This window comes from Salipiger sp. PrR007 (assembly GCF_010499845.1).
Taxonomy (GTDB): domain Bacteria; phylum Pseudomonadota; class Alphaproteobacteria; order Rhodobacterales; family Rhodobacteraceae; genus Salipiger; species Salipiger pacificus_A.
Genome location: NZ_JAAGOZ010000018.1, coordinates 1 through 56,824, shown reverse-complemented (window position 1 = coordinate 56,824; position 56,824 = coordinate 1). Strand labels below are relative to the sequence as shown.

The 56,824-nt window shown below is 62.1% G+C and carries 53 protein-coding genes and 2 pseudogenes (1 of these 55 cut by a window edge); 19 read left to right on the top strand and 36 right to left on the bottom strand.

What is annotated here, in order from left to right:
* The 9 genes from G0Q01_RS08760 to G0Q01_RS08720 all read right to left on the bottom strand — a co-directional run.
* Positions 1–2,181 carry the 5' portion of a type III restriction-modification system endonuclease gene (locus G0Q01_RS08760; RefSeq protein ID WP_089849760.1) on the bottom strand. Its footprint begins 954 nt before the window's first position, so the window shows 2,181 of its 3,135 coding nt (coding positions 1–2,181); it begins with the start codon at positions 2,179–2,181; its stop codon lies off the left edge, out of view.
* An 8-nt stretch (positions 2,182–2,189) separates the two neighbouring features.
* Positions 2,190–4,163: a site-specific DNA-methyltransferase gene (locus G0Q01_RS08755; RefSeq protein ID WP_089849762.1), complete on the bottom strand. Its 1,974-nt coding sequence runs from the start codon at positions 4,161–4,163 to the stop codon at positions 2,190–2,192.
* Positions 4,164–4,173: 10 nt separating this feature from the next.
* On the bottom strand, positions 4,174–4,935 hold the full coding sequence (locus G0Q01_RS08750; RefSeq protein WP_089849764.1) for a DUF4391 domain-containing protein: 762 nt from the start codon (positions 4,933–4,935) through the stop codon (positions 4,174–4,176).
* A complete protein-coding gene (locus G0Q01_RS08745) occupies positions 4,932–8,204 on the bottom strand; it encodes a helicase-related protein (protein ID WP_089849768.1) in 3,273 nt (1,090 codons plus the stop codon). Before G0Q01_RS08745 ends, G0Q01_RS08750 begins: the two co-directional genes overlap by 4 nt.
* Complete coding sequence (locus G0Q01_RS08740; protein WP_089849828.1) at positions 8,191–9,048, bottom strand: WYL domain-containing protein; 858 nt, start codon at positions 9,046–9,048, stop codon at positions 8,191–8,193. Before G0Q01_RS08740 ends, G0Q01_RS08745 begins: the two co-directional genes overlap by 14 nt.
* A gap of 183 nt (positions 9,049–9,231) precedes the next feature.
* A complete protein-coding gene (locus G0Q01_RS08735; RefSeq protein WP_074855038.1) occupies positions 9,232–9,498 on the bottom strand; it encodes a WGR domain-containing protein in 267 nt (88 codons plus the stop codon).
* An 84-nt stretch (positions 9,499–9,582) separates the two neighbouring features.
* Positions 9,583–10,515, bottom strand: a complete 933-nt coding sequence (locus G0Q01_RS08730; RefSeq protein ID WP_089849772.1) for a DUF2493 domain-containing protein — start codon at positions 10,513–10,515, stop codon at positions 9,583–9,585.
* Positions 10,516–10,878: 363 nt separating this feature from the next.
* Positions 10,879–11,910, bottom strand: coding sequence for a toprim domain-containing protein (locus G0Q01_RS08725; RefSeq protein ID WP_089849774.1), 1,032 nt, complete (start codon positions 11,908–11,910; stop codon positions 10,879–10,881).
* 3 nt (positions 11,911–11,913) lie between these two features.
* Entirely contained in the window at positions 11,914–16,302 is a 4,389-nt protein-coding gene (locus G0Q01_RS08720) for a strawberry notch family protein (RefSeq protein ID WP_089849776.1), read from the bottom strand.
* 177 nt (positions 16,303–16,479) lie between these two features.
* Here G0Q01_RS08720 and G0Q01_RS08715 point away from each other — a divergent pair, with 177 nt between their 5' ends.
* From G0Q01_RS08715 to G0Q01_RS08705, 3 genes are all read left to right on the top strand, one after another.
* The gene (locus G0Q01_RS08715) at positions 16,480–16,776 is read left to right on the top strand and encodes a hypothetical protein (protein ID WP_038070220.1); all 297 of its coding nucleotides are present in this window, start codon (positions 16,480–16,482) and stop codon (positions 16,774–16,776) included.
* Positions 16,777–17,141: 365 nt separating this feature from the next.
* Positions 17,142–17,954, top strand: coding sequence for a type IV toxin-antitoxin system AbiEi family antitoxin domain-containing protein (locus G0Q01_RS08710; protein WP_089849778.1), 813 nt, complete (start codon positions 17,142–17,144; stop codon positions 17,952–17,954).
* Positions 17,944–18,861, top strand: a complete 918-nt coding sequence (locus G0Q01_RS08705) for a nucleotidyl transferase AbiEii/AbiGii toxin family protein (protein ID WP_089849781.1) — start codon at positions 17,944–17,946, stop codon at positions 18,859–18,861. The genes G0Q01_RS08710 and G0Q01_RS08705 overlap by 11 nt, the downstream gene beginning before the upstream one ends.
* A gap of 82 nt (positions 18,862–18,943) precedes the next feature.
* Here the strand turns inward: G0Q01_RS08705 and G0Q01_RS08700 are convergent, their stop codons facing one another.
* The 10 genes from G0Q01_RS08700 to G0Q01_RS08655 form a co-directional block, all read right to left on the bottom strand.
* The gene (locus G0Q01_RS08700) at positions 18,944–19,120 is read right to left on the bottom strand and encodes a DUF1778 domain-containing protein (protein WP_110506215.1); all 177 of its coding nucleotides are present in this window, start codon (positions 19,118–19,120) and stop codon (positions 18,944–18,946) included.
* Between the two features lie 36 nt (positions 19,121–19,156).
* Complete coding sequence (locus tag G0Q01_RS08695) at positions 19,157–19,858, bottom strand: RES family NAD+ phosphorylase (RefSeq protein WP_089849784.1); 702 nt, start codon at positions 19,856–19,858, stop codon at positions 19,157–19,159.
* Complete coding sequence (locus G0Q01_RS08690) at positions 19,855–20,256, bottom strand: MbcA/ParS/Xre antitoxin family protein (protein ID WP_028095451.1); 402 nt, start codon at positions 20,254–20,256, stop codon at positions 19,855–19,857. The genes G0Q01_RS08695 and G0Q01_RS08690 overlap by 4 nt, the downstream gene beginning before the upstream one ends.
* Before the next feature lie 65 nt (positions 20,257–20,321).
* Positions 20,322–20,966 (bottom strand): antitoxin of toxin-antitoxin stability system, encoded by a 645-nt coding sequence (locus G0Q01_RS08685; RefSeq protein WP_089849787.1) that lies wholly within the window; start codon positions 20,964–20,966, stop codon positions 20,322–20,324.
* Entirely contained in the window at positions 20,959–21,378 is a 420-nt protein-coding gene (locus G0Q01_RS08680) for a hypothetical protein (protein ID WP_089849789.1), read from the bottom strand. Before G0Q01_RS08680 ends, G0Q01_RS08685 begins: the two co-directional genes overlap by 8 nt.
* A gap of 274 nt (positions 21,379–21,652) precedes the next feature.
* A complete protein-coding gene (locus G0Q01_RS08675) occupies positions 21,653–22,030 on the bottom strand; it encodes a hypothetical protein (protein ID WP_066707390.1) in 378 nt (125 codons plus the stop codon).
* Between the two features lie 10 nt (positions 22,031–22,040).
* On the bottom strand, positions 22,041–22,532 hold the full coding sequence (locus G0Q01_RS08670; protein WP_089849792.1) for a DUF6878 family protein: 492 nt from the start codon (positions 22,530–22,532) through the stop codon (positions 22,041–22,043).
* A gap of 97 nt (positions 22,533–22,629) precedes the next feature.
* A complete protein-coding gene (locus tag G0Q01_RS08665; protein ID WP_038147455.1) occupies positions 22,630–23,148 on the bottom strand; it encodes a hypothetical protein in 519 nt (172 codons plus the stop codon).
* Positions 23,149–23,244: 96 nt separating this feature from the next.
* Positions 23,245–23,745 (bottom strand): hypothetical protein, encoded by a 501-nt coding sequence (locus G0Q01_RS08660; RefSeq protein ID WP_038147453.1) that lies wholly within the window; start codon positions 23,743–23,745, stop codon positions 23,245–23,247.
* 93 nt (positions 23,746–23,838) lie between these two features.
* Complete coding sequence (locus G0Q01_RS08655; RefSeq protein ID WP_089849796.1) at positions 23,839–25,038, bottom strand: DUF932 domain-containing protein; 1,200 nt, start codon at positions 25,036–25,038, stop codon at positions 23,839–23,841.
* A 303-nt stretch (positions 25,039–25,341) separates the two neighbouring features.
* On the opposite strand from G0Q01_RS08655, the gene G0Q01_RS08650 reads away from it, so the two are divergent.
* On the top strand, positions 25,342–26,481 hold the full coding sequence (locus tag G0Q01_RS08650; protein ID WP_235939876.1) for a hypothetical protein: 1,140 nt from the start codon (positions 25,342–25,344) through the stop codon (positions 26,479–26,481).
* Positions 26,482–26,619: 138 nt separating this feature from the next.
* Here G0Q01_RS08650 and G0Q01_RS08645 read toward each other — a convergent pair whose 3' ends face one another.
* The 9 genes from G0Q01_RS08645 to G0Q01_RS08605 all read right to left on the bottom strand — a co-directional run bounded on the left by G0Q01_RS08645 (position 26,620) and on the right by G0Q01_RS08605 (position 36,124).
* Positions 26,620–27,024 (bottom strand): single-stranded DNA-binding protein, encoded by a 405-nt coding sequence (locus tag G0Q01_RS08645; protein WP_089849802.1) that lies wholly within the window; start codon positions 27,022–27,024, stop codon positions 26,620–26,622.
* 578 nt (positions 27,025–27,602) lie between these two features.
* Positions 27,603–28,304 carry a VIT family protein gene (locus G0Q01_RS08640; RefSeq protein WP_038070015.1) on the bottom strand — a complete coding sequence of 234 codons (702 nt, stop codon included), beginning with the start codon at positions 28,302–28,304 and terminating at the stop codon, positions 27,603–27,605.
* A complete protein-coding gene (locus G0Q01_RS08635) occupies positions 28,301–30,208 on the bottom strand; it encodes a heavy metal translocating P-type ATPase (RefSeq protein WP_089849805.1) in 1,908 nt (635 codons plus the stop codon). The genes G0Q01_RS08640 and G0Q01_RS08635 overlap by 4 nt, the downstream gene beginning before the upstream one ends.
* 5 nt (positions 30,209–30,213) lie before the next feature.
* Positions 30,214–31,194: an FAD:protein FMN transferase gene (locus G0Q01_RS08630; protein ID WP_089849808.1), complete on the bottom strand. Its 981-nt coding sequence runs from the start codon at positions 31,192–31,194 to the stop codon at positions 30,214–30,216.
* Positions 31,175–33,382 (bottom strand): PepSY domain-containing protein, encoded by a 2,208-nt coding sequence (locus tag G0Q01_RS08625; RefSeq protein ID WP_089849811.1) that lies wholly within the window; start codon positions 33,380–33,382, stop codon positions 31,175–31,177. The genes G0Q01_RS08630 and G0Q01_RS08625 overlap by 20 nt, the downstream gene beginning before the upstream one ends.
* Positions 33,383–33,393: 11 nt before the next feature.
* Positions 33,394–33,864 (bottom strand): DUF2271 domain-containing protein, encoded by a 471-nt coding sequence (locus G0Q01_RS08620; RefSeq protein WP_054540790.1) that lies wholly within the window; start codon positions 33,862–33,864, stop codon positions 33,394–33,396.
* Between the two features lie 38 nt (positions 33,865–33,902).
* Positions 33,903–34,283: a PepSY domain-containing protein gene (locus G0Q01_RS08615; protein ID WP_038070264.1), complete on the bottom strand. Its 381-nt coding sequence runs from the start codon at positions 34,281–34,283 to the stop codon at positions 33,903–33,905.
* Positions 34,284–34,464: 181 nt separating this feature from the next.
* Positions 34,465–35,850, bottom strand: coding sequence for a ferric reductase-like transmembrane domain-containing protein (locus G0Q01_RS08610; RefSeq protein ID WP_089849814.1), 1,386 nt, complete (start codon positions 35,848–35,850; stop codon positions 34,465–34,467).
* Complete coding sequence (locus tag G0Q01_RS08605) at positions 35,807–36,124, bottom strand: PepSY domain-containing protein (RefSeq protein ID WP_054540793.1); 318 nt, start codon at positions 36,122–36,124, stop codon at positions 35,807–35,809. The genes G0Q01_RS08610 and G0Q01_RS08605 overlap by 44 nt, the downstream gene beginning before the upstream one ends.
* Positions 36,125–36,269: 145 nt before the next feature.
* Between G0Q01_RS08605 and G0Q01_RS08600 the strand changes: the two genes are divergently transcribed.
* Both G0Q01_RS08600 and G0Q01_RS08595 read left to right on the top strand, forming a co-directional pair.
* A complete protein-coding gene (locus G0Q01_RS08600; RefSeq protein ID WP_089849816.1) occupies positions 36,270–36,929 on the top strand; it encodes a response regulator transcription factor in 660 nt (219 codons plus the stop codon).
* Entirely contained in the window at positions 36,926–38,263 is a 1,338-nt protein-coding gene (locus tag G0Q01_RS08595; protein ID WP_038147426.1) for an ATP-binding protein, read from the top strand. The genes G0Q01_RS08600 and G0Q01_RS08595 overlap by 4 nt, the downstream gene beginning before the upstream one ends.
* Positions 38,264–38,629: 366 nt before the next feature.
* Here G0Q01_RS08595 and G0Q01_RS26565 read toward each other — a convergent pair whose 3' ends face one another.
* From G0Q01_RS26565 to G0Q01_RS08565, 7 genes are all read right to left on the bottom strand, one after another.
* Complete coding sequence (locus G0Q01_RS26565) at positions 38,630–38,794, bottom strand: hypothetical protein (protein WP_009574204.1); 165 nt, start codon at positions 38,792–38,794, stop codon at positions 38,630–38,632.
* Between the two features lie 388 nt (positions 38,795–39,182).
* A complete protein-coding gene (locus G0Q01_RS08590) occupies positions 39,183–39,656 on the bottom strand; it encodes a hypothetical protein (RefSeq protein WP_038068687.1) in 474 nt (157 codons plus the stop codon).
* A gap of 99 nt (positions 39,657–39,755) precedes the next feature.
* Positions 39,756–41,924, bottom strand: a complete 2,169-nt coding sequence (locus G0Q01_RS08585; RefSeq protein WP_089849819.1) for a ParB/RepB/Spo0J family partition protein — start codon at positions 41,922–41,924, stop codon at positions 39,756–39,758.
* Between the two features lie 106 nt (positions 41,925–42,030).
* Complete coding sequence (gene repC, locus G0Q01_RS08580) at positions 42,031–43,116, bottom strand: plasmid replication protein RepC (RefSeq protein WP_370526697.1); 1,086 nt, start codon at positions 43,114–43,116, stop codon at positions 42,031–42,033.
* A 210-nt stretch (positions 43,117–43,326) separates the two neighbouring features.
* Positions 43,327–44,295 (bottom strand): plasmid partitioning protein RepB, encoded by a 969-nt coding sequence (repB, locus tag G0Q01_RS08575; RefSeq protein WP_233678008.1) that lies wholly within the window; start codon positions 44,293–44,295, stop codon positions 43,327–43,329.
* The gene (gene repA / locus G0Q01_RS08570; protein ID WP_028288490.1) at positions 44,295–45,494 is read right to left on the bottom strand and encodes a plasmid partitioning protein RepA; all 1,200 of its coding nucleotides are present in this window, start codon (positions 45,492–45,494) and stop codon (positions 44,295–44,297) included. Before repA ends, repB begins: the two co-directional genes overlap by 1 nt.
* Positions 45,495–45,860: 366 nt before the next feature.
* On the bottom strand, positions 45,861–46,742 hold the full coding sequence (locus G0Q01_RS08565; protein ID WP_164213298.1) for a recombinase family protein: 882 nt from the start codon (positions 46,740–46,742) through the stop codon (positions 45,861–45,863).
* A 226-nt stretch (positions 46,743–46,968) separates the two neighbouring features.
* Between G0Q01_RS08565 and G0Q01_RS08560 the strand changes: the two genes are divergently transcribed.
* Positions 46,969–48,039, top strand: coding sequence for a hypothetical protein (locus G0Q01_RS08560; protein WP_043872360.1), 1,071 nt, complete (start codon positions 46,969–46,971; stop codon positions 48,037–48,039).
* A 57-nt stretch (positions 48,040–48,096) separates the two neighbouring features.
* Here G0Q01_RS08560 and G0Q01_RS08555 read toward each other — a convergent pair whose 3' ends face one another.
* Complete coding sequence (locus tag G0Q01_RS08555) at positions 48,097–48,513, bottom strand: helix-turn-helix domain-containing protein (protein ID WP_043772414.1); 417 nt, start codon at positions 48,511–48,513, stop codon at positions 48,097–48,099.
* Between the two features lie 75 nt (positions 48,514–48,588).
* Between G0Q01_RS08555 and G0Q01_RS08550 the strand changes: the two genes are divergently transcribed.
* The 12 genes and pseudogenes from G0Q01_RS08550 to G0Q01_RS08495 form a co-directional block, all read left to right on the top strand.
* Entirely contained in the window at positions 48,589–48,978 is a 390-nt protein-coding gene (locus tag G0Q01_RS08550; RefSeq protein WP_043772411.1) for a mercuric transporter MerT family protein, read from the top strand.
* An 18-nt stretch (positions 48,979–48,996) separates the two neighbouring features.
* Positions 48,997–49,302: a heavy-metal-associated domain-containing protein gene (locus G0Q01_RS08545; protein WP_038068071.1), complete on the top strand. Its 306-nt coding sequence runs from the start codon at positions 48,997–48,999 to the stop codon at positions 49,300–49,302.
* A 4-nt stretch (positions 49,303–49,306) separates the two neighbouring features.
* Positions 49,307–49,540, top strand: a complete 234-nt coding sequence (gene merF / locus G0Q01_RS08540) for a mercury resistance system transport protein MerF (RefSeq protein ID WP_082033411.1) — start codon at positions 49,307–49,309, stop codon at positions 49,538–49,540.
* A gap of 4 nt (positions 49,541–49,544) precedes the next feature.
* On the top strand, positions 49,545–50,969 hold the full coding sequence (gene merA, locus G0Q01_RS08535; RefSeq protein ID WP_043772569.1) for a mercury(II) reductase: 1,425 nt from the start codon (positions 49,545–49,547) through the stop codon (positions 50,967–50,969).
* Between the two features lie 58 nt (positions 50,970–51,027).
* Positions 51,028–51,228 (top strand): annotated as a pseudogene (locus G0Q01_RS26775) (hypothetical protein); the annotation flags it as partial.
* A 528-nt stretch (positions 51,229–51,756) separates the two neighbouring features.
* The gene (locus G0Q01_RS08525) at positions 51,757–52,422 is read left to right on the top strand and encodes a multicopper oxidase domain-containing protein (RefSeq protein WP_235939874.1); all 666 of its coding nucleotides are present in this window, start codon (positions 51,757–51,759) and stop codon (positions 52,420–52,422) included.
* A gap of 17 nt (positions 52,423–52,439) precedes the next feature.
* Positions 52,440–53,369: an exo-alpha-sialidase gene (locus G0Q01_RS08520; protein WP_235939872.1), complete on the top strand. Its 930-nt coding sequence runs from the start codon at positions 52,440–52,442 to the stop codon at positions 53,367–53,369.
* Positions 53,369–53,863, top strand: a complete 495-nt coding sequence (locus G0Q01_RS08515; protein ID WP_043772565.1) for a DUF411 domain-containing protein — start codon at positions 53,369–53,371, stop codon at positions 53,861–53,863. Before G0Q01_RS08520 ends, G0Q01_RS08515 begins: the two co-directional genes overlap by 1 nt.
* A complete protein-coding gene (locus G0Q01_RS08510; protein WP_370526696.1) occupies positions 53,850–54,224 on the top strand; it encodes a c-type cytochrome in 375 nt (124 codons plus the stop codon). Before G0Q01_RS08515 ends, G0Q01_RS08510 begins: the two co-directional genes overlap by 14 nt.
* Before the next feature lie 45 nt (positions 54,225–54,269).
* Positions 54,270–55,039, top strand: a protein-coding gene (locus G0Q01_RS08505; RefSeq protein ID WP_240504185.1) for an IS5 family transposase whose coding sequence is annotated in 2 segments (ribosomal slippage) — positions 54,270–54,606 and positions 54,606–55,039 — 771 coding nt in all. Because the reading frame shifts where the segments join, the coding sequence is not laid out codon by codon here.
* Positions 55,040–55,152: 113 nt separating this feature from the next.
* On the top strand, positions 55,153–56,184 hold the full coding sequence (locus G0Q01_RS08500; RefSeq protein WP_043775737.1) for an IS110 family transposase: 1,032 nt from the start codon (positions 55,153–55,155) through the stop codon (positions 56,182–56,184).
* Positions 56,185–56,515: 331 nt separating this feature from the next.
* Positions 56,516–56,686: pseudogene (locus tag G0Q01_RS08495) on the top strand (cytochrome c); the annotation flags it as partial.
* Positions 56,687–56,824: the final 138 nt, after the last annotated feature.

Genomic DNA, 56,824 nt, shown 5'->3' with positions numbered 1-56,824 from the left:
GGGCAATTGCGCATCGCTGAAGACGCTCTCGATGAGCTGGAAGACCTGCGCCGCGCACGGCTTTAAGTCGTCGGGTAGGTCGGCCAGTTTTCCCTCGGCCTTGGCCTCGTGATAGGCGTCCGCGATCTGGTCCGCATCATCCGTGTAGTCATTCTTCACCAGATAGCGGTAGATCTGCTTTGCCATGGCGGCAGTCACCTCAACCGTGCCCTCCTCGGTCGTGAGTGTCTTGCCCGTGAAGTACTCCTCGGTTGCCTGCCGCGGACGCGACGATAGGGTATCCGCGATCTCCTTCTGGAGCCCGGCCACGAAGTCCTTGTAGCTCTCGCTCGCGACGACGTTCAGCACGTTGATGTCATGCACCACTGCCGGGTGGTCCATCCTGTCCCCATGCTGGTCGACGCATAGCCGCAGGCCACGCCCCACTTCCTGGCGCCGGGAGATGGTGTTGTCGCTGTGCTTCAACATGCACATGACGAAAACATTCGGGTTGTCCCAGCCTTCGCGCAGCGCAGAGTGCGAGAAGATGAACCGTGTAGGTTCTTCGAAAGAGAGCAGACGCTCCTTCTTCTTCAAGATAAGATCATAGGCGTCCACATCCTGAGAAACGGCGACTTTTCGACCAGTTTCAGCGTCTTTCTCCTGCTTGATCGACCCATCGATGTCGCGGCCGGTCTTCTTGTCGATAGAGAAGTAGCCATTGTGGGTCTTGGCAGAGTCGATGCCGGCGAGATATTTCCGGTAAGCTTCATTGTCGATTGCGAGTTCGGACAGATACTCGGCCTTCAGCAATTCGTACTCTTCCTCAAAAACCCGGGCATATTCGCCTTTCTCATCGGCCTGACCGTAGTCCCGGTACTTAACCACCTCGTCGATGAAGAATAGCGACAGGACCTTGATGCCCTGCGCGAAAAGCTGCTTTTCCTTGTCCAGATGCGCTTTAATCGTCTCACGGATCTGGATGCGGCGGATGTCGCGCTCTGAGACGTCACCGTTCGCCTCGCCAGCCCTCAGCACTTCCCCGTTAGTGAATTCTACCGTGTCGTTCACAGCATCGATCTGGCTGATCGTGAAGCCGCGGTACTGATCCAACTCGCCAGACTCCACGAACAGGTCATCGCGGAACGAGAGTCGCCGCAGCTGGCGCTTGATCTCGCCCGACTTCAGCTTCACCTCCAGCTCGATCCGCGCCACGGGGGCTTTTTTCGAGATGTCGATGCCTTCGAGGTATAGGTACGCATTGGTGCCGGCGAGACCACGGGTCTGGATACCACGCACCGCGATCTTCTTCACCAGTTTCTGGTTGTAGGCGTCCAGCGCATCCAGCCGGTGAACGCGATTGTGCTGCGTGCGGTGGGTGGCCGAATAGCGCATGATGAACAGCGGCTTGAACTTCGGCAACGCCTCCATGGTCGCTGCGCCTTCCATCTTCTGCGGCTCGTCCAGGATCAGGATTGGCCGGTTCGAGGCGATCACATCGATGGGCTTGCGCGACTGGAAGTCGTCCAGCTCGTCGTAAATCCGCCGATTGTCAGCTCCGCGCGACGCAAACGCCTGGATGTTGATCACCATCACGTTGATCCCAGCGTCGGACGAAAAGCTCTCCAACTCGTGCAGGCGTTTGGAGTTGTAGATGAAGAACCGCGCCTTCTTGCCGTAGCTTTCGGTGAAGTGGTCCGCCGTGATCTGCAGCGACTTGTAGACCCCTTCGCGAATGGCGATCGAGGGCACCATGATGATGAACTTCGACCAGCCGTAGCGCTTGTTCATCTCGAAGATGGTCTTGATGTAGCAGTAGGTCTTGCCCGTGCCGGTTTCCATCTCGACATCGAGGTGAACACGTGTCGCGGCCAAGGCATCGCGCTTGTAGGTCGCGGCCACGGGGCCACGCTCGCCCCGCGCATTCTGGGTCGTGAATTCCGTCAGTGATTGCGAGACGGGCAGGTTCTGGCGTTGTTGGACCTTCTGGATATTTTCCAGGATCTGCGCGTCGGTCAGCGCAAAGTCGGCGTTCTTGAAGCCTTCGTATTCGGCTTCGGGCCTTATTTGCTGGCCCTTTTTTACCACACCTGGGTCGATGCGGAAAGTCAGGCCAGCGGTTATAGGCTGCCCGGCGAAGCAGTCGACCACGTCGTTGACGGCATTGGTCTGATAGGGCTGGACCTTGAACTTGAGTTTCATGGTCGGCCTCAGATCGCTTTGACTTCGGTGCTGGGCGAAAGCTGACGGAAGATCTGGGTCACGTTGATCTTCACCGCGTCCGAGACGAAGCCGTTGTCCCGGAAGACGACGCGCAGGGGCTCGTGGCCCGCCAGTTCCTTCACCAGATCCTCGGTGATGCCGCGGTCGAAGCAGGCGACAAGGGCGTTGTCGTCGACGAAGAATACGGACTTGCCCTGCACCGTCTCGCGGCGGATGGGCAGCGTCAGGTCCACGCCCCAATCGACCAGCACCTGGAACAGCAGGTCCTCGGCTGTGCGGCCGTCCTTCACGTTGTCTACCATGTCGAGCAGGTCGGACTGCTTCAGCTCGTCCGGGCGGTAATAGACGTCCTTCATGTTCGAACTGTCCACCTTGAGCACTCGGAAACCGACATCGCGGTTCCAGTTTGCATGGCAGTCGCCGTTAAGAACCTGCGCGCCAGCACGTCGGATACGCTCCCGACTGACTCCTGGGATCGTCTTGAACCCGGCCTTGAAGGCTTCTGACTTTTCGTCCGCCGCTTCATCAAGCTGGACCATGATGAATTTCCGGTTGCCGCCGTCTTTCGCGTTCTGAAGCATGACTGAATGCGCGGTGGTCGACGACCCTGCAAAGAAGTCGAGTATGATGTCTTCACCCTCGGTCATCATCTCGATGACCTCCTGCAGAACCAACTCATCCTTGGGGAAGTCAAAAAGGTCGCCTCCCATCAGAGCCCGCAAACGCTTCGATGCGGCGCGGCCGTCCTGATAGAAAACGCTATATGGCGTCTGAAATTCGCTGTCCTTAAGATACTTTTTCATGCAAGGGACCGAGTTCTCGTCATCCCCAAAGTGGACGCGTTCGTCCTTGATCCAATCGGCCATCTTTTTCGGGTCCGGCGTCATCCATCCCCGTGCAGGAACCTTCACGGGATTGCCGGTGGTAGGATGAAGAACCTCATATTTGGGCCCCCCGCCACCGGGCCACGAAATATCCGCAGCGAAGTACACTCCTCTGCGATCAACGTTACTGTAATGCTTGTGAGCCTTCGAAGGATTTCCGTCCGCGAGGTCGCGATACCATTCCTTTAGGCCGACGGTCATCGCCTTGTGGTCTCCGCCGTGCTGGCGTTTCAGCCGCTCATACTGCGCATAGATTTCGTCCAGACCCTTTTTGCGCTGCCGCCAAGTCACTCCGTTCTCGCGCAAGTATTCAGAATCGCGCGCATAGCAGACGATGTATTCGTGCGAGACCGACACCAGCCGCGAGTCGTTCTTGCGCCCAGCCGCCCAAACCATGTCGGCGACGAAATTCGACTGACCGAAAATCTCGTCCATGATCAGGCGCAACCGTGGCTGCTCGCCCTCATCGCATGACACGAAGATGGCCCCATCTCGCGTCAGCAGGTTTTTCGCCAACCGGAGGCGCGGGGCGATCATCGTCAGCCAGTTAGAGTGGAATCGGCCATTGCCTTCCGGGTTCGCGACAAGGCGCGCGCCTTCCTCGCTTCGTTCTCCCGAAGCAATTTCCTGTGTCACCTGATCCGAGGCAAAGCTGTCTCGATAGATGAAATCCTTGCCCGTGTTGTAGGGCGGGTCGACGTAGATCAGCTTGATCTGTCCGAGGTAAGTGTCCTGGATCAGCTTGAGAGCTTCGAGGTTGTCGCCCTCGATGAACAGGTTTTTCGTCGCATCGAATTGAAGGCTTTCACCTTGGACCGGCCGTACCGCCTTGTTGATCGGCGCGTTCGCAAGCGCCAAGGCGTCGCGCTTCCCCGGCCAGTCCAGCCGGTACCGCTCCTGCGGCCCTTCCACGATGTGGTCGCTCAACTCCTGACGCAGCTGATCGAAGTCCACCGCCAGACGCACCGCCCCCGTCGTCTCGTCCTGCGCCTCGGTTACGCAGCCGGGGAACAGGTCGCGGATCTTCGCGATATTGTCCTGGCTCAGGTCGGGGCTGTGCATCTTCAGCTTGTCCATGCTCTTCCTCTCAATCATTCGTCACGGCGGTTCCGGGGTGTGCCGCTGCCAGCCGCTCAAGTTGTTGTTTCGCCGCGCGCAGCTCGGCATTGATCGCCACGCGCTTGTTGAATTGCTTTTCGCGTCCCAGCCGCGCCGTAATCCGCTCGACCTCCCGCGTCTGCGCCTTGATCGCCTCTGCTTGTGCAATGCGCTCTTCCAGAGACAGGGGGCGCTCCGCCTCAGAAGGGGAAAGGGATGCCTGCGGCACCTCGCCAAACCCTGATGCGGCCCCGGGGATTAACCGAGCCGTCTGCCCTGCCACCAGCGGCTCCAGCAGCCGCTCGTACAGCGCTCCCATGTTCAGCGCCACAGGCAGCGGAGCGCGTGGCGCATCCTCGGGCAACCAGCCCCCTTGGAAATAGTCACCCAGCACCCAACGGGCACCGTCGGCCTCACTCGGCCGCTTGTAGGCCGCGGCCAGTTTGACGCGGCCGCCATGGGCCACCTCGAAGATCAGCGGAAAGGGGATGGCCTTGTCGATGGCGCGCAGCACGCTCGTTTCCAGCGTCGCGGTGCGCGCGGTGATGCGGAAGACCTGTATCTCGGCCACCTGCTTCGTCGCCGCCAGATTGACCGTTTCGGGCGCCAGCTTGTGCGACCAGGTGATCTGATCCACCTCGCGCACGAAGAGGTCCTTGAGGCCCGAATTCGCCCCGGCGTGCTCGTAGATCTTGTTCTTGGGGATCACGCGCCCGAAGGCGCTCGCGCGAGGCCAGTCGTAGAGGGTCATGAGCCGCCCCCTTCGATGACCAGGAAGGCGATCAGCTCGAAGTCGTCCAGCCCCTTGATGGTGTGGGTCAGCGCCGTGGTTCGCCCGCCGCTGAACAGGCTGTCGATATCCTTCTCTTCCTTCACCTCGATCATCGATCGGATCGCGCTGGAGAGCAGGTCGGAATAGCGGCCCATCTTGCGCCCGTCGTCGGTGCGTTCGTTGAAGATGCGACAGACATCGCGCATGGGCTCGATCCGCCCCTTGCAGCTGGATCGGATCAGGTCGAGCAGGCGCTTGACCTCGGTGTGGTCGGCGACGATCTGCCCGTCGTCGTCGATGTAGACCAGGTAGAAGGGGTGTAGCCGGTTCTGCTGGTTGACGTTCACACTGTCGTGGATGTTCTTCAGGGCGAAGATGACTCCGGGATGCAACCCCAACTCCGGTTGCGCCGGGACGACGGCGTGCATACCGAAGGGCACGTTGTCGAGCTCGCCATGCGCCTTGACGTAGTTGAGCAGGTCCATCCGAAAGTCGTTCAGCCCGAGATCGGTGATCGATATGCCGGCCTTCACGTCCTCGAGCTCGATGACCTCGTCCTGAAGCCGCTTGAGCTGTTCCTTGCGGTAGGCGATGTCACTCGACTTGGCCGTGAGCACGTTATCGTCGCCGGTAGCGGTGATGTCGGTGATCACCATCCGGTTTTCGACGCGCTCCTTGAGGTTGATGTATTCGTCGAGCGTGATGTCGGGCCAGTAGTTGACCAGCTGGATCTGGCTGTTGGGCGAGCCAATCCGGTCGATCCGACCAAAGCGCTGGATGATACGCACCGGATTCCAATGGATGTCGTAGTTAATCAGGAAGTCGCAGTCTTGCAGGTTCTGACCTTCGGAGATGCAGTCGGTGCCGATGAGAATGTCCAGCTCAGCCGGATCGTTTGGCATGACGATAGCTTTCTCTTTCGAGCGCGGAGAAAACAAGGTCAGGACGCTTTGGAAGTCGTATGACTTCTTGAGCGTGGTCTTGGGGGAGTCCGACCCGGTGACCTTACCGACATGCAGTTCGAGCTGGTGTGCGAAAGGCGCTAGGTTGTCGTAAAGGTAATTTGCGGTGTCAGCGAAAGCGGTGAAGATCAGCACTTTCCTGTTTCCAGGATTCAGAGGCTCATCAACCTTCTTTCTGATAAGGGCAAGCAGATGCTGGAGCTTGGCGTCGTCCGCCGGTTTGACCTTTTCCATTGATGCGATCAAGTCTTCGATCAGGACAAGGTCGGCAGCCAGATCGTGCTTCCAGGAGGGCAGGTCCATGTCTGCGAGACTTATCTGCACCTTCTTGCCGACAGTGAACTCATCGAGCCCCGAAAGATCATCGTCTTCCGGGTCGAAGTCACTCATCTCAGCAAGGTGGTCGCTTACACTCCCGCTGCGTCCCGTCTTTTCGAATTCTTCGATGGCATCGAGCGTGCGCGAAACATTCGCACCTAGAGACCGAAGCGTGAGACGAAACGCTGCAACCGAGCTCTCCAAGCGTTTCAGCAGGTTGGTCGTCATGAGGGCCTGAAGGCTGCGCTCGCGATCGGCCTGCCTCAGTTTGCCCCTACCGCCCTCGGTCTGTGTGTCATAGATTTCCTCATACTTCCGCAGTCGGCTCGGCAGTATGTAGCTGATAGGCGCATAGACTGCCAGCTTGAGTACCGAAAGCTGCGAGAAGATATCGTTGAAACCCATCACGTCGGTTCGTTCGGTGATTGGCCGATGATGTGAAAGAGGTTTGCGTCTCTGGGGAAACTTTCCGATGTCTTTTGTGTCGTAGAAAGTTTCGATGTGCTTCCGCGAACGGGCAATCGTGACGGCATCGAGAAGCTCGAAAAAGTCAAAGTCCAGCGACTTCAATATCGATGCGGCGGTCCTTTCCTCCGAAGGCAGAGCGGACCATTCGTTGAATGCGGTTTGGGCCCGTCGGAAAATCTCCTCAATGGTGGCCTGACTCTTTAGGCTTTTGCTGAGCGCCTCCGACTGCCCCTCGTATGCCAGTGCCAACTGGTTGCGGAGATCGGTGAACTTGTTATTCACCGGCGTCGCGGAAAGCATCAGGACCTTGGTCTTAACGCCCGCGCGGATGACCTTGTTCATGAGCTTTTGATACCGCGTCTCCCGGTCTTTGTAGACATCGTTGTTCCGGAAATTATGGGACTCGTCGATCACGACGAGATCGTAATTTCCCCAGTTCACGCGATTGAGGGGGATGCCAAAGGATTCCCCAGACGTCCGTGAGAGATCGGTATGGCACAGCACATCGTAATTGAACCTGTCCTTGGCAAAAATGTTTGTTGTCAGATTCGAATTATAGTTGCGCCAGTTATCTGCAAGCTTTTTGGGGCAAAGGACCAAGACTGAGCGATTCCGCAACTCATAGTATTTGACCACCGCCAAGGCAGTGAACGTCTTACCAAGGCCGACCGAGTCAGCGAGGATACAGCCGTTGTATGTCTCGAGCTTGTTGATGATGCCGGTCGCTGCATCTTTCTGATAGTTGAACAGCTTGTTCCAAACGAGGCTGTCCTGATAACCCGTAAGATCGTTCGGCAGAACATCTTCGTCGACTTCATCAAGGAAGTCTTGGAAAATGCTATATAGCATCGCGAAATAGACGCGCTCAGGAGAGTTCTCTTGATAGACGGACTCAATATGCTCGCAAATGGCAGAGGTTACGTCCTTCACCTTGTCCGGATCCGACCAGATCTGGTCGAAAAGTTGAAGGTACATCTTCGCATGCGCAGGGTCTTCAAAACGTGTGACGAAGTTTGAGACCGCATCGCCCTTTTGGTAACCCAAATCCACAGCGGTAAAGCCGCTGATGGGCATATATCCCACCTCTCCGTCAGAGCCTGCAACGTGCATGAACTGCTGCATCGGCGCCTTGCTCGTATTTGAGCGGAACCTTGCCTTCTTGCGGATCCAATCTGCACATTCGCGGGCTACAGCTCGCTGCGTTAGCTTGTTGCGAAGCTGGATCTCGAATTCTGTACCATAAAGGCCGCTTTCGCGCCGAGCCTTGGGGATGAAGAATTCCCGGCGCTCTTTCCGAAGGCGATCCGTAACCTCCGTCGGAACGAAAGTCGGAGCCGTAAAAATGAACTGCAGACTATCGATTTTCGATAGCTCAGATTTCAGCTCCTCGAATGCATAGATCGAAAAACACGATGCCGCGATCCGCAAGCGTGACCCGCGTTCGATGGAATCCTTCAGGTCATCCCCTAGCAGGCGCGATGTGTTATCAATAATTTGCATCGACAACCTCCCGGTTCAGAAGAACAATCTGCTGATCTTCGGGCTCCCTGGCGGATGGAGCAGTGTCGAGCCCAAGACGCTTGAGCGTGTAATAGAGCAGCGCGCGGCGCACCTTTATCTTCGCGCTGCCGCCACGCATCCCGTAGTCGAGGGCAATGACCTTAGCCTGCGTTTCTGACAGTTCGGGATGAGGAGCCACTTCAAGGACGACTTCTGAATTCCAGTCGAGATCATCATCGGCCGATGTCCCGCTTTCGCGTGAGCCACGAATCTCAATCATCCGGGAGAGAAGGAAATCCTTGAAACACTCGTCGGTTAGACAAAACGCGCGGGCGTGCCAGCGAAATCCATCGAAGGCAATCGCGTGAGGCGCAATCCAACGCCACCGCGGATCTGGGCTGGAAAGGGACTGGTATCGTATCTCTATCTCTTCGGATCGCCTGATCGCTCCCACAACGGACCGAAGCGTCACGGGGTCAACACCACGGACCGGCGTCGGCGCAGAGGCAAAGGACGGAAGATTAGCGATCCAGGAGTCTTCACGGTCAAGAATGTTTTCGGCCACGGACCGTAGCTGAGCTAAATAGCGACTGGCATCAGGTTCCAGAAATTGTGGTTGGAATGCACTGCCTCGCACATAAGTCCGCGCACTCTTGTCGTAGACCATGTTCGCCGGAGCAAAGCCGATGTAGCGATTCAGGTCAGTGGACGCTTGGTTGACCGAGACACCGAACTGATCCATGAGGTCACTCCGGTTTACATGCCCCTCCCAGAACAAGCGGAACTCTATGAACTCGAGACGTTGCTCGACTCCCCATCGAAGTTCTGACCTGTCGTTATCCACCCTGGCCTCCCGGTATCCCAATGCGCATTGTAACTATGCGCGCCCATTTTCTGGGCCTGCGACAACTTTAGGGAGTGACACCGAGATTATCAATCGAATTTCAAGACGTTGCCTTGGAAGTCGACCATTCAGGCGTAGATACCCCAGGGACTGGTCTTGGACTATCAAAGCCCAAAGGATCAGCTAGCTCGAACGCAAGTATCCTCGGCGATGCTTCGTCGCTGCGAGCTTCAGTAGGGCGGTCACAGCATGCCCCTCGTCCGGGTGCTGTTCGATTAGCATCTGCCCTCGAAACCCGATACGGCCCCATTCCCGCACAAGGCATGCGCCGCCAAACAGGTCCGGCTGAACGCTCATTCGATAGAAGCGGCGCATGTTGAGAGACGGGTCGATCCGCTTGAGATCGACCGTTGTCGGGAACACTTCCATTTGCTGCGATATGTCGAACATGTTGTTGGCGCCTCTCTCCAGACCACAATATCAAGCGCTCTTCGACGTTTCCACAATGTTCTGTCCCGGATTGAAGTCGGGGGCTCACGCCCCCTTCTCGAACTTCATGACCGGGATGCCAAGCTTCTTGGCCTTGTCGGCGAGGTTTTCCTGGATACCGGTTCCGGGGAAGACAAGGACCCCGACCGGGAGCACATCCAGCATCGCGTCGTTGCGCTTGAAGGGCGCGGCCTTGGCGTGCTTGGTCCAGTCGGGCTTGAAGGCCACCTGCGTCACGCCCCGGGCTTCGGCCCATTTGGCGGCGATGAGCTCTGCGCCCTTCGGGCTGCCGCCGTGCAGGAGGACCATGTCGGGATACTTGGTCCGGACCTGGTCGAGCTTGCCCCAGATCAGGCGGTGATCGTTGAAATCGGTCCCGCCGGTGAGGGCGACCTTGGGGCCTGCGGGAAGCATTACCTCGGTCTCGGCGCGGCGCTTGGCGACCAGGAAGTCGCGGCTGTCGATCAGGGCGGCGGTCATGTGCTGGCGGTTCACGATTGATCCGGTGCGGGGGCGCCAGGTCGATCCCGTATGATGGACGAACTCGGTGGCGGCGTGATCGCGCATCATGTCCATGCAGTTGCGCCGTTCGACGAGGGTCAGGCCTTCAGCCGTCAGGCGCTCGAGTTCGACGGATTTCACCTCGGAGCCGTCCTGCTCGCGCTGGAGGCGGCGCTGCGCCTGCTCGTTCTCATCGAGTGACCGCTCGATCCGTGCCGTGGCGCGGTGGAAGAGGTTGACCTGGCCCCAGAGCACTTCTTCGAGATCGGGTTCCATGCGGGTGTCTTCCAGGGTCGCGACGAGGGCGTCGAAGATGTCGGCGACGGCGACGGCGAGGCGCTGTCCATCGGGCATCGGGCGCGGATCGGGCTCGTCAAAGGGGCGATAGCCGTAGAGCTGGAGCTCGTCGAGCGCATGGGCGGTCTGGGATGCGCTATGGGCGGGTTCATACGCGTCGTCGTGGGTGTGGATCGTCATCGGTTTCTTGCCTCCGGGCCTGTCTCGTCCGCGCGTCATCCCGCGCGGCCTTCATGGGCAGACCCGAGCCGTCGGGGCGGTTGCCCCTTCACCCCGGCTTCACCGGGGCCGGAACAGCGTGGAGGAGGTCGGCAGGGATGCTATTTGTCTCGCGATGCAAAGGCGGCTTTGCCGCCGGCGGAAATAGGTTCCCTGCCGACCTTGCAGGGGCAACCGCATTGACGGCCTGCCCATCTCTTGAAGGCCGCGCAGGGCTGACGGGTGGATGCGCAAGGCCCGGGATGGGGTGAGAACGACGATCCAGAGCCACGACTGGGATGCCGCCCCCTGCCCCGCACTTCCAGACCCCCTGCGCGATGCAGCTCAGCCCAATAGGCGATGCCGATCCTCTGGCCCGATCTGACCTGCCAGATGCTGGCGCAGCGCGTCCTTGCCGTTCGCCCGAAGATCATCGTTGAAATCCCCGAGCCGCGGTTCCAGCACCCGCACGCGCACCCCGACCTCGGAGGCTCTGGCGCTCAACTTCTCTGCCGCGCGCTGCCCGGCCGGATCGCGATCGATCGCGATGTAGAGGCGCTTCAGCCCCTCTGGCAGCAGGACCGCCCCGAGGTGACCCGAAGAGAGCGCCGCCCAGACGGGCAGACCTGGGATTGCCTCGGACAGGGACAGCATGGTCTCGATGCCTTCGCCGATGACGAGGATGTCATCCTGCGGGGTCAGCCTGACAGCATTGCCGAGGAGGTGACCCATAGCCCGACGCTCTGGATTCACTGCCGCCTTCCCCTGCCCGTCAGCTGCCAACCAGGTGCGATGCACGCCCTGCACGGCCCCTGCCCCATCGGTAACCGCCGCGATCATCGCCGGTCTGGGGATGCTCCGGGTCTGCCCCTCTTCCCGATGCCAGCACTTCGGGTGGAAGCGTAAGGCGCCGTTCGCCCCGAATTGGGTGATGCCTCGGGAACGGAGGTAGGTCTCCGCAAGCGTGCCTGTGATCGGGTTCGAGGCAGCAAACAAGCGCGCCGCCGCCGCAGGAGTGCCACCGGGCGCCTTGGCCTTCCTAGGCTCTTGCCTATCCGGGACGACCGGCTGCGGACGGCCAAGATGCGCTCGGGCCTCGGCGAGAAGGTCGGGGAAGCGCGTGATCCCCGTCCGGGAGCGGATGATGTCCAGGAGATCGCCATGCTCGCCTGTGGCCCCATCCGTAAACTTGCCCGCTGCCCCTGGTCCCGACGCAGGGCCCGTCAAACGCACGAAGAGCGAGCGGCCGGGGTTGTTCTGCAGATCGCCGACGATCCAGTAGGATCCTTCCCGCCGTCCGGCGGGAAGGTAGGCACGACAGACGCCTTCGGCATTTTCTGCCAGATCGCGCACGAGGTCTTCGGTCTCGGAATACATGGGTTAACAACCTCCGCGATCATGTAGCCTTGCGACAGGACAACGTGCAAGCAAACGATCCAGTATCGCGACACCATCGGCGTCGGTCGGGCAGAACAGCCGAAGCTTCCAACTGATGATCTCCGAGAAGAAGCCATCGGCCTTGAGCCGATCCTTGGCTGCCTCCGAGAAGCCCGACAGTTCGATCCGGTTCGCGCCCATGACGCGCGAGCGGTGCAATTCCATCCCTTCGGACAGGCACACCACGGTCTTGCCCTCCAGAACGAGGGCATGGACCTGCGCGGCCGAGAGCTTGGGCGCATCGGCGGCCAGCGTGGTCGCGACCCAGGCAGGCGAGACGCGGCGGCCGATGATGCGCTGCCCGTCATCGGTCTGCAGGCGGTAGACGCGGGTTTCATCCTGGGGAAGCTGCTTCCAGATCGGCAGCAGCAGACCTGCCACGATGTGCAGCGTGGCTTCGGAGAACTCCGGCACCTCGGCCAGTTCCGCAGTCCACGCCGCAGTGAAGGCCGCGCGGTCGGCCTCGAGCCAGTGGGTGTCCTCCATGACCTTGGCCGGGACCGTGCTGGCATCAAGCGGGCGGATCAGGCGCAGGCGCGGCTCGATGGTGCCATCGTCCAGCATCAGGCTGGTGGCGGGCACCTGCACCGCCGCCCGGCCTGAGCGGCTGTTGACCAAGAGCCGCGCCTTTGGATCATCGAGCCAGTCGAGCGCATCCACGAGCGCTGTCGGCGTGTTGCGGCGCTTTTCCGCGATGGTCAGAAGCTGGGTTTCCGCACCCGAGCCTGGATGGGTGTAGATCACCCGCGCGTCCGTGACGCGGAAGCTCTCGGCGCGCAGCGTCTCGAGCCCAAGGTCATAGACCCCGGCGGCGATGGCGCCCTCGATCCGCTGGTCGAGCAATTCCTCGAAGACCGAGAATAGCACGGCTTGCATGTCGATCGTCAGCGCCAGCAGGCGATTGAGGAAGGTCGTGATCGGCGGCAGGTCGTCCTTCAGACCGTTGTCATCGGTCAGGCTCAGGCCGGTGGCATCCTCGAAGGCCCCGAGGGAACAGCCCACGACATCGCCGCGATAGATGCGGCGGTAAAGCTGGCGCAGCGCATCGCGGGCGTAAGGTGACTCGAGATTGTCCTCGGGGCGAAACAGTCCCTGCCCGCCCGTCTGGCGCTGACCCCGCGTGATGGCTCCGAGCGTATCGAGGCGGCGCGCGATGGTCGACAGGAACCGCTTCTCCGCTTTGACATCGGTGGCCACCGGCCGGAACAGCGGCGGCTGCGCCTGGTTGGTGCGGTTGGTGCGGCCCAAACCTTGAATCGCCGCGTCTGCCTTCCAGCCGGGTTCCAAGAGGTAGTGGACCCGCAGGCGCTGGTTCTTGGCCCCGAGATCGGCGTGATAGCTGCGCCCGGTGCCGCCGGCATCCGAGAAGATCAGGATACGCTTTTCGTCATCCATGAAGGCTTGGGTTTCCACGAGGTTCGCGGCTCCAGCCCGGTTCTCCACCACGAGCCGTGCCGAATGCCCTTCGCCCTTCCGCACGATGCGCCGCGAGCGCCCTGTGACTTCGGCCACAAGTTCGGTGCCGAAGCGCTGGACGATCTGGTCGAGTGCACCCGGCACCGGCGGAAGCGAAGCCAGTTTCTCGATCAGCGCGTCACGACGCCGGACGGCTTCGCGGCACTCCACCGGTTGGCCGTCGCGCGTGACGGGGCGCGACGAGAGGTTGCCCTCGCTGTCGGTGAAAGGCTCGTAGAGCTGCACCGGGAAGGAATGGGCGAGGTAGTCCAGAACGTATTCCCTGGGTGTGATATCACAACGGATATCATTCCATTCGTCGGTTGGGATGTCCGACAGGCGGCGTTCCATCAGCGCCTCACCCGTCGAGACGATCTGGATGACCGCCGCGTGACCCGCAGCCAGATCTGCATCGATGGATGCGATAAGCGTGGGGGTTTTCATCGAGGTGAGCAAATGGCCGAAGAATCGCTGCTTGGCGGACTCGAAGGCGGACCGCGCGGCGGATTTCGCCTGACGGTTCAGTGTGCCCGACCCGCTCGGCCCGTCGGCCGCGCCGGAAATGTTCGCCGCCTCCAGCGCCGCGGTCAGGTTGTTGTGGATGATGGCGAAGGCCCCGGCATAGGCATCATAAATGCCGCGCTGCTCGGGGCTGAGCGCATGCTCCAGCATCTCGTATTCGACACCGTCATAGGACAGCGAGCGCGCCGTGTAGAGGCCGAGGGACCGCAGGTCGCGGGCGAGGACCTCCATCGCGGCGACGCCGCCAGCTTCGATGGCTTGCACGAATTCCGCCCGCGTCGCGAAGGGGAAGTCTTCACCACCCCAGAGCCCGAGCCGCTGAGCATAGGCGAGGTTGTGGACCGTCGTTGCGCCCGTGGCCGAGACATAGACCACGCGGGCATTGGGCAGTTTGTGCTGCAGGCGCAGGCCCGCCCTGCCCTGCTGCGAGGCCATGGTATCGCCCCGCTCGCCTTTGCCGCCGGCAGCATTCGCCATGGCATGGCTTTCGTCGAAGAGGATCACCCCGTCGAAATCCGCCCCGAGCCAGTCGACGATCTGGTCGACGCGGGATTTCTTGGCACCCCGTTCTTCCGAGCGCAGCGTCGCATAGGTGGTGAAGAGGATGCCCTCGGTCAGAGGGATGTCGTGCCCTTGTGCGAAACGCGACAGCGGCGTCACCAGAAGCCGCTCCTGGCCAAGCGCCGACCAGTCGCGCTGCGCATCTTCCAGCAGCTTGTCGCTCTTTGAGATCCACAGCGCCTTGCGTCTTCCTCGGGCCCAGTTGTCGAGCAGGATCCCGGCCGACTGACGGCCCTTGCCCGCCCCGGTGCCATCGCCGAGGAAGAAACCCCGGCGGAAGCCGATAGCGTCAGCGGCGTCCTCCGGTGCTGCGGATACCACGTCTCCGGTCTCATCGACGGTCCAAGACCCCGCGAGACGCGCGCCATGCGCCTCCCCCGCGTAGATGACGGTCTCGAGCTGCGCGTCGGACAGCAGGCCGTCGCGTAGGATGGTCGCCGGAAGCTTGGGGCGGTACGTGGGTTTCGGCGGCGCGACCGAGGCCATGGCCGCCGATTGCACAAGCTTGGTCGGGTGTGGGGCTGCGCCGGGGATGTCGATCGCCTGCAAACGGAAGGTCTCGTAGATCGCATCGGACAGACGTGTCGCGTCCTCGGCGTTGTCGCGGAGTTCGTAGCTTAGGTCCTCGACCTCGATCTGCGCTCCATGTTTCTCCGGTTGAGCCGCAGAGGTCGCGCGCGATCGGTTGACGGGCTTGCATGTTGTGGGGGCAGGATTTCCCGGGAAGATGGGAGAGTGGCCCAGACCCGCATTTGCGGCCCGTTCCATCTCGAGGCGCGGCGGAACCTCTGCAGTGACCCTGGACATTAGATGCGCCACGTCCGGGGACGTGGGCTGGTGCAGGTCAGCGGTGATGCCGCCCGGCTCACCGCCGCGGCATTTATCAAAGACAGAAATCCGCGTCTCAAAGCTGGTGCCGTGCTTGGCGAAAGCTGCGCCCGACACCGCGCCGGTGAAAATGAGATGGGCCGTCTCGGTCAGACGGCCGAAGGTCTCGGCCCAGGCCGGCGCATCCGGAGCGAAACCGGCTCCGGTGATGGCGACGAGCCGTCCGCCGGGGGCCAGACGCGCGAGGGCCGAGCGCAGATGCCGGGCCGTCGCCTCGGTCGACCGACAATCGACATTGGCTTGGGCCGAGAAGGGCGGGTTCATCAGGATGACGCTCGGGCTTGAGGAGACATCGAGATGATCATCGATCTGCGCGGCATCAAACCCCGTGACCGGTCGGCCCGGGAACAGCAAGCGAAGAAGGTCGACGCGGGTGTCCGCCAACTCGTTCAGAGCCAGAGTGCCGCCGGCGATCTCGGCGAGGATCGCCAGAAGCCCGGTCCCGGCAGACGGCTCTAGGACAAGATCACGGGGCGTGATCTGTGCTGCCGCCACAGCCGCGAGCCCCATGGGCAGCGGCGTCGAGAATTGCTGAAAGCGCTCCATCTCTTCCGACCGCCGGGTGTGCGTGGGCAAGAGGCCTGCCACCTTGGCGAGGATCGGCGAGAGCGCCGCAGGCGTGCCGGCACGCGCAAGCAGCGCCCGACCGAATTTCCGCAGGAAGAGGACCAGCGCCACCTCGCCCGCCTCATAGGCCAGCTTCCAGTCCCAAGCACCGGTCGCATCGGAACCGCCAAAAGCATGTTCCATCTCGCGGCGTAGGCGCAGCGCGTCGATCTGAAGCCCTTGCGCCAGATCGGGCTGCAGCGCTTCAGCAACAGCAACGATCGCAGGGGCGGGATTTGCTGCCAACGGAACAACGGGCGCAGGCAAGGACGCCTGCGCAACAGGGGCAAGATGGGTCATCGGGAAACTCCGGAATGAAGGACAGGATCAGGCCCGGACACCCTCTCTCGGACAGCCTCGGACCTGATCTTTCCCGGCCCCTCTCTCCCTTTCGCACCAAGGTGTTCCCGACGCTTGGCTTGATTTTGTTCTTGTTATGTTCTATATTCAGAGCCAAGTCAGAAAGGGGGTTCCACCATGGAAAGCACCAAGCACGCCCTGCCCGCAACGCCCAAGCAGATTGCCTATGCGCGGTCGCTCGCCCTGCGCAACCGGACGCTCCTGCCCTGGGAGGTTCAGCAAGACCGGCGATCTTTGAGCGCCTGGATCGAGGCTCAGGCCCAGCTGAAACCGGTATCGGACATGGACCGGCTGCCCACGTCCAAGCAGGTGGCCTTCGCTGAGAAACTCGCCCGGATCAAAAGGCGCGCCGTTCCGGACGAATGCTTTCGCGACAGGGGGCTCATGTCGAAGTGGATCGACGGGAACAGGTGAGAACGGCACCGGCTGGCTCCGACCTGCCGGAGATTCTGCCATACCGCGGTTTGGCAAACCGAGCGCAGCTGCCAAGCTGTAGGTTGGCAGACTGGACCTTCGGGACATCAGCCTCGGTCAAGCTCCTGTCCGAAGGACCAAGGTCTGGTTCCGGCGGCACGCCGGGAGGTGCACCGCTGCGACCTTCGGTAACCACCGCAAGTCGTAGCCGTCTCTCAACCCAGCGTCTTCAGATCTCACACCCCTTGGGGCTAGTCCCTCAGTTCTTTGGAAATGGTGAGATAGAAGCGTCCATAACGCTGGAAAAGCATTCTCATCAAAGAAACCTGTAGATGTCTCTTTGAAAATCTGTCACTTTAGGCATCATGGACACCGCAAGGTCACAGAATCTGAAGAAAGTGCTCGATGCCGTACCCGCCGGGTATCTGGTCGATGCGGCATGGCTCGTCTCGCAAGGCATCGCCTATGAGAGCTTCCGTGACTATGTGAAACGCGGCTGGCTGGAGCGCATCGCACGCGGTGTCTTCCGCCGGCCAGTCCCGAATATGCAGGCGTCCAACAGCATCGACTGGAAGACCTGCATCCTTTCGATGCAACATATCATGGGTCATGATTTGCATGTCGGGAGCACGACGGCACTCGGTGAACAAGGACATGCCCATTACCTCCGCCTGGGGGAAAGCGCTCCAGTCTGGGTCTACGGGGACAAGGTCCCGAACTGGCTGATCAAACTGCCGACGGATGCCCCGATCAATATCCGCCCCCGTTCCTTGTTCACCAATCAGAAGCTGGGTGTGATCGAGGGCAAAACGACAGGCCAGCCATGGGACTGGGGTCTGACAATGTCGACGCCGGAGCGCGCAATCCTGGAAGCCATGGACGAGTTGCCCCACCATGAGAGTTTCCACACGCTCGACATGGTCTTCGAGAGCCTGACAACCCTGCGCCCAAGGCTGATTTCCGACCTCCTACAAGCGTGCCAGAAGATCAAGGTAAAGCGTCTGTTCTTCGTCTTCGCCGACCGCCACGATCATCCCTGGCGCAAACGGATCGACCCGCAGGCCTTCGATCTCGGAAGCGGTGACCGAGCCCTAGTCCGAGGTGGCAAAATCCACCCGCGCTATCGGATCATGGTGCCGGAAGATTTCGTGAAACCGGAGGCCGACAGTGGCGCGTGAGACCTATGAAGCCCAGGTTGCACTGCTGGTGCGCGTTCTGCCACATGTCGCGGACGAGAACGTCTTCGCGCTCAAGGGCGGGACGGCCATTAACCTATTTTACCGAGATCTGCCACGGTTGTCGGTCGACATCGACCTGACCTATCTTCCGATCAAGGACCGCGCCGAGAGCCTGGACGAGATCAATGCCGCGATGGATCGCATCGCGGCCGCCATCGAGACCGGCATTCGCGGCGCGAAATCTCAGCGCATCCAAGGGGGCGGCGGCGGGGCCACGCGGCTGCTGGCACGCTTTGGGAATGCCGAGATCAAGATCGAAACCTCGCCTGTGACCCGTGGCGTCGTCCACGACCCGGAGATCCGGACCGTCTCTGCAGCCGTGGAAGATGCCTATGGCTATGCCGAAATGCAGATCGTCTCGTTCGAGGACCTGTTCGCTGGCAAACTGCACGCTGCCCTCGACAGGCAGCATCCACGGGATCTCTACGACGTCACGCTCCTCTACGAAAACGAAGGCCTGACGCAGGACCTCTTCCAGACCTTCCTGATCTATGTCGCCAGTTCGCCGCGCCCGGCGCATGAGCTGCTCGATCCGAACCTGATCGATCTCGAGCAACCCTACGCGCGGGAATTCGAGGGCATGACCAGAGCACCCGTCCCTCTCGATACGCTTCTGGCGACGCGCCTGAAGTTGGTCGCCGATCTGCAATCGAGGCTCGATGACAAGGCGAGGCAGTTCCTCCTGACGCTTCAGGACGGCGAGCCTGACTTTGCGGCGATCGACCGCTCGCAAGCCGCTGACCTACCGGCCGTGAAGTGGAAACTCCTCAACCTGAACAAACTGAAGCGCGACAACCCCGAAAAACATGCCGCGCATCGCGACGCCTTGTTGAAGCTCTTGGGCTGAGCCACGCCCAGCACCGTCGTGAGGGGAGCTTTGCGTTGGCCGTCCTCATCGCGCCGATGGGAGGCGCCGAAGGCGGGTGAACTCAGTCGGCGCTTCCAAGCTCTGTGTTTCGCTGAAATGACCGCGTTTTCGCCCGATGAAAGGCAGAGCGCAGGGCTTCGGTCGGCAAAGGCGGCGAGTCTATCGCTTCAAAGAAGTGCTCATGGTCGATCTGCTTGAGATCGGTGCGGTCTGGGCTTTCGATATCAGGCGTTGCCATCTTTGTAGGCCTCCAGGCCAAGTACGGTTTTTTGGATCAGCCGACGGCCGCAATCGAGTAGTGCGGAGTCCCATCCCACACAAGATCCCAAGACGCGCCTGGACGAACGTTCTGAATTGCGTGGGGCTCGAAGCAGACCAAGCAATTCCCGCCCGGTGCAGGAGCCCGGACCGAAGGGTAAATCAGGCCCTTGGATCCGCCCCGACGCAGATGCTGTGCCAGGCTTTGGCCCTCGGGATACCCGACAGCCGGATCCGGATGCAGCGCCGGATGACCTGCCTCATCGGTCATGTCGTCGAAGACGCCGATGAAGTCGGCCAGCAATTCCACATAGCGGGTGCTATCGTGGAAGCTGCCGGTAAAGCCGAGTTCGCGTGTACGGTGCCAAGCCACTTCGCTGACAGAAACCATCACATCCCATGCGCAGTACCACGCGCCGCGCTCCTCGACGTTGAAGCGGTTTCCGCCGACGCGGGTGTAAGTGAAGGCTGCGTTGACGTGACTGTCCCCATAGATGCGCAGATCGCGGCTGCGGCGTTGCCAAGCGAGTTCGCGCGGGTCCAGGTGCGGGTTGCGCCCACGTTCGGCCTGTAGACGTCCACTGGTCATGCCCTCGATCTCTGCCAAGATCTCCATCTCGTCATCGGTATCGACGAGACCGCGCAGCGATGGCGGCTTGTGGTAGGTGGCAGGCAGGAGACGAACGAGACCACGATCGGAAATCTCGGTCTGCTTCATGCCCCACCACGCAACGCATCAAGATAGGTCCGCACCGCGAGGATCTGCGGCAAACCCCCGTCGATGGCGGTGTCGACTGGTCTGCTTCCACCAAAGAGCGGCCCCTTGTTCGGTCGGGTGAACCAGCTTTTTGCCAGAGGCTCCGAGAAGTAGAGTTCGAGCGACTTGAAGATGCCAATTACAGCGCTGAGCCGCAGCAGTTGGTCCTTGGTGAGCTCCCCGGCGAAATCCGGCTTCTTGGCGCGCTTCCACGTGCTCTCTGACATGTCGGCAAGGCCAGCCGCTTCCTTGAGACTGAGACCCCAAGCATCGGCCACGCGTGCATAAGCTTTCAACGCGACGGCGTTGATCTGTGCGGGCTCCCGGATTTTCTCTGCAACGTACATGGCGTCCTCCATTGGCTTCAATATAGTCCATATGGACTTACGGTAAAGATCAAATGAACCTTGCGCTTTGATCACTGTTACCCGAACCGCCGCCCTCCTTCCGTGAACGTATACTCGTTGACGATGATCCCCTCCTCGATGGCCTCGTCCGAGGTGAGGTGGTCGTATTCGGCTTCAAGCTGGCGGTAGAGCCAGCGGGCCAGATCGCGCAGCGCCTCGGTCACGAGCTCCTCGGCGTCCTCGGTCGGCGGCTGCCACCTCGGGCTGTCCCGCGTGACGTCGATCGACATGGTGTATTCATGGTAGTAGCGGCCACGGTGGCTGGCCTCGGCGGCGAGTTGGTAGAAGTTTCGCCGCTGGATGGCCTGCAGACGGTCGGCGATGCCATGCAGCGTCGCGTCGGTCGGGGCGTAGTCCCGGATGCGCGTGGCCGCGCCCTTGGCGTGGGACCAGTAGCCCTCGAAGCAGGCGCCGTCGCCCTGGCTCCAGAAACCGGAAAACCAGATGCAAGGCTTGGCCCGCGCCTCGCCACCCATCAGGCGGACGGCGGTGGTCTTCAGGCAGATGCCGAGGATTTCGCAGACCCGCTCGAAATCCTCATAGACCACGTCCCACCAATCGTCATGGGGGCCGAGCTCGCGATACCAGCTGCGGGCCTTTTCCTTGGCGGCATCCGAGAGCTCGGGGAACAGGTAGACGGTGGTGCAGATGATCTCAGGCATCGACGTCCTCCCCGTTCAGCGCCGCGACCAACCATTCTTGCGTGCTGGACCAGCCGATGGATTTACGAGCGCCGAGATCGATGGCATGCGCACCGCCGCCAAAGGCGTCGAGCCGCGGGCGGGAGCAGGTCAGAGCATACTGGAACCCCCAAAGGCCGGTGAGGTCGAGGTCTTCGGCGAGCCGCAAGACGAAGCGGATGACGGCTTCGACATCGCCGTGTTCGTCATCATGGATCCAGAGGCTGCTGCCATCGGGGGCATCCTGGCGCACGAGATCGAAGCCCGCGACATCCGGATCGTCGGCGTCCTGATCCGCAGCGCGCAGATCCTGAAACAGCGCAAGTGCACGGGCCGCCTTTTCGGGAGTGCCGACGTCGAGCAGGCACGAGAAATGGGTGAAGTAATCCGCCATGGGGACCTCCTGAATGGGGAAGACCCGGCCAGGAGGCCGGGCGATCGATTGGGATGAAGGGGTAGTTGGGAACGATCAGCCGGTCGGCGTGTCGCCCGCCGCCTGTCGTGCGGCATGAGCGCAGAGCATATGCCGGTAGAAGCGCTTGCGCGCCAGCCGGAGACCGCAAACAGCGCGCGTGTCGGGATGTAGCGACCGGACCGCCGCGCGAACCACTGCCAGTGGCGAAGCGGTCGGCGGCAAGCCAAGACGTCGATAAGTGGGATCGGTCATTTCACGTGACCTCGACCACGGGCGAGACGAGATGCGGATCGACCTGTGCCTCGATCCGTTCGGTCCGCCCCATCCAAAGCTCGGGCCGAATGGCCTTCACCCAATCGGCGAAGCTCGGGATGAAGCCGAGGTCCTCCTTAACATGCTGCTCGCCGACCCAGCGGGTCGGGATGACGCGCCCGGTCGAGAGCGTGAGGGTCGGGCCGAAAATCGTCTCGGCCATGAAGATGCCCTCCGCATGGTGGCGCAGCGCCCGGTGCCGAAAGTCGGCTGTGATCTCCTTGCTCTGGTCGAACCAGGAATGCACGGCGAGGTAGTCGTCGACCGTGCCGCCCCATTTCTTCACCGAGGACAGGGCGTGGTGATACGGATGTGCCATCGCCGCCCCCTCAGAAATCGTGCGTGTAGAGTTCGGACGAGGTGAAGCGCTCGTTGAACTCAAGGTGGATGGTGCGAGCGCTCGCGTCGAAGCAGAATTCGCCGTAAGCCCCGTCGTTGTTCTCCCAGCCGCAATGGGTGTCGGAGAGGAAGTCGTAGGCCAGCTGCTCCACGACATCTTCGAGCGAAAGCGCCCGCATCTCGACCTCCGGGTCGTCCCAGGTCAATGCGGCATAGGCGATCTCGGTCTTGGGGAAAGCAACCTCGGTCTCGCCAGCGTAGGCTTCGATGCTTTCAACCTGGCCGCTATCGCCATAGCCGTCGAAACTCACGGTCACATGGGTGATGCCCGCGGCAGTCAGAGCATCGAAGAGGCGCTCCTTGTTGGCCGGACGCAAAGCTGCGATCCGCGCGTCTCGCTCGGCCTGCCGGGCCAGCACGGCGGTGAAATCGATCCTGGACGGCGCCATCGGCGCGGCCAGGGTGGGTTCGATCTTGGACATTGGAAACTCCGAAATGAGGGAAAGGATCTGAACCCCGAGGCTCTCTCTCGTCCTCCTAGGCTCACATCCTCCCCTGCCCTTCTCTGACTCTCGGGCGTCACGCCGCGATCTGCAGGGCGCGAGACGCGAAGACACGCCAGAGCGGATCGACAAGACGGGCATCGAGAACGTCGGCGTGGTGCCGCAGCCGTCGCGCGAGGCTATGTTCATGCCACTCGGCCGCCCGCATGGCCTGCGCGCGGGTCTGGCTGGCCTCGGACACGACGGCGCGGGCTTCGGCGGCATCCGAGACCGGGTGGCACCATGCGACCCCGCCATCACAGGTAGCTCCGGCCAGAACGAGACGGCCCTCCCGATCGAGGATTGCCAGGATGCGCGGAGCGTCTTCAGGTGTGATATCTTCGGCGTGAACGATTGCCCCCTGCATGGCCTCGGCCAGCGTGGCAAACCGCTCCAGTACCTTGGGGTGTGCCTGCCCGGACATGAGAGCTGCGGGCGCATGGCAAGCCGTCGTGAGTGCGAACGGCAAGTCTTGATCTGCAAAAACGGTCAGGAGGCTCGGCGGCAAACCTGTTTTCTGCGTTTCCGGCTGAGTTTGGAGAGGAAGGTCGAACATGGGCATATCTCCGACGGTGCGGAGAGCCTCTCTCCCCGCTTCAAACCGTCAAAGACCAAACCACCCCCTCGGACTCTCTGTCGCTGAACGGGTCGATCATTTCGGCGTTGGTAAATCGCTCCATCGAACCCGCAAGTAGCGCCCTTCGCGCTTTGGGAGATCTTTTCGGTCGATCATCCGACCCGAGACCTGAAAATCCTCGTTGATCTTTACAACCAAGAGCTTGTTGAAATGCCCATTTGTATCGACCACAACCACATCCTTTGTCTTGAATGGCGTAATGGTTTTGACCTCGACATGATCATTGCCAAGTCTTCCGTCAGCACCCTGGGCATAGGTCTTGTTCAGCTTGATACCATACGTGATAGCACCAAACAGCTCACCGATATCGCCGTAGACAGAGAGGTGAAGGCCGGTCTCGAGGTGGTAGCTTTCCGCGAGGGACAGGAGATCCTCAAAATATGGGATCATAGACCTAATCGCGTTCGGGTATTTTGCGCCCCACTCCTTGTAGCGAAGCTGCTCGTCGATTTCCGACCAGGTAACCCATTCGCCGTCATCATAAAATGCACGATCTGACCAATCGATTTCTTCCATGCGCGTACTTCCAACACCTAAACATTTCGGGCACGGTAGCAGATCGATGAAACAGGAACGAGACCGGAGGCGATATCGCCTCCGGTCGCCACATTAGCCAACGCGGTCGAGGAGCTTCTTGGCGCGCCCTTCCATGTCGAGGCGTGCATCCTGCTGAGTCTTGTCGCGAGCGAGCCGCGTGATGCCCTGCACGAAATCGAAGATGCTCTCGGGCGGGCGGCCTTCCTCCATCAGCACCTTCTCGATGATCTTGCCGGATTCGGCCTTCGAGAAACCGCGCTTGCGCAGGAAATCCGCGCGGTCCGCGTCGCTGCGCGCCACGATCTGCTGGCGCGCCGCCTTGATGCCGTTCACGAACCCCTGCGGCGAGGAATTGGCAAACCGCGTCAACGCGGGCGCGGCCTCATGTGCGAAGCGCGAAGCGGCGTATTTCGAGTGACGGATCTTGATCTCCTGGAAATCCTCGACGCCCCAGAGGTTGCGGTTCTGGCACACCGCCCGCAGATAGAAGCTCGCCATGCCGAGGGTCTTCGCGCCCACCTCGGAATTCCAGCAATAGAAGCCCCGGAAATAGAGATCGGGGGAGCCGTCCGCCAGCTTGCCCGCCTCGATCGGGTTGCGATCATCGACCAGGAACAGGAAGACATCGCGGTCCGAAGCGTAAAGCGTGGTCGTATCGCGGCTGATTTCGACATCGGGGTTGTAGACCCCGGTCGACCAATCCAGCACACCCGGTACCTTCCAGCGCGTATCGCCCGTGCCATTGCCCGCGATGCGCTGAACCGCCTCGACAAGCTCGAAGTCATGGATGCGGCCGTAGTCGGGACCGGTCACGGCGCGCAGTTCCGTGCGGCCATCCTCGGTCTCGAAGGTCTTCACCTGCTCGGCGCGGTGGTTGGTCAAACCGTATTGCAGGTTGATCCCCGCCAGAGGCGCGGGAAGCTGCCGCAGGTAGGATGCCGGGGCACCGACGATGCTGGCAAGCTGGCCGAAGGCCCAGTGCGTGGGTGCGACCGGCTCATGCGCTTTCGGCAGGACCAAGTCGAGCCGCTCTGCACTGTCGCGCGCTGCCTCGACACGGATGTCGGCGGTTTGCACCACCCGGCTGCGGCTGCGCTCAGAGCGACCCTTCACATTGGCCCAGAGATCGTCGAGCGACAGGTACCGCTCGTCATCCGGCCTGTTGAACCATTCGGACGACACCCGCCCATTCCGATCACCCCGGCTCACATCCACTTTCCAGCCACCAGCCCGCGTCGGCTGTACCGCATCCAGAACTTCCACAACGCCCATCGGCATTCCTCCGCGACAGGTGCCGGGAGCCACTCTCCCAGCCCTCAACCTGTCACCGGGAAACCGGCCAACCTCAAACTCTCTCGGGCAAACGGCGCTAAGTCGGATGCGCCGCACGCCCGCAACTCGCTGGTGTTGACCTGCGTTCAAAAATGGCAGAGGTTAAACAAGGCCTTTCTCGCAGGCCGGTGTGCCCGCCACGCGAAGCTTTGCAGCGATCTTGATTTCGAACAGCAGACCTCATGCCATCGGCGGGTCTGATTAGCAGCGGGCACCTAGTCAGATCCAGCTTGGACATGGATCATGACAGAGAACGATCAACTTATAACTTTGAAACTCCTGGCGAAGCGTTACGCTAGGGCGACGGGTCAACCACAGCACGTAGCGCTCGACTTTGTTGCCAGTCGAATGGGCTTTGCTCATTGGAATGCGTTGACAGGCAGCGCCAAAGGAGAGTGGGTTCCCTCCGAAGCACAAGTTGCCACGATCAAGGCCTTCGTGGAACGGATCACTTCCTACGAGGGTGCGACCTTCGACCATATCTTCGGAAGCCCCGATGCCGTCACTCGAGGAGAAGTACGGGGGCATCCATACGAACTGAAAACAATGCTTGGTGACGTCCGCATGGATGGTGAGGGTTGGCAGATCGTGCTGCCAGAAAACCCTTCGGCTGCCCCTCGTGTCGAGATCGACATCAAGCATGCCCAGACCAGCCCGATGAACGATCGCGTGCTACGTGAAGAAGCCATCGGGATTGCGAGGGAATTGATGCAGAGCGTCAAGGCGCGGCGATTTGCCGATTGGCCACGGCGCGCCACAAAGCCGGATGCGGAAGGAAATGTGCGGCACCCGTTCTTGGAGATGGAGGAATCGAACCTCTGGTACTGCCTTCACTGCAACTCAGAGATCACCGGCCCACAGATCGCTGGAAACCAATGGCACTGCCCCAGCTGCGGCGCATCACCAATCAACATATTTCCAGAAGCCTTCTGGCTGGAACCGACCGATGAAAAACCAGTGCCAGTCCAATCCCGCGCCGAAAGGCAAGAGATTGAACCCATCGTGTCAATTATAGATCCGCGGCCAAGGCTTGACCTCGACAGTGACCAGGTGACCCATTTGATCCGGGCTGCCCTTTTCGAGGATGCGACCAATGCAAGCGAGCGCATGGGAGCGAGTCTGGCCGAAATCTGGGTTGATGACGATCTCGACGTGGTTGTTTCCTTCGAGGATCACTACTGGCCCGAGGACAAGGAGCCGACCGCTGCGATCGAAGTGGCCGCACTGCTTGGGATCGAGATTGAGTTGGAAGTTACTTGGTCGGATCCGTTGTTCGCATGGCCCGGTTTGGGCACCGTGACCCAGAGCACGGCCGATTATACGCGGTTGATGCTCGACACGTATCTCAGTCACGGCGCGACCATAACCAAAGACGAAATCTAGCTCGTGCGCACGTTGAACAATTAGGCGCATTCAAGGCGCTCAGCACCGGAAGGCAAGCGTGGGTGCCTTTTCCAGTGGCCCGAAAAGACTTTAGCCCGGCGGTTTAACCCGCCGGGCCCGAGGGGGTGACCCCGCTCCTCAGAACGGGATCTCATCGTCGCGGTCGACCAACTCGGGGTTTTCGTTCTCGGCCGACTTCGGACGGCTCAGGAAGTCGACCTTCTCGGCGATGATCTCGCAGCCGTAGCGGTCGTTCCCCAGGCTGTCGATCCACTTGGTGTAGTGGATGCGGCCGTGGACGAGGACCTTCATCCCCTTTTCGCAATGCTCGGCGACCGTCTTGCCGAGACCGTTGAAGCAGGTGATGCGGTGCCATTCGGTGTCCATGACCCGGTAGCCGTTCTCGTCGCGCATCACACGGCCTTCCGAGAGGCGGGGACGCGAGGTGGCGAGGCTGAAGTTGGTGATCTTGGTGCCGCTCTGGGTGGTGCGGACTTCGGGGGTCTGACCGATGTTGCCGGCGAGGATGACGATGTTCTGCATGATAAGCTCCTGTGTTTCCTGTCTTCGGGACCGTCCCTTCGACAAGACCCTGAAAAAGCCCGTCGGGTGACGCGTGCACGGTGGACAGCATGGACACCGGACACCCCCAGAGGACCGGGGTGGAGCGGGCAGGACGCCAAAGGCGGCCAACACGGCCCGGACTGACGCGGGGTTGCGCGCAGGAGATCGAACGGGATTAGGGGATTGTCAGTCGAAGGGATGGCCCAGGAGACAGAGAGATACGGGGAGCCCATGCCAGACCATGTCCCCTTGCCCATCGGGACTGCTTTACCCCAAGCCCAGCACGCCGCTAGCGGCCCAAGTGGCTATCACCGGCTCTCGCCCCCCTGCCCTTCCGTGCTGCGGAATGCAGGGCCTTGCCGCGACGGGCTATCGATACCGGAATATTCAGGACACGGACCGCACCAACGGCTGCTTTCGATCTCGACGTACTGTCGCTCAGCGAGCTGAAGAAAATGCAGAATGACGTCGCCAAAGCGATTGCCACATTCGAAGATCGGCACAAGGTGGAAGCCCGCGCCAACGTGGAAGCTTCCGCCCGAGACCTCGGCTACTCCCTAGCCTACGGCGACCCCGAACAGCGCACCGACTCCAGCGGTCGCCGCCATGGCGAGTGCACCCCAGAGCGTGACCCTTGCAGCACCTCGAATAACACCAGCACCGCCAGCAGAAGCGCCTAATCCACCAAGAACCGCGAGGCCGAGGATCGTCGACACGGCGACCAAGAAAACGATCCGTGCATCCGGGACGACCAGTACGACGATCAAGGGCAGCACCGCACCCACGGCGAAGGTCAGCGCCGACACCAAGGCGGCCTGGATCGGGCGGGCTGTCACGGTCTCGGAGATGCCAAGCTCGTCGCGGGCATGCGATCCGAGCGCGTCACGTTCGGTCAGTTGCACGGCCACCTTTTCGGCAAGGTCTCGGTCCAGCCCTCGCTCGACATAGATTTGGGTAAGTTCTTCGAGTTCGGCCTCGGGTGTTTCCGCCAGTTCGCGGGTCTCGCGCGCAAGGTCAGCGTTTTCCGCGTCAGTCTGAGAACTGACTGAGACGTACTCGCCTGCCGCCATGGACATCGCGCCGGCCACGAGGCCAGCCAGCCCCGCTATAAGGACCTCCGGCTTTCCCGATCCTGCTGCGGCGACGCCGACCACGAGGCTTGCCGTCGACACCAGCCCGTCGTTCGCGCCGAGAACGGCGGCCCGCAGCCAGCCGATGCGATGCACCATGTGGATTTCGGAATGCGAGAGGCGGCTCATGGCGTGGCTCCTTGCGCGATGTCATCCTGCCCGGAGGAGACAGCCTTTGGTTTCGGAATAGTGGGTTCATGGGGCGCGATGCGCAGCGCGCGGAGGGCGTTCAGGATCACTGCAACGTCGATGACCTCCTGCAGGAGCGCCCCCTGCACCGGAGTGAGATAGCCGAAAGCCGCCGCGATCATGCCCATGACCGAAAGGCCGATCCCGGCGACAACGCTTTCGACAGCGATGCGGCGCGCGCCGCGCGCGATCTCGATCCCTAGCCCGAGGCGGTCGATACGGTCGACAAGCAGCACGACATCCGCCGCCTCCGCCGAGGCCGCCGCGCCCCGTGCGCCCATGGCGACGCCCACGTCTGCCGCTGCGAGCGCGGGCGCGTCGTTGACCCCGTCGCCCACCATCATCACCGGGCCGTTCTTGCGCTCGGTGAGAACGAGCAACACTTTCTGGTCCGGTGTCAGCCCGGCCCGCAGACCGTCGAGCCCAAGCCCTTCGGTGACACGCTCGGCCACGTCAGCGCGGTCTCCGGTCGCGAGCAGGATACGCGCGATCCCCTCGCGCCGCAGCCCGTCCAGCATCTGGCCCGCGCCGTCGCGCAGGGGATCGGACATGACGAGATGCCCTACCATGTGCCCGTCGACCGCGACAGCAACGAGGACCGAACCAGCGGCGATGGCGGAATGATCGCCGGGCCGCCGTCCGACGCGGGATGCGACGAAGGCATCCCCGCCGACGATGATCTTCCGGCCTTCGACATAGCCGACGACGCCTTCGCCCGGAATCTCCGCCACGTCTGACGGAACGGGTAGAGAGAAGCCCCGCTCCTTTGCGGCGGCGACGATGGCCTGAGCCACGGGGTGCTTGGACGCTTGGTCGAGCGCGGCAGCCAAGCGCAGTATGTCCTCCTCTGCCATGCCGTCGTGGCTGTCGATTGCAACGATCTGCGGCCGTCCGTCCGTCAGCGTGCCGGTCTTGTCGAGGATCAGCGTGCGGATGCGCGCCATCGTCTCGAGCGGCCCCGCTCCCTTGATCAGCACCCCGAAATGCGCCGCGCGCGACAGGCCTGCGACCAGCGCGACCGGCACGGCCAGGATCAGGGGACATGGCGTTGCGACGACAAGCACGGCGACGGCCCGGATCGGATCGCCGGTGAACCACCATGCCGCGAAGGCGATGCTGACCGTGACGGCCAGAAACCCCAGCGACCAACGGTCGGCCAGTCGCGACATGGGCGCCTTGGAGGCCTGCGCCTCTTCCACCAGCCGGACGATCCCGGCATAGGTGCTGTCCTTGGCCTCGTGAGTTGCGATCAGGTCGAAGGCTTCGCCCGCATTGGTCGATCCGCTCATGGCCTCGGCGCCGTAACGGAGCCGGACGGGCAGGGATTCCCCCGTCAGCGCCGAGGTGTCGACGAAGGCCGTCTCTGAGCTCAAGGTGCCATCCACCGGCACCACGTCGCCCTGCCGGATCAGAAGGCGGTCGCCGGGCGCAATTTCGTTCAGCGGCACTTCCTCCAGCCCGCCATTCCGGTGTCTTGTCGCGGTCCGGGGCACACGGGACAGCAGGTCGTGCATTTCACGGCGGGCACGCCCTTCCGCGAAGGCTTCGAGGAAGGTGCCGCCGGAATACATTACGGCGACCACCGCCGCGGCGAGGGTCTCGCCGAAGACGAGCGCCGCCGACATGGAGAGCGCGGCGACAATATCGAGGCCCACTTCGCCGGAACGCAGGCTGCGCAGGATCTCGACCACGAGCGCGGCGAGCGCGGGAACGACGCCCGCGATCCAGACCGCGTTCGCGACGTCGGGTTCGCCGGAAAAGTAGAAGGCAAGTCCCGCAATCAGGCCGGTCGCGGCAATGAGCAGGATAGCGGTCTTGAAGCGGTCGGTCCGTGTCGTCTCCATGCGGCTCATCTCCCCTCGGCTGAGGCGATTGCCGCTGGCTCTTCGGAAAATAGTCGTCCGACTCCCACGCCCCTTACGTTGACAACATCATCGCGCAAGAGGAACAGGGCGTCGAGGCCGCTTTGTTTTGCGAGCGTCGCGCCTTTGACCGGCCCAAGCACCATGAGGGCCGTCGCCCAGGCATCTGCCTCTGCACAGCTGCGGGCCACGACCGTGATGGAGGCCGGCGACGCGATCAGCGGCGCTCCCCGCCTCGGGTCCATCGTGTGCGACAGGCGGCGCCCCTGCACCTCGACCCAGTGACGGTAGTCGCCCGAGGTCGCGACGGCGGCATCCTGAAGCGCGAGGATCGAATGCGGCGTCCGGCGCTCGGCGTCCGGCGCCTCGACCGCGATGGTCCAGGCTTCACCGTCCGGCCTGAGGCCCATTGCACGCATCTCGCCATCGATCCCGACGAGTCCGTCGGATATGCCTTGATTGCGGAGGATTTCGGCCAGTCGATCCACGCCGTAGCCCTTGGCGATGCCATTCAGGTCCAGCGCGATGGGTGCGGCCTTGCGCACGTGTTCGCCGTTGATCTCGAGCACGTCATGCGCCGGGCGGCGCGAGGCGGCCATCGCGGTGCGGATGCCATCCGGCGCGGCGGCCTCCGGTCCGAAGCCCCAGGCCATCACCGCGTCGCCCATGCCGATGTCGAACGCCCCGCCCGAGGCGCGCCCGATCTCGAGGCCGAGGCGCAGGACCGCGGCCAGTTGCGCAGGCACCGCCACCCATTCGCCCACCGGCGCCGCGTTGACCCGCATCAGGTCGCTGCCCGCGTTCCAGGTCGACATCTGCCTGTCCACCTCGTCCACGGCCCCCTGCAGCGCCGCGCGGACCGGGGCCTTGTCAAATTCGGGCTCCGTGAAGAACAGCGCGGACCAGCGCGTGCCCATCGTCGGTCCGTTCAGGGCAACCTTCACCCGTTCAGTAGACATCTTCGACATACCGCCCCTCCGCCTTCAGGACCGCCGGCGTCAGCCCGGAGGTCGCCAGGATCTCGGCCAGCGCGTCGGCCACGCCAGCTGCCATGTCGCGCCCGCCGCAGACCATCACGCGGGCGCCGTTGCGGATGAGGTCCGCGACCTGGGCGGCCTCGCCGCGCAGCGCGTCTTGCACGTAGTGCGGACGCGCCCCGCGTGAGACGGCCGTGACCAGCCCGGTCAAACGACCCTCGTCCTGCCAGCCGGCGAAGTCCTCGCCGTAGAAGAAATCGCTGTCGGGATGGCGCATGCCGAAGAAGAGGTGAACGGGCCTGCGACGCGCGTTGCCGCGTATGAAGCCCGCAAGCGGCCCGATGCCGGTCCCTGCGCCGATCAGGATCAGCGGCGCCCGGCGCCGCCCCGGACGGAAACCGGGGTTGGGGCGCAGGAAACCGCTCACCGTGTCGCCGGGCGCCAGCGCCATGAGCTGACCCGAGCAGAGCCCGCCGGGGTGCTTCTTGACCACGATTTCGATGAAGCCGTCGCGGCGCCCAGAGGCGAGCGAATAGAGCCGCGGGACGGTGCCACCATTGGGCAGAATGCCGATCAGGTCGCCCGCCTGGAACCGGGCGAAGCCGCCCCCGATCAGCCGTTGCCAGAGCGAGACGCGGGGAAGGGCAAACCGCAGGATCGCCGTCGGCGCCTGCACCTCGGCGCCGTAGTCGCGGCGCGAGACGAGGGTCAGCGTGGTCGTTTGCGGCTGGACCGGCTGGTGCGTCAGTTCGAGTTCGATCCCGAGAGCGTCTCCGAGCGCCCCGCCCCAGCGCGCGAAATCCTGCGGCGATTGCCGGTCGATTGTGTCGAGCGGCAGAAGCTCGGGCCAGCCCTTCGCCTCTGCCGCAGTCGCGACGGACTTGGCGAAGGCGCAATAGGCCGGAAAGCTGCGGTCGCCGAAGCCGAGCACTGCCAGAGGAATGTCCGGCGCGCGGTCGGTCGCGTTCAGCCGGTCGAGAAAGCCCTTCGCCGAGGCCGGCGCCGCGCCGTCGCCATAGGTCGCGGCCAGCAGGATGATCCGCCGGGCGTTGGTGTAGCGCTCAGGGCCGAAGCCCGACATCGGGCCGACATGGACGCTCTGCCCGGCTTTCGTCAGCGCGGCGTGCAGCGTCGCGGCAAAGCCCCAGGTGCTGCCGCCCTCGCTGCCGACAAGCAAGATCGTCTCGGCGCGTCCGGCGGGCTGGTTGCCCCGGATGCGTGGTCGCCCGGGCCGCCCGGCGAGCCAGACCAGCACGCCGGTCGCGCCCATGGCCGGCACGCCGAGCGCCATGAGCCCCAGCACGAGCCCCAGCGTCGCCGCACCCTGTCCGGTGTGCAGCATGTAGATGGTCTCCGAGACGCGCTCCCACCCGGTCAGGTCGGCCCAGGCCAGCAGCGCCCCGTCGCCCTGATCGAGATATCCGGTGCCCCGGTCGGTCTTGAGCGTGAATACGTCTGTTGCGTCGCCGGGATAGGGAAAGCTCAGCTCGCGCAACTCGGCGACCGGCGTTCGCCGAAGCGTGGGCATCCGGCCCGGAGCGAAGCCGGTCTCCCCACTGACCTCGGCAGGGGCGACCGGCAGGACGCCTCCGTCCGGCAGGAGATCGAAGGTAGACGCCGTCATCCAAAGCGCGGTCGTGGAGGACAGGACGAGGCCGACAACGGCGATGCGTGCGATCTCGGCGTGCAGCCGCCCGGCAAGCGGTCCGCGCAAGGGTGAAAACCAGCGTCGCCAGCCGCCCACCCGCCGCGCGACCAGCGTCGCGCCGGAGAGCGAGAGGATCAGCATCGCGGCCGCCCCTGCGGCCATGGCGATGCGGCCGCCGTCCCCGAGGAACAGCGAGCGGTGCAGGTTGGTGAGCCAGCGTTCGGCCTGGTTCGGGTCGGCCGAGGCTACGCCCTCACCCGTCGCCGGGTTGATTACGGCGGCACCCGGCGCGCCCTGATCGAACCAGTAGGCAGTGATCCGACCGGAGGGCGACCGGCGGATCTGCTCGACGCCCGGATAGACGGCCTGGATGCGGTCCGCGAGAGCGGCTACGGTCAGTCCGGCTTCCGCCTGCGGCGCGGCGATGCGCTCGGCCGCAGGGAAGACCGACAGTGCCGCGCCGCTCAGGCCCAGGATGGTGACGAGCGCAAGGGCCAGAAGACCCGGCCAGCGATGGAGTGCACGGATCATGGCCCCACCCTTCACATGTCGTAGGCGAAGCTGGCGATGTACCGGCGCCCGCGCACCGGCGTGCCCGCGCCGTCGGTCGTGAGCGGTACGGCCACCTCGTTCGGACTGTCGCGCATGTCCTCGACGGCCGCGTCGATGTGGAGCGTGTAGCCCGCATCAAAGAGCGCGTCGGCGAGGTCGAGCGTGATCTCGAGCGTGCGGCCCGCGCCGACGCTGGCGCCGGTGATTCCGTTCACCTGCGCGGTGTCGCCGCCGGTGGCGCGGTACCAATCGCTGAGGTGCTCGTAGTACTTGGACTTGCCGCCAGCCATCCAGAGACTGCCGACATAGGCGCCCGAGGTGTCGGTGACGTAGAGCGCGAGATAGGCCCCGTCGCCGCCGTAATTGTTGAGGGTCGTGGTGAGCGTCACCGGCCGCGCCATGGCGAGGCCGGGGAGCGTCAGCGCGGTGGTGAGCGCGAGCGTTGCGAGAAGCGATTTCATCGGGTTGATCCTTGTTCGGAGAGGAGCTTGAGAGCGGTTCAGTTCACCTGAACCTGCGGCGGGGTGCCGTTCCCGAAGAGGCCGTTCTGCGGAGGGGCGACCGTGCCGGCGGGCGCGGGATTGCGGGCGCCGCCACGGTCGTCGTCCTCATCCTCGTAATCCATCTCGACGATCTGCAACGTCGCCGGATCGAGCTTCACCTCGATCTCCCGGCCATCCTGATCTCGGCCCTCGATCTCGTAGCAGCCATCGTCGATCTCGAAGTCGCGCACGGTCCAGCCGTTTTGCTCAGCCAGCTGCATCACGGCCTCGCGCGGCTGCCACTGGTCACGGGGCACGCGGCACTCGTCGTCGTCGGCCAGGGCGGCGCCAGCGGGCAACAGGGCGATCAGGGCGAAGGCGGTCAGGGTCTTCTTCATGGCAGGGTCTCCTTGTCATCTGCTGAGGACAATCTGGAGACAGGACCTGAGGCCTTCCTGACGCGTCGGCGATTCCCGCTTCAGCTTGCCGTCAGGAAAATGGCCCCGCCGAAGAGGGCGGGGCCAAAAAGGTGCGAGCGCAGGCCACAGGGCTGACATGGCGATGCGCCCTGCCCCGCGGTTAAGCGAATTCGAACTGCTCGAAACGGACACGGCGAGGCGTTTGGCCTTGCGCCTTCAAGCCCTTCAGGACCCCGTCCTTCAGGCCGGTTGGGCCACAGAACCACAGATCGGCTTGCCGGACTGCGAAAGGGGTGGCGCTGATCAGCCGCTCAGCCGTGAGCCTGCCATCGCGCGCCGTGACGAACACCTCGAAACTGAACCTCGGGTTGCGGGCAACCGCAGCGCGCAGCGTCTCTACGCCAATCGCTTCATCTTGTGTCGGAACGCAGTAGATGAGGTGAATGTCGCGACTCTCCGCCTCTGTCAGGCTTTCCGCCCAGGCGAGGAACGGCGTGATACCGATGCCGCCGGCAAGCCATATTTGGCGCGCACCGCCCTTGCGGAAATTGAACCGTCCATATGGCCCTTCGACCTGCACACGCGTTCCGGTCCGCAAGATGGCGGGCAGGCTTCGTGTCCAGCCACCCAAGCCCCGGATGGAGAACGTCAGGGTGCCGTCAGGGCGCGGGGCGCTGGCGATCGTGAAGGGGTGCGGCTCGGACAGTCCCGCCTCTGGCGCGCGGAAGAAGGCGAATTGCCCCGGCCGCCACCGCATGGCCCGCCCCTCGGGGCGGAGGGTCAAGGTGGTCGTGTCACCGGTCTGCCTGATCTGGCTGACGGTGAAGTCTCTACGCCGTAGGTGCGGAGCGAGCAACTCGGTGAAGATCCAGGCGACCACTCCGGCGATGCCGAAAGCATTCAGCACCAACATGAATGTCGGGTCTACCCCAGCAGGCATGTCGACAAAAAACTGGTGAAACACCACGATTGCAAAAAGGGCTCCCATGAAACGATGGCTGAACCGCCAGAGCTGATAGGGAATCTCGAGCCCGATGAAGGGCAATCTCCGGAACCAGCTGACAGCGACTAGGGCGAGAAGTGCGTTGAAGGCAAGTTCGCCCGCCTCTTCACCTAGGTCCCCAAGGGAGGTTTCACGCACCAAACGCTCGAAATCCGGCTCTATCTGCTGGTGCAGTATCATCAGGACCATCGCGGAAATGCCGAGCCATTTGTGGACCCGGTACATTCGATCGAGACCGCCGAACAATGGTTCCACCAGTGGCGGCCGTGCGGCGAGGATCAAGGTCTGTGCCATCGCGACAACTGCCGCGGCCCCGACGGCAATACCAAATGCTGCATCCGCACCATAAGGCGCATAGGTGTTCATCCCGAGCAGAGCCGCCAGCAGGCATGGCAGCGCCACCAGCACCGGGCCCGTCAGGGCCAGAGGAGAGTTGAGGGAAAGCCGAGGGAGTGTGGGAAGGCCCGGCGCGGAGACATTACCATCACGATGCGCCGTATCAGTCATCGTCGCGTCTCTCGTGATCGCGGTCGCGACGATCATGCTCGTCGTCCTCAAACTCGAACTCGATTACTTCCAACGTGGCCGGGTGGACCGTCACCTCGATCGCACGCCCTTGGGCATCCCGGCCGTCAATTTCGTAGCAGCCATCGTCGATCTTGATGCGGCGCACCGCCCAGCCATTTTCCTCGGCAAGACGGGCAACCGCGTCGCGCGGCTGCCAATCGGCCATCGGGACGAAGCAGTCGTCGTCAGCCAGCACCGCGCCGGCCGGGAAGACCGCGAGAAAGCCGATAATTGTCAATGTCTTCTTCATGGGGCACACTCCTAGTGGCTGGCCTCTTGATGCACTTCATGCGCTGCGAAACTGACGGCAGCCTGAACGGGGTCGACCCGCAGGCTTCAGCTTCGTGTCAGGCAGACGGATCATGGAGGGACAACGGACAAGGACGGGTACGACCATGCGCATATTGCTGATCGAAGATGACACGACTCTCGGCGCTGCCGTGCGCGACCAGATCGCAGCCGATGGCCAGTCAGTGGATTGGGTTACGCGGTTGGATGCGGCGGGCGATGCGATGGCTGCTACGTCCTACGACTTGATCCTGCTTGACCTGATGCTGCCGGACGGGCGCGGTATAGGGTTTCTCAAGGGCTTGCGCACGCGGGGCGACGTGACACCGGTCATCATTCTTACCGCACTCGACCAGGTGTCCGATCGGATCGACGGGCTTAATGCAGGCGCTGACGACTATCTTGTGAAGCCTTTCGACCTGTCGGAACTGTCGGCGCGGATCGGATCGGTCGCGCGGCGCTACAGCGGCAACCCCAACCCGATCCTGACCCACGGACCGCTCGACATCGACCTTGCCGCGCGCAGCGTCCATCGGGATGGCAGACATGTGCCGCTGACGGCGCGGGAATGGGCGCTCTTCGAAGCCTTCCTCGCGCGTCCCGGGCAGCTCCTGTCCAAGGCGCAGTTGGAGGAGAAGCTCTACGCTTTCGACGCCGAGGTCGAGAGCAACACCATCGAGGTCCATGTCAGCCGCCTGCGGAAGAAACTGGGGAGCGCAATCATCGAGACCGAGCGCGGCATGGGCTACCGCCTGGGCAGGCCATGAAGTGGCCCGTCAGCCTAGAGGCACGGCTCGGCCTGTCGGTGGGGCTGGTGCTGACGGTGCTGTGGCTTCTCGCAGCGACGGTGACGGCCGTAATCGTCCGGGCCGAAATGGACGAGGTCTTCGACAGCGCGCTCCGTGAGACAGCGGAGCGGATCCTGCCGCTGGCAGCAACCGACATCGTCGGGCGGGAAGATCAGGGTGTGACCCAGCGGCTCGCCCCGATCCGTGAGCACGACGAGTTCTTCACCTATCTCGTGCGCGATGCTGAAGGCCGCGTCCTGTTGCAATCGCATGCGGCGGACCCCACCGTGTTCCCCTCCTATGACGGGCCCGGGTTTCGCCAGACCGCGACGCACCGTCTCTACAGCGACGCGGCGCTTCAGGACACGATCCGCATCACAGTGGCCGAGCCGCTGGCCCATCGCATGTCGGTGGCTCGCGAAATCCAGATGGGTCTCGGCCTGCCCTTGCTGATCGTGCTTCCAGTGGCCTTGATCGCGATCATCCTGGCAGTTCGCTTCAGCCTTGATCCTCTGCGCCGGTTCCGCGCGCGGCTGGAAGCACGTGGCGCTCGCGACCTTTCGCAGGTTCCTCACGAGGGGCTTCCAACTGAAATCGGCCCGTTGGCTGATACGCTGAACAGCCTGCTGGCCAGATTACGTGAGGCGTTCGAGGCCGAGCGAAGCTTCGCCGCGAACGCCGCTCACGAGTTGCGCACACCACTCGCGGGAGCGATCGCGCAGGCGCAGAGGCTCAGGTCGGAAACCAAGGACCGAGCGGCTGCACAACGTGCGACCGACATCGAGGAGACGCTGAAAAGGCTGACGCGACGCACAGAACGCATGATGCAACTCGCGCGGGCAGAAGGCGGGCGATTGAGGATGGACAAAAGCTCGGATCTGAGGGGCGTTGCGAGAATTGTGGTGGACGATATTGGCCGCACGGGCACGCCAGATCGTATCAGGCTAAATCTTCCCGACATGGCTGTCATGTCAGATCTTGATCCCGACGCCTTCGCCATTCTGTGCCGGAACCTCGTGGAAAACGCTCTTCGTCATGGGGGACAGACTACCCCGGTCGACGTCACGCTGACCGCATCTGGCCAGTTCACCGTGGCAAATGACGGCCCTGTCGTGCCAGGCGAAACACTCGACCGGCTGACAGCGCGTTTCGAGCGGGCCTCTGCCACCTCCGACGGCAGCGGCCTGGGTCTTGCCATCGTCGCCGCAATCGCAGAGCGGATCAGCAGCCGCCTTGTCCTTCAATCGCCGCGGCCGGGCCGGACCACAGGTTTTCAAGTATCGCTCAGGTTGCCGATAGACGACAGCGAGTGACAGCGACATCCACTTTGGTTCCCAAAGGGTCAAATGCAGCCTTGGGATCAAGATCATCAGGGCCTGGCCTGGCGCGTCGGTTACCGTGCTATGCAGCGTCACGCTCGGAAAGGCAGCGCACAGCGCCAGCAGCCTGTTCGGAATGGACCCCGCGCTGATGAACGTCATGTAACCAGCGCTCACCATGAGGGTGACCGCTGTTTCCAGCATATAGGGATGGTCGACGAAAAGGCTTCCCGAACATGGTAGAAGCAGACTGTCGGAAGCGATTGTTAGCCGACTGACTATCCCCGGTCACGGGGGCATTACTAGGCCCAGGTGCACACCTGTGCCACGCCTGGGCCCTCGGGAAGTGAGGCCGAAGCTTCACCCGAACGGGTCGTATTCCGAGACGATCACGACCTCGTCGCCGTCGATTTCATCGGCGGGGACGGCACCATAGGTTCCATCACCTGCCTGGAAGACGACGATCGAGACCATGAGCGTGGCGGCGAGGGAAGCGGCGAAGGCGTGAGCATCTTTGCGGGACATCTGTTTGGCTCCTGTCTTGGAGGCGGAGGACCATCCCCCGCGCGACAGGACCCCGCAGGCCCGAAGACTGGCTGACATCACCGGGTGCGTTCGGCTCGTCCGAATCCACCCGGCGGCACGGGTTCGCCCGTAGTCCGACCCCTCGCGGGTTGATCTCGAAGACAGGATTCGGGGCAAGGAAGGGAATGGCGAGCGGGGGATGGTGCGACCGCTGACTGGAGCCGTATGTTCCACTGATGCTTTCGCTGCCAGCCTCCCGGGCAGGCTCTTGGATGACGATCCCTTTCCGTATTGGAATGGATCCTATGGTGCCCCGCGATCTCGCGGGACAGGGTCGTCATGGATGAGAGGCCCGCTCTTGGGCGGGCCCCTTGGGTTCTACATAGGCTCAGGCGGCAAGCTCCGCGTCCCCTGCCCTACCGGCGTCTTCTTCGCCGACAATCTCCAGCCGCGCGTTGCGATAGCCTTCTCTGGCGATCCAGAGTTCGGCAGCCGTGACGGACTCGGCCAGGTGGAGCAGCTCCGTGCAGCCGCCGAAATCCAGCACGACGCGCACCTGTCCGGGCTTCGGCTCCTCAGCCACTTCGAATGTCAACGCACTGTCAGCCGAATGAGTCCGCATGATGGTGACAAGAATGACCCCGTCCGAAGAGAAGTTCCCCTCGTGCAGCGTGAACGACGCCGGCGCCGTCCAGGTCGGATAGGGTCGCGGCGGCTCCTTCTTGACGAGACGGCCGACGCCGTTCGAGCGCTCCCAGGCCGCGAGCTTCTTTGTGAACCGGGCGGGCGGTTTCGTTGTGCTATCGGTGTAGCGAATGAGCGCGCCCAGGGGCGCGGTTTCGAGAATGGTGGTTGGAGACATGATTCCTCATCCTGAATGCGTCATTTTGCATTCATCTTATTGATATTGTTGTATTTTATGTGATTGAGCGCGGGTTTCCCCGCCCTCGGATGGCGCAGATCACTCTGCGGCCATCATCGACGCATCATCACCCGGCAGGTCAGCGGTGAGGAAGGCGGGAAGGTCGACATCCTCGGTCTGGCCGGCGTCGGAAACGGGCTCAGGCGCCCCCTGCCCTTCTGCGTCGTCGAGTGCTGCCAGATCGTGACGGCGAAGAACCTCCGGCAACCAGCCGCTGCCTTTCAGCAGACGCTCGGCTTCGGTCGCCATCTCGCCCTTCTTCAGGTGATCGAGGAGTTGCGCCGTCCCCTCCCCTTTCGCCTCGCGCACAGCCTCGAGTATCCGTGCCTTGGGCACGCGGTTCAGGTAGGTATCGGCCGTCGGCTCCCAACCCGCCTCGACCATGTCGAGTTCGACCGCCTGTGCAACCAAGTCGGACTGGGTCATCCGCTTGGTCAAGCCGCTGGCGGAGATACCGGCACCATAGGGGTTCACCTTCTCATGGAGCGCGTTGATCCCGAAGCTGAGGCAATGCGCGAGCAGCGAAAGCCGGCTCCCTTGATCGAGGGAAGCCAGGTAATCCCAGAGAGCGGCATCGTCGCCGAGCGGCAGGTCGGCCTCCCACTCCGCATGACGATCGTCAACCAGCTTGGCTACCACGCTGTCCTTCAGATCGCTCGCCTGCGCCGACATATAGACGTGACGCACCGAGGCCTCGAGGCAGCTGCCGGCCGAACTGGACGTCCGGAAGGTGTCATTGACGAGCTTCAGGAGCAGCAGTGTCAACGCGACGTCAGGTGAGCGCCCGACAGCTTCCCGCAGTGCCAATGTCCGGTGCGCCGTCAACTCCATGATCAGCCGCTCAGGCAAGGGCTTCAACGCACCATCGTCCTCGTCGTCGGGCATAATTCCGCCAAGCGCCTGACCGGCAGAGGTGATCACCGTGCCATGGCCGACACCGTCCGCGCTGCGCCCCGCTGAAAGCTCAACGCCCTGCCCGTCTGCCGCCTGTTCACCGCTGTGGACGTCGGCATCTTGCCGAGGTTCATCCTCGGGCCGGACAAAGCCCCGATAAACTGAAAGCTCGCCATAGCGGTCAAGCGTCACGAAAGCCCCTGCCCGTACGATCTCCTCCGCGTCGAAGATCAGCGGCCTAGCCTCCAGCTTCTCCATCGCGACTTCCAACTCGCCAAGACGCGCGTCGATCTCTTCGGGGAATTCATCCTGGCCCTCGTATTCCTCCTCGAGCGCCCGGTACTCGGCAAGCAGCTTGGCATGGGCCGTGCCTTCGTCATCTGTCATCGGCGCCGGGTCTCCGCTCAGCCGGCGGAAGCCGTGGCTGTAGCCATAGGGCAAGTCGAGAGAGACCTCGATCCACTTCCAGCCCTCGGTCGCGATCGCTTCGGCTTCAGCCTGAAGCTTCTCGCTAACCAGACGATCCAGCAGGGCCGGGTCTTCCAGCCAGCCGCCGTCATCGCCCTGGAAGAGGTCGTGCAACATGGTGCCGCCAGCAGCCTCATAGGCATCGACGCCGACAAAGACGGCACGACGATCGGAGGCCCGCACCGAGGTTTCGGTCAGCATGCGTCTGATCTGATAAGGCTCCTTGTTCCAGGACGACTTGATCGCCTCCCAGACCTGAACCTGACGCTCGTGATCCGGATTGACCGTGAAGGCCATCAGCTGCTCCAACGTCATCAGATCCTCGGCGTAGAGATCGAGCAGGGCAGGGGCCACGGCGGCGAGTTTCAGGCGCTGTTTGACCACCTGCGGCGTGACGAAGAAAGCGGCAGCGATCTCTTCATCGCCCTGACCCTTATCCCGAAGCGCCACGAAGGCGCGGAACTGATCGAGCGGATGCAAGGCTGCACGCTGCATGTTCTCAGCGAGCGAATCGTCTTCGGCGAGGATCGCGGAAGTGGCATCTCGCACGATGCAGGGAATGGGCGTCGTCTTGGCCAAGCGTTTCTGCTTCACCAGGAGAGACAGGGCCTGGAAGCGCCGACCGCCAGCGGGGATTTCGAACTTGCCGGTCTCGGACCCGTCATCCGCCAGAACGGGCCGAACGCTCAGGCTCTGCAGCAACCCGCGGCGGGCGATGTCTTCGGCCAGTTCCTCGACCGAGATGCCGGCCTTGATGCGCCGGACGTTGGACTGGCTCAGCACGAGCTTGTCGAAGGGAATGTCCCGGGACGGGGACAGGGTGACTTTCTGGGCAGATTTCGCCATTAGATCTTCTCCGCGACGGGCGCCGGAAGCCACTCTCCCGATCTCACTTCCCGTCACCCCTTTCACAGCCCATCTCTATCTCTCGACATGTCCACCGCGGTGGACATCACGCAGTTGCTGCCCCAGAACGAGAAAGCCTCTCCAACAACAGTGATGGGTTGAAGTCAGTTTCTCTGCGACCGAGCGTGATGCTGTGGAAATACGCTCCAAAGTCTCGGATGCGATTGCTCATCTGGAGAATTATGAAGATGGCGCATGATGCTTTTTGAGAGCCTATCTTCTTAGCAGCCTTTTCGAAGGTGCTTTCGTGGATTCCCATCATTGGAGCGAGCGTTCTCGCGTGGCTTTCGACATCGTGCCAGTTCCTAAGTGAGTTCGTTGCGAACGATGTAGCCTGGTCACAAACTGTTGTGAGCGTTTGCAGGGGAGGTGTTTGGCTGTTGGTCCCGCTTTCTAAATCTTTTTGTTCTTTTTTAGACTTAGAATGGTGGCGGACAGTTTGCCCGTCATTGGCGGGCAGTTTCATTGTTTCTGTTGCGTCCACCGCGGTGGACATCTGTTTGCATTGAGCCTCCAGTTCGCCGAGCAAAGTACGATACTCCGCGATCGAGAGCTTCCTCCGAAGAACTCGGCGTACCTGATGAGTGAGTTCGTTCTCGGGGTCAGCTTCGTCGATCTGAGCAAGTTTGGTTAGGATTTGCTTTCGCAAAAACACGCGATCCCGACGAGCGTTTTCCATCGCTTGGGCTGTCGCAAGTAGTTCGCCGGCACGCGCGAGCAACGGAGCCAGCGACAACCCATAGCTAATGGACTGACCTTCGGAGGACTTCACTCGGTATCTCTTGCGATTTGGGCTGTCGTGGCGCTTCATGAAACCGAGTTCAACAAAGCGATCGATGTGCCTACGGAGGGTTCGTTCATCGATCCCGCCAACTCGACGGCAGATCTCGTCGTTGGAAGCGAAGACTGTGTCTCCATGCCCAGGCTTGAGAAAGCTCAGCATCGCTTGGAGCGTTTGAACATGTCCTGGACGGAGACCGAACAGGCTGCGAGTATCTCTGAGCGCGCGGAAGACTGCCCAGATGTCGGTTTCAGGTGTTGACGTGGCGGGGGTGCCCTTGCCGACGCCAAAGGTCTGAACGGAAAGCTTTGTGAATGCCATGTTTGTTGAACGACGACCGTTGCGGCCCACAACTTCCCCGGCTCTTCCCGCTGTTCTTGGCGAGAAAAGGCAACAAAAAGACGTCCACCGAATCGGTGACTCTTGACCGGTATGTCGGAGATTGCTACATCACAGGTGCTAATCAGATGATGAGGGCTCTCCGGGGGAAACCTTGGGGGGCTCTTTTCTTTTTGGTCTTCGCCTTTCTCCTCTGCTCGTGTTTTTGGTTATGACCGGGGATCAGCTTCCCGAGCCTCTCTCATTCTGCCATTGTTCAAAAAGCTGTCGCAGCGTGGTTTCCGCGCGCTCTTCGAGCCATTGGCCGAATTCCGGGTTGTCCTTGCGGGTGATCTTGATAGCGATCGACTTGCCATCGACTGAAAGTGTGCCGACAGGGCTACCACTATTGTCCTTTACCACGGTCGTTTGGCCACGGGCGCTTTGGTCGGCTGCGCCACGCGCCTTGCTGGAGCAAGCAACATAGACGGCTTGAAACTTGTCCGAGCTTGGAGTGGTGTCAGGCAGAGAGGCAAGTGTCTCACGCGCAATGTCGACAAGCGGAACCTTCTCTGAAAGTGCAGCAAGATCACCCCATTGGCGTCGACCTACGCCATGAGCCGGGCCGATGAGCCGGACAAGTTCGTCAGGCAGCTGCTCGATGACTACACGATGGTTCGACACACCTTGCCGGGTGAGGCCTAGGGCGTCCTGAATGACGCCAGGTTTGTAACCGGCTTCCTGCATCTCTTTGATAAAAAGAGATTTTTCAATGAAGGACGGATCCAGCCGCAGGTTGTTTTCCTGACCTTGCGCGATCAGAGAAGCATCATCATCGAGCGTTCGAACGATCGCTTTGACGGTTCCACCAACTCTTCGAATGGCTGCAAGCCTGCGACGCCCGTAGATGATGCGGTATCGATCCGGTTGGTCAGAGGGGCGAACCATGATCGGCACTTGCTGACCATGCTTGCGAATGCTTTCGGCGAGATCTTCAATGCTACTATCTTCCAGGATCAGGCGATCTCGGAGACCATCCATATCGATCCGGTCGGGTTCGATATCTCGGATTGAGTTGGCAGTGATTTCCCGGAGAGAATCCCGCAATCCGCCAACCGAGCCAGGTAGCTTCGAGGATTTGACCGGGGCAGGGGAGGGTGCTGCCGACTCTTTTTCGTCTTTCGGTGGCTGGTTGAAGATATTTCGAGCCATCAGCGACGCCCCCATGCCATTTGGATTGTCTGCTCCAGCTCATCGGCAACGCTGTTCACGCTGGTCAAAGCCCGATCAATGGTCTTCCGAATGAGCTGGCTCGGGTCTACCTCATAGATGGTTTGCTGAGTCATGCCGGCGTCAGAAATGGCTGTCGACTTCAGCATCGGTTCAGTCATGACTTGGCCCGCAAGGATTGAACGCAGGTACCCGGCCATTTGCGTTTGTGGTCCGTCCGACGGCTCGTAGCGTGTGATCAGAAACTTTACGAAGTCCCAAGTGACATGTCGTCCAATCGCCTCTTCGACAGCTTTGACCGTTTCCGAAGCGAGTTTGAGGAACTGGCTCATCGAAGCGATGTCGAGCATGCCGGGGACGACCGTCACAAGTAAGCCCGTGGACGCTGCCAATGCTGTCAATGTCAGGAAGCCCAACTGCGGAGGGCAATCGATCAGCACGATGTCATAGTCTGAGTCGACTTCCTCTAGCGCCAGAGCAAGACGCTCTGCAAAAATCGGCTGAACCCTGCGCGCAAGGGCATTCGCTGTCTCGGTTTCGTACTCGGACAACATCAAGCCAGCCGGGACCATGTCGAGCTTGTGGAAGTATGTTTTCTGGATGACCTCCGAGAGCGGAACCTGATCATCGTATCTCAATGCGTCGTAGATTGTGCCGCCTTCGGCAAATTCGAGCTCAGGCCGGAAGCCGAAAAATGTCGTCAAACTGGCTTGCGGGTCGAGGTCCAGCACAAGCACGCGGTAGCCACGCAGGGCATACCTGTGTGCCAAATGGATCGTCGCTGTTGTCTTCGAGCTGCCGCCTTTGAAATTCACGACCGAAATGACCTGAAGACGGTCGCCGTCCCGGCGGCCAGGTCTGTACGCGTCAGCATTTTTGCCTGTCCGCGCCAAAATGTTGCGGAGGTCGTCAACTTCTTCGGCCGTGTAGAACCTATGACCGCGACCGTCAGTGTGAACTTCAGGGAAGCTGCCATCTTTGTGGCGGTTGCGCAGGTTCGACGTACTAACGCGCAGCAACTCGGCGACCTCGGTCGAGCTGAAGCGGCGCAAGGACTTGCGTTCTTCTGGCTCGAACGCAACTTTCATCTGCCGGTCAAGCGACTCGGCAAGACTGTCTGCGAATGCTCCGATGTCGGAAGAGCCGATGCCTTGCGCGTAGCCCGTATTTCGATCATCCATGTTCTGCCGCCTCTCATGGCCTTTGCTAAGGCTCTTCGTCGTTCTGACGGTCGAAGCCACGTCTGACGCGTTTTGCCGTCAGAATGGAAATGCCACGAACATCTGAGTCCGGCAAGAAGAATCTAGATGTAGTGGAAAAGTTATCCACAGCACCAATTTGGTCGCGCGGGGCGTGCGCTAGATAACGCATTGATTATCAACGATAAAGACCGTGTCGGTCGCAGCCGACACCCTTCGAGATATTTTCTGCTCGCGCGAACTAACCTCTAGGCATTGTTGGATATTTACGTGGTTTTCGTCCAATTGAGGCGATGATTCTGGAAGATTTGGGCCGAGCGAACAGAGTGGTTTGCCGACCATTAGCGCCTACAAAAGGCCGAGGCGCTCTGCACGCTCCAGCAGCATTCTGACTGAGGAAGGCTGCCAGCTGGTGCGACCGCGAGGGGTGCGCTCACGCATAGATTCCAGTCGGTCGCAGATTGCCTGCAAGGTGATCTCGGGGTCAGCACCTTTGATTGCGGTGACAATCGCAGGCAGGCGATCGTCGGTTTCGCGACGTCCAGCGCGTCCAAGCACTTCAGCGGGCAGGAATTCGTCCGCCACGTATGCCTTCACGGCACGGAGCAAGCGACTTTGTGTCCAGCGGCGGTCGTGGGGCAGGGGGCCATTGATGATCCGCAGGACGTCCTCCCAAGCCATATCGGGGCGCAAACGGCGCACATGGGGCACCCAATCCTGCGCAGTTTCGTTCAAGCGCTCCATGTAGCCGTCCTGTCGCGCCAGCCGCACCTTGCGCAGCGCAGCGGGATCCTTGGCGCGCAGCCCAGGATTGCCACCAACGCGCCCTTTGGCGCGCGCAGAGGCAAGCCCGGCCTTTGTGCGCTCACGTATTAGCGCGCGCTCGAACTCGGCCGCAGCGCCCAGAACTTGCAGCGTGAATTTGCCCTGCGGGGATGAGGTGTCGATGGGGTCCTGCAGGGAGCGGAAGAAGGCCCCCTTGGCCTCCAGACGCTCAATCACTTCGAGAAGATGCGACAAAGACCGCGCAAGCCGGTCGATCCGCACGACGACCAGCGTGTCGCCCTTGCCAATCCGCTCCAGCACACGTGCAAGCACGGGCCGCGCGCGATTGCCGCCTGAGGCGTGCTCTTCAAAGATCTCGGCGCATCCCGCAGACTGCAGTGCCTCAGACTGGGGCAGGGGGGTCTGATCCTCAGTGGAGACGCGCGCATAGCCAATCAGAGGCATGAAACTGGGCCGTTTGCAATTTAATATATTGCCAATAAACGACCGTTTGTAAACGAATGCAAGAGCGTGCTCTGTGGCACTGCTCATCAGAAACCCCTTAGTTTGCATAGGCTGAGCGCGATCAGAGAGTTCTGGCAGACCGTGCCGCGCGCATGCAATATAAGGAGCGCGGGCGCATTCCGACAAAACCCTTGGGTAAAAAGCAAAATTCCAGTATTTTGCACATATGAAGCCTCAAGTGCCTGCCTTTCATGATGAATCGGACGCTCTCTTCCTCGACGCTGAGGAGGTGGAACAGTCGTCCGAAGACGATCTTTGGTTCCTGCCCGGTCCGATGGAAGAGGAGCCGGATTACTTGCCACCAGGACCACGGGCCGAACTGCGTGAAGGCGAGGTCCTCGACGATTGGCGGAAAGCAGAGGCAGGTCATGCCGCGCGTCTTGCCCGTGTGGCCGGTCGCGTCGGCGCGCTGGACGACCGCCTGAAGCGCAGCCCGGAAGGATGGCGGCACAGGCTTGCCCTGATCGAGGCTGCCGACCTCAGCTGGTTCGCGGGTGACCGCATTGGCCCGGATCGCATTGCTATTTGGATATCCATGCGCCTGTCAGGCGTTCAAGAGGACCCCGCAGCACTGGCGCGTGTCGGTTGGGCGGTACGTCGTCTGACAGGGGGACCAGGCCCAGAGGTGGACCTTTCTGCCTTCCTCGATCGTCGCGATCCCGAGAACATGGTCGATGACGCCGAGCCTTTCGCGGATCGCGCGGGCGGTTGGCTGAACCTGATGGCGCAAGCCGCCGAGCTGCACCCGATAACCCGTGCCTGCGCGGGTTATCACCTCTGGAGCCTTGCGGGCCTTGGGCAGCAGGGCGATCGAATGGAAGCGGCAGTCACGGCCGCGCGGATCGCGGCCAGCGAGGGCAAGGGAGCAGTCTTTGCACCTCTGGCCATGGGTGGGGCAGGGGGGCTGCGCGCTGGCGGCCCACCCGCTGATCGTTTGGCGCGTTGGCTTGAGGGGATGGAGACGGCATGTCTGACAGCAATGCGGCACCTAGACGATGTCGAAGCATGGTCAGCGCGGGCGGAAGCCGAAATGACACCGCTTTCGGGCAAGACCCCGCGCGCCTTGCGCGCTGTGCTTACCGAATGGCCCCTTGTCTCTACCCCGATGGGCGAGGTCCTGACCAACGCTAGCCGTGCCGCCGTTCAACGCAATATTGCCTGGATGGAAGCGCGAGGCCTGATCCGCGAGGTGACCGGCCAGGGGCGATTCAAGATATGGGTAGCGGCACGATCTTGAATCTTCCAGTTCGATGCATGGGAGCTTCAAGAGTTCGGGAAGTTCGTGTCATAGTTTTCAGTTTCCAGAAATCGCGTCGAGCACCGGACAGTTGGGGACTTCGGCGCCAGAACACCTGGATGCCGTTGCAGCGAGGACGGATTCGATCCGCCGGAGATCCGCGATCTTCGCCCGCACGTCCGCAAGGTGACGTTTTGTCCGCTCCTTGACCTCGGCGCAGGTCGGCGCGGCACCATCGTCGAGCCCCATCAGCCCGCGAATGTCCTCCATCGAGAACCCGAGCTCGCGGGCGCGCAGGATGAAGCGAAGGCGCGTGGCGTGTGCGGCGGAATATATCCGGTAGCCTGCGGCGCTGCGCGGCGGGTCGGGCAGCAGGCCGGTTTTCTCGTAATAGCGGATCGTCTCGATGTTGCATCCGGTCGCCCGGGCCAGGTCGCCGCGTGTTAAGCTGCTCTCGCTTTCGTGATCGATCATGGGGGTTTTCCTCTTGAGCCTGTAGCTACTACAGACCCTACACCCATCGTCAACCACAGACGAAAGGTGCGCGACATGGCGCTGACAGACGACAGAACTGACACCTCAGCAGCGGATCGCCCCGCCCGAAAGGGCTGGCTTGCGGCGGGCGGGGTGATGGGCGCCTTTCTCGCCTCGGCCTGCTGTGTCGGACCATTGGTGCTGCTGACCCTCGGTATCTCGGGGGCCTGGATCAGCAACCTGACGGCGCTGGAGCCCTTCAAGCCGATCTTCGCCGTGATTTCGCTCGGCTTCATCGGGGCGGGATTCCGGCAGGTCTATTTCCGCAAACCGACCGTCTGCGAGCCCGGTTCCTACTGCGCGCGCCCATCCTCGGCGCGCATCACCAAGTCCGCTCTCTGGACCTCCCTGATCCTCGTCCTCGCTGCACTCACCATCGACTGGTGGGCTCCGCTTCTCTACTGATCTCGAAAGGACACCCTCATGAAGACGATCCTTGCCCTTGTTCTGTTCGGCCTGACCGCCACAGCACCCATCACGGCCATCCCTGCCGTCGCGCAAACCGTCGCCGCCGAGCAGACCCTCACCTTCGCGGTGGACAATATGACCTGTGCGCTGTGTCCGGTCACCGTGAAGCGCGCGATGGAGGGCGTCGAAGGCGTGCACGCGGTCGAGATCGACTTCGAGGCGCGCACCGCTACTGTCGTCTTCGACACCGCCGCGACCAGCGCAGAGGCGATCGCCACCGCGTCGGCCAATGCAGGCTACCCGGCGCGCGTCTCGGGTTGACGGGATGACCGAGCGGACAGACCGCAAGCTGATTGCAACAGGTGTCGTCGGCACCGTCATCGCAGCGCTCTGCTGCTTCACGCCGATCCTGGTCGTTCTTCTCGGCGCCGTGGGCCTGTCGGCCTGGCTGGGTTGGCTCGACTATGTGCTGCTGCCCGCGCTGGCGTTTTTAATCGGCCTAACCATCTATGCCGTCTGGCGGCGGCAGCGGCGCAGGGCATCTCAAGAAAATGGATGAGTTCATGAAATTCGAAACCAAGGCGCCCACGGGCGATTTCGACCTCGCCGTGATCGGCGCCGGATCGGCTGGCTTCTCCGCCGCGATCACCGCCGCCGAGGGCGGCAAGCGCGTCGCGCTGATCGGGCATGGGACCATCGGCGGCACCTGCGTGAACGTGGGCTGCGTGCCCTCCAAGACGATGATCCGCGCTGCGGAAGCCCTGCACAGTGCGCAGTCGGCGCATCGTTTCCCGGGCCTCAGCGGAGAGGCGCAGGTCGCCGACTGGTCGGCGCTGGTTGCGGCCAAGGACGATCTTGTCGCTACACTGCGCCAGAAGAAGTACGCCGATCTGCTGCCGGGCTACGAGGGTGTGACCTATCTCGACGAGGGTCCAGGCCGTCTCGTCCCCGGCGGGGTCGAGGTCGGCGGGCGCAGGATCACGGCTCCCAAGGTGATCGTCGCCACCGGCGGTCGACCGGCCAGGCCCGACATCCCTGGGGTCCGGGACGTACCAACGCTCGACAGCACGTCGCTGCTGGATCTGGACCAGTTGCCCGAAAGCCTGATCTTCCTCGGCGGCGGCTATATCGGCGTGGAGCTGGCGCAGATGATGGCGCGGATGGGCACGCGGGTTACCATCGTCTGCCGTTCGCGCCTGTTGCCGCGCACCGAGCCGGAGGTGGCGCAAGCGCTCACCGAGGTCTTGCGCGCCGGGAGTGTCACGGTTCTTGACGGCGCAACCTATCACGCCGCGCGGCGCGACGGAGACCGTGCGGTGCTGACCGTGACGGTGAATGGCGCGGAGCGCGAACTGACGGCCGACCGCCTCGTCCTGACGACGGGGCGCGCCGCCAACACCGAGGGGCTGGGCCTCGCGGAGATGGGCGTCGAGACCGACGCACGCGGTGCGATCCGGGTTGGCGACGACATGCAGACCACAAAGCCCGGGATCTTTGCCGCGGGTGACGTCACGGACCGCGATCAATTCGTTTATATGGCCGCCTATGGCGCCAAGTTGGCCGCCCGCAACGCCGTCATGGGCGGGGCCGAACAATACGACAATGCGGCGATGCCCTGGGTGGTGTTCACTGATCCGCAGGTCGCCGGGGTCGGGCTGACTGAGGCGCAGGCGCGCGCGGCGGGTCATGACGTCAAGACCAGCGTGCTGACCCTCGACAACGTGCCTCGCGCGCTTGCCGCGCGCGATACGCGCGGGCTGATCAAGCTGGTCGCGGACCGGGCGACAGACCGTCTGCTTGGCGGCGTGATCATGGCGCCGGAGGGGGCAGACAGCGTGCAGACGCTGGTCATGGCGCTTAAGATCGGTATGACGACGAAGGCACTCGGCGAGACGATCTTCCCCTATCTGACAACGGTCGAGGGGCTGAAACTCGCCGCGCAGACTTTCGACAAGGATGTCGCGAAGCTGTCGTGCTGCGCTGGATGAAACGAGCAGATTTATCCAGCTTGGACCCTCAAGCGTGTCTAAGACGAGCAAGGCAGGCGAAATGACCCCACTTTCGGGCAAGACCACGCGCGCCTTGCGCGCCGTGCTTACCGAATGGCCCCTTGTCTCTGCCCCGATGGGCGAGGCCCTGACCAACGCTAGCCGTGCCGCCGTGCAACGCAATCTCGCCTGGACGCAAGCGCGAGGCCTGATCCGGGAGGTGACGGGGCAGGGGCGGTATCGATTGTGGCGCATGTGAGCAACCAAATGGGCACCACCAGGAGCGTTTTTGCACAAGTAGAGACAAATGGCAGTAAAGGTTCGCTGAGCACTATTGCACGGGTTGCGGCAAAGTTAAAAAGCGGTGCTTGGGGTAGGTCAGGGGCGTCCTGATACCGGATGCGAAGGGGTGACAATTAAGCTTATTGTGCAAAACTCGATGGATCTGGGCCTGATGCTGATCACGGACTAGATCCCCAGCTGCAGGAATATTGACAAGATCTTCGCCAGTCATCTGACCGCACAATACAACAAGGGCCAGTATTCCAACGAATAACCGGTGCGCATGTCAAAATCATGAGGACCGTGAACGGGATCGGCTACCCGAATGGGTTTTCCGGTGGCATCGATCGATCGGTTGAGAAATAATAGCGTCGATTTTTGCTATGACATTGGTGTAATAGACCCACCTGAAAGGCTATCCTTCCTTGACATGATTGCTCAATTAAGGGCTACGTGACACCCCGTGGACAGACGGGGTCAGTTTATAGAGTTGGGCGACCGCCCCATGAAGCCGAAACAGCTGGGCCCGGCGATGCGTGCCGACATAATGCTCGATTGCCCTGCCGACCCGGGAACCACGCTTCCAATCGTCGACCGCGCCTATCGCGATAATGAATTCAACCTGCTGGATGTCGTCTTTGACGACACGCCCTTGCGTGCCGCGCCGCCGGAATGGGAAATTGCCCTTCCAGCCAATCCGCTTGCCGAACCTGATCTGAACGCGGCCCGTCGTCACGAAATCTTGTTCACCGGGGGTATGATGGGAGCAATGGTCGAGCGCCAGATGGGCCTAAGCCAGTCCGGCAGTATGATGGGCGGAATGATGGGTGGCGTCGTGGGCGGCGGCATGTGGTTCGTCAATGGCGTTGCGGCCGAAGGGCACATGCTCGATCCTTTCCTGACATTGGAGCGCGACGCGAGTCATGTCCTCCAGATGACGAACGCCACGGCCTTCGACCATCCGATCCATCTGCACGGCCACTCCTTCCGCGTCATCAGCCGCGATGGGGTGCCGACCGATTTCCGCGAATGGCAAGATACCGTGCTGATCGCGCCACGCGAGCAAGTGGAAATCGCCCTGGTCGCCGACAATCCCGGAGACTGGATGTTCCATTGCCACATCCTCGAGCACCAGGCGGCCGGGATGATGGGCGTGATCCGCGTCGCATGAGCAGAGGAGCAAGCAGATTGAAATCGATTGAGATTGGATGTCGGCCAAACCGGCGCAAGGTTCTTGCTGCCGTCCTCGGTAGCGGCTTAGCCACGGTGTTGCCAAGGCTTGTGCAGGCTGCAGTCGATAGTGATCCAGCGGCTCTGGCCTTTGATGGTGATACCATCCTGCTGGCAGATCGAGGGTTGTTCGTCAGTGACGATGCCGGCCAGACTTGGACCGCGGCAGAGACACTGGGGAACGTGCTGTCGCTGGCGACCCATCGCGACCGGCCCGGCCGTGTGGTTGCGGGGTTGGCCGAGGGCGGTGTCAGCATTTCCGAAGACGGGGGCGCTTCGTGGCGTATCTTTGAAGCTAGGCTGCCTGACGGAGAAATCACTGCCTTTGCTATCGCCTCGCGGAACCCGGACATGATCTATGCCTCGCTTCGCGGCGACGGGTTGTGGAAGAGCGAAGACGCCGGTGCAACCTGGTCGCTCGCCATGGACCGCCCCTGGCTCGACGACGCAGAGCGGGAACTTCTTTCTCTGGCTTCGGTCGAGCTTGAGACCGGCATGGGCGGGATCTGGATCTATGCGGGCACCGAGGTTGGCCTAACGCGGGTGCCCGATTGCTTTTGTCGCTGGCAGGACGTGCAGCCAGGCAATGCGATGGACGCATTGGTTGCGGGTGAAGCCCCACCGTCCGAAGCGCCATTGCCAGGAGGTGAACCGATCCTGTCGCTGGCCAGTGCCCCCTCGGCGCCGGAAGTGATGTATGCCGCGCTGCGTTCGGGCCTCTGGGCATCGCAGGACGGCGGAGTCATCTGGCAAAAGCGGGCGAGCAAAGCTGCGACCGCTGTTGCGGTTCATCCAAGAGACGAGACCTACATCGCTGCCCTGTTGGGCGGCATCTTGAAAATCAGCCGTGACGGCGGCGCAACCTGGATCGAAACAGGAGAACGATGATGGAGAAAATGATGCAGAGAAGAAACGCGCTTGGTCTGATTGGCAGCGGCATTGTCGGAATGGTGGGCCTGACCACATCGGCCTGGGCGCAAGCGACAGGCGATGTGGCGCCCGGTCTGGCGGGCAGCGAAAGGCAGATCACCATCTGGCGCGATCCGGGCTGCGGCTGCTGTGATGCCTATGGGGATTATCTCGAAGAACACGGCTTTACCGTAACGCGTGTGGATGACCGCGACTTCGACAAACGCTCGGTCGAAGTCGGTGTGCCCGCCCAGGGCATCGGCTGCCACTTGGCCGAGATCGACGGCTACTATGTCAGCGGTCTCGTCCCCGTCGACATCATCGAGCGGCTGCTGGAAACCCGTCCGGCGATAACGGGTATCACCTTGCCGGGAATGCCCGCGAACGCACCGGGCATGGCTGCGGTCAAGTCAGGCACGCTCAGGACCTACGCCTTTGGCCCGGAAGGAATCTCAATCTATGCCGATGAATAAGGGGCCGAAAGATCGATCGGCGAAGTGTACGGTCAGGCGGTCAGTGCACCTCGCTGCCCTAGTGTCCGCGCTCGCGACCACCGGCGTTGTGGTGCTGGCCCAATCGGAACCGGTTGACCCGCGTGTCGAGGGACTGACGTTTTTGGGAGAGCCCGTGCTTGCATCCCAGGTCATGGCAGGGCAACAGCTTTATGCGGACAACTGCGCCAGTTGCCATGGTGCCAGCCTCGAGGGTCAGCCCGATTGGCGTCGTCGTCTTGACACAGGAAGAATGCCGGCCCCGCCGCATGATGACTCAGGCCACACTTGGCACCATTCAGACCGCATGCTTTTTCAGATCACTAGGGTCAGGACCCATTGATCTTCCTTTTTCGGCATGATTCAGCCTCCGCAAGGAGACCGATCAATGAGCAACCTTTTCTGGCTGACGGATGCGCAGATGGCCCGTCTGGAACCATTCTTTCCCAAGAGCCATGGCAAGCCGCGTGTCGATGACCGGCGAGTGCTGAGCGGCATTATCTTCATCAATCGCAATGGCTTGCGGTGGTGTGATGCACCGAAGGAGTATGGTCCACCCAAGACCCTCTACAACCGTTGGAAGCGATGGGGCGACAAGGGTGTCTTTGCCCGGATGATGGAGGGGCTGGCCTCCGAGGCGGCCGTTCCGAGGACGGTGATGATCGACGCGACCTATCTGAAGGCGCACCGCACGGCGACCAGCCTGCGGTCGAAAAAGGGGGGCCAAGCGATCAGAGGGGTCGTTTGATCGGCCGGACCAAGGGCGGCATGAACACCAAACTGCACGCCGTTACCGATGCCGATGGACGTCCGATCCGCTTCTTCATGACCGCAGGCCAGGTCAGCGACTACACGGGTGCTGCGGCCCTGCTGGATAGCTTGCCATCTGCAGAATGGCTGCTCGCCGACCGCGGCTATGATGCCGACTGGTTCAGAGATGCGTTGAAAGACAAGGGGATAAAGCCCTGCATCCCGGGCAGGAAGTCGCGCGGCAAGCCTGTCAAATACGATAAGCGCCGCTACAAACGCCGCAACAGGATCGAGATCATGTTCGGCCGCCTGAAGGACTGGCGCAGGGTTGCCACGCGCTACGACAGGTGCCCGAAGGTCTTCCTCTCCGCCGTCGCCCTCGCCGCAACCGTCATGTTCTGGCTATGACGAGAGAATGAGATGCCGTAACGGGGCCTGCGTCGCGACCCGCCCGTTACCGTTGCAGAATCGAGGGCAAGCTGGCGCCATTCCCGTATCGGATCCACTGGGAGGGCTGCGAGATGAAGCTGTTTGTCGGACTGGATGTGTCACTGGAGATGACCGCGATCTGCGTGATCAGCGAGCATGGGAAGATCTTGAAGGAGGCGCAGGTGGCGAGCGAGCCGGAGTCGCTGTTGCGCTGGATCAACGATCAGGACGGCGCGATCGCAGCTGTCGGGCTGGAGGCCGGTCCCTTGTCGCAGTGGCTGCATCGCGGGTTATCAGAGGCAGGACAACCTGTCGTGCTGATGGAAACTCGGCAGGTCAAAGGAGCCCTGAAGGCCATGCCGATCAAGACGGACCGGCGTGATGCCGAAGGTATCGCGCGTCTGCTGCACCTCGGCTGGTTCCGGCCAGTTCACTGCAAATCGGTGTCTGCACAGGAGGTTCGCGCTGTGCTCAGCGCCCGTAAGGCTGTGCAACAAGGGTTCATCACACTGGAGATGTCACTGCGGGGGCTACTTCGGAACTTCGGCCTCAAGGTCGGCACCATTTCACGTGGCCGGTTCGAACAGCGTATCCGCGAACTGGCAGCAGGTAATCCGATGCTGGAAGCGGCAACCGAACCCATGCTCAGCGCGCGGTCGGCGCTGCGGCGAGAATTGGCGGGTCTTGAACGCCGTGTCCGGCAACTCGCGCAGGAAGATCCGGTCTGCCGCCGGTTGATGTCGATGCCCGGGATCGGCGCTGTCGTGGCCTTGACCTATCGATCTGCGGTCGATGATCCCGCCCGGTTCACTTCCTCGAAGAAGGTTGGGCCGTGGGTTGGCCTGACGCCGTCGCGAAACCAGTCGGGAGAGCGCGACATCTCGGGCGGGATTACCAAGGCAGGTGACGTCAACCTCCGCCGTGCCCTGTGCCAGGCGGCAACCGTGATGATGCATCGCGGGCGGGCGACATGGCTGCGAACATGGGCCGCGAAGATCGCGCGCCGACGTGGTGCCAAGCGCGCGATGGTTGCACTGGCCCGGCGCATCGCCGTGATCCTGCACCGCATGTGGAAGGATGACACCGAATTCCGCTTCGACATTCCGGTGCTTCATGCCGGCTGAAGATACGGTTTCCAGACTGCTGCCCGCCTAATCGCGGGCCTTCGAGGTCCCCACGGGACGCGGTTCCGGTGATGCCGTGCTCAGGACTGATGCCGATCGTATCGAGCACGCCAATGAGATGGGCACATCGGAATTGCATTGAACCAGCATCATGTTGGCGGCCACAGCGCTGACCACGGACCGAAGCATGCACCCGGGTCGATCTCAGACGAAGGCTGTCGAGAAGGTAGGCAGATCAAGTGTACAAGACACAAAACCGCAGTTTGGCGGCGCATCCCGCATGCGCAAAACCGCTTGACTGGAACGACCCCGTTACCGAAGTCCTGACCCTAAAGGCGGGGTCGGGGCCGTCGTGCCGGGATACGAGAGCGACATGCCGGCCTTCGGAGAGGATCTGACAGACGCAGAGATCGCGGCTATCCTCGTCTACATCAAGAGCACCTGGCCTGAGCGACAACGTGAGTTCCAAGCCGAAGTTTCGGCCAATGACACGGGCGGGTGAAGATCGACAGGGTGTCAGGATAGTATCTTTCGACCAAAACCGATCCACCGGGGGACCAATTTGTCAACGCCGTCTTAATTTTCCCCAAAAGCGCCGAAGTAAAATTCCCCACTACGGCGGTCGCGGCGATCAGCCGGC

Bases quoted from the DNA above. Each gene is read 5' to 3' on its own strand.
- G0Q01_RS08755 (WP_089849762.1), bottom strand. From the start codon at position 4,163: ATGGACAAGCTGAAGATGCACAGCCCCGACCTGAGCCAGGACAATATC.
- G0Q01_RS08750 (WP_089849764.1), bottom strand. From the start codon at position 4,935: ATGACCCTCTACGACTGGCCTCGCGCGAGCGCCTTCGGGCGCGTGATC.
- G0Q01_RS08745 (WP_089849768.1), bottom strand. From the start codon at position 8,204: ATGCAAATTATTGATAACACATCGCGCCTGCTAGGGGATGACCTGAAG.
- G0Q01_RS08735 (WP_074855038.1), bottom strand. From the start codon at position 9,498: ATGTTCGACATATCGCAGCAAATGGAAGTGTTCCCGACAACGGTCGAT.
- G0Q01_RS08730 (WP_089849772.1), bottom strand. From the start codon at position 10,515: ATGACGATCCACACCCACGACGACGCGTATGAACCCGCCCATAGCGCA.
- G0Q01_RS08725 (WP_089849774.1), bottom strand. From the start codon at position 11,910: ATGTATTCCGAGACCGAAGACCTCGTGCGCGATCTGGCAGAAAATGCC.
- G0Q01_RS08720 (WP_089849776.1), bottom strand. From the start codon at position 16,302: ATGACCCATCTTGCCCCTGTTGCGCAGGCGTCCTTGCCTGCGCCCGTT.
- G0Q01_RS08715 (WP_038070220.1), top strand. From the start codon at position 16,480: ATGGAAAGCACCAAGCACGCCCTGCCCGCAACGCCCAAGCAGATTGCC.
- G0Q01_RS08710 (WP_089849778.1), top strand. From the start codon at position 17,142: ATGGACACCGCAAGGTCACAGAATCTGAAGAAAGTGCTCGATGCCGTA.
- G0Q01_RS08700 (WP_110506215.1), bottom strand. From the start codon at position 19,120: ATGGCAACGCCTGATATCGAAAGCCCAGACCGCACCGATCTCAAGCAG.
- G0Q01_RS08695 (WP_089849784.1), bottom strand. From the start codon at position 19,858: ATGAAGCAGACCGAGATTTCCGATCGTGGTCTCGTTCGTCTCCTGCCT.
- G0Q01_RS08690 (WP_028095451.1), bottom strand. From the start codon at position 20,256: ATGGAGGACGCCATGTACGTTGCAGAGAAAATCCGGGAGCCCGCACAG.
- G0Q01_RS08685 (WP_089849787.1), bottom strand. From the start codon at position 20,966: ATGCCTGAGATCATCTGCACCACCGTCTACCTGTTCCCCGAGCTCTCG.
- G0Q01_RS08680 (WP_089849789.1), bottom strand. From the start codon at position 21,378: ATGGCGGATTACTTCACCCATTTCTCGTGCCTGCTCGACGTCGGCACT.
- G0Q01_RS08675 (WP_066707390.1), bottom strand. From the start codon at position 22,030: ATGGCACATCCGTATCACCACGCCCTGTCCTCGGTGAAGAAATGGGGC.
- G0Q01_RS08670 (WP_089849792.1), bottom strand. From the start codon at position 22,532: ATGTCCAAGATCGAACCCACCCTGGCCGCGCCGATGGCGCCGTCCAGG.
- G0Q01_RS08665 (WP_038147455.1), bottom strand. From the start codon at position 23,148: ATGTTCGACCTTCCTCTCCAAACTCAGCCGGAAACGCAGAAAACAGGT.
- G0Q01_RS08660 (WP_038147453.1), bottom strand. From the start codon at position 23,745: ATGGAAGAAATCGATTGGTCAGATCGTGCATTTTATGATGACGGCGAA.
- G0Q01_RS08655 (WP_089849796.1), bottom strand. From the start codon at position 25,038: ATGGGCGTTGTGGAAGTTCTGGATGCGGTACAGCCGACGCGGGCTGGT.
- G0Q01_RS08650 (WP_235939876.1), top strand. From the start codon at position 25,342: ATGACAGAGAACGATCAACTTATAACTTTGAAACTCCTGGCGAAGCGT.
- G0Q01_RS08645 (WP_089849802.1), bottom strand. From the start codon at position 27,024: ATGCAGAACATCGTCATCCTCGCCGGCAACATCGGTCAGACCCCCGAA.
- G0Q01_RS08640 (WP_038070015.1), bottom strand. From the start codon at position 28,304: ATGAGCCGCCTCTCGCATTCCGAAATCCACATGGTGCATCGCATCGGC.
- G0Q01_RS08635 (WP_089849805.1), bottom strand. From the start codon at position 30,208: ATGGAGACGACACGGACCGACCGCTTCAAGACCGCTATCCTGCTCATT.
- G0Q01_RS08630 (WP_089849808.1), bottom strand. From the start codon at position 31,194: ATGTCGAAGATGTCTACTGAACGGGTGAAGGTTGCCCTGAACGGACCG.
- G0Q01_RS08625 (WP_089849811.1), bottom strand. From the start codon at position 33,382: ATGATCCGTGCACTCCATCGCTGGCCGGGTCTTCTGGCCCTTGCGCTC.
- G0Q01_RS08620 (WP_054540790.1), bottom strand. From the start codon at position 33,864: ATGAAATCGCTTCTCGCAACGCTCGCGCTCACCACCGCGCTGACGCTC.
- G0Q01_RS08615 (WP_038070264.1), bottom strand. From the start codon at position 34,283: ATGAAGAAGACCCTGACCGCCTTCGCCCTGATCGCCCTGTTGCCCGCT.
- G0Q01_RS08610 (WP_089849814.1), bottom strand. From the start codon at position 35,850: ATGATCGTCGCGACCGCGATCACGAGAGACGCGACGATGACTGATACG.
- G0Q01_RS08605 (WP_054540793.1), bottom strand. From the start codon at position 36,124: ATGAAGAAGACATTGACAATTATCGGCTTTCTCGCGGTCTTCCCGGCC.
- G0Q01_RS08600 (WP_089849816.1), top strand. From the start codon at position 36,270: ATGCGCATATTGCTGATCGAAGATGACACGACTCTCGGCGCTGCCGTG.
- G0Q01_RS08595 (WP_038147426.1), top strand. From the start codon at position 36,926: ATGAAGTGGCCCGTCAGCCTAGAGGCACGGCTCGGCCTGTCGGTGGGG.
- G0Q01_RS26565 (WP_009574204.1), bottom strand. From the start codon at position 38,794: ATGTCCCGCAAAGATGCTCACGCCTTCGCCGCTTCCCTCGCCGCCACG.
- G0Q01_RS08590 (WP_038068687.1), bottom strand. From the start codon at position 39,656: ATGTCTCCAACCACCATTCTCGAAACCGCGCCCCTGGGCGCGCTCATT.
- G0Q01_RS08585 (WP_089849819.1), bottom strand. From the start codon at position 41,924: ATGGCGAAATCTGCCCAGAAAGTCACCCTGTCCCCGTCCCGGGACATT.
- repB (WP_233678008.1), bottom strand. From the start codon at position 44,295: ATGGCTCGAAATATCTTCAACCAGCCACCGAAAGACGAAAAAGAGTCG.
- repA (WP_028288490.1), bottom strand. From the start codon at position 45,494: ATGGATGATCGAAATACGGGCTACGCGCAAGGCATCGGCTCTTCCGAC.
- G0Q01_RS08565 (WP_164213298.1), bottom strand. From the start codon at position 46,742: ATGCCTCTGATTGGCTATGCGCGCGTCTCCACTGAGGATCAGACCCCC.
- G0Q01_RS08560 (WP_043872360.1), top strand. From the start codon at position 46,969: ATGAAGCCTCAAGTGCCTGCCTTTCATGATGAATCGGACGCTCTCTTC.
- G0Q01_RS08555 (WP_043772414.1), bottom strand. From the start codon at position 48,513: ATGATCGATCACGAAAGCGAGAGCAGCTTAACACGCGGCGACCTGGCC.
- G0Q01_RS08550 (WP_043772411.1), top strand. From the start codon at position 48,589: ATGGCGCTGACAGACGACAGAACTGACACCTCAGCAGCGGATCGCCCC.
- G0Q01_RS08545 (WP_038068071.1), top strand. From the start codon at position 48,997: ATGAAGACGATCCTTGCCCTTGTTCTGTTCGGCCTGACCGCCACAGCA.
- merF (WP_082033411.1), top strand. From the start codon at position 49,307: ATGACCGAGCGGACAGACCGCAAGCTGATTGCAACAGGTGTCGTCGGC.
- merA (WP_043772569.1), top strand. From the start codon at position 49,545: ATGAAATTCGAAACCAAGGCGCCCACGGGCGATTTCGACCTCGCCGTG.
- G0Q01_RS08525 (WP_235939874.1), top strand. From the start codon at position 51,757: ATGAAGCCGAAACAGCTGGGCCCGGCGATGCGTGCCGACATAATGCTC.
- G0Q01_RS08515 (WP_043772565.1), top strand. From the start codon at position 53,369: ATGGAGAAAATGATGCAGAGAAGAAACGCGCTTGGTCTGATTGGCAGC.
- G0Q01_RS08510 (WP_370526696.1), top strand. From the start codon at position 53,850: ATGCCGATGAATAAGGGGCCGAAAGATCGATCGGCGAAGTGTACGGTC.
- G0Q01_RS08500 (WP_043775737.1), top strand. From the start codon at position 55,153: ATGAAGCTGTTTGTCGGACTGGATGTGTCACTGGAGATGACCGCGATC.